The organism is Aurantimonas sp. (genome assembly GCF_964217435.1).
In the GTDB taxonomy this organism is placed as follows: domain Bacteria; phylum Pseudomonadota; class Alphaproteobacteria; order Rhizobiales; family Rhizobiaceae; genus Aurantimonas; species Aurantimonas coralicida.
In genome coordinates this window covers 1-55,306 of the sequence record NZ_CAXPJM010000035.1, presented here as the reverse complement: position 1 = coordinate 55,306, position 55,306 = coordinate 1, and the positions used below count along the sequence as shown (strand labels likewise).

Genomic DNA, 55,306 nt, shown 5'->3' with positions numbered 1-55,306 from the left:
GCGCGGCGGCTTCTCGGCGGCGGCGCGGGTCTCCGGCATGTCGGCCTCGGCGGTCTCGAAACTCGTCGCGCGGCTCGAAGCGCGGCTCGGGACGCGGCTCGTCCATCGCACCACCCGGCGTTTCCAGCTGACGCCGGAGGGCCAGGGCTTCTACGAGCGGGCCGTGGCGATCCTCGCCGATCTCTCCGACGCCGAACGGGCGGCGGGCGCCGGCGAACGGCCCGCCGGCCGCGTGCGGCTCAATTCCAGCGCCTCCTATATCAGCCATGTCCTGGCGCCGATCCTGCCGGATTTCCTCGCCCGCTATCCCGAGATCGGCCTCGACATCGTGCAGACCGATCAGGTCGTCGACCTCGTCGCCGAGCGCACCGACATCGCCATCCGCGCCGGCCCCATGCCGAGTTCCAACCTGATGGCGCGCAAGCTGGGCCAGACGCGCATGATGATCGTCGCCGCGCCCGGCTGGGTGGCCCGCCACGGCCTGCCGCGCACGATCGCGGATCTGGAAGCGCACGAACGGCTGGGCTTCGGCTATGCGCGGGCGATGAAGGGCTGGCCGCTCAGAAGCGGCGCCGGCGAGGACGTCACCCTGCCGACGCTCGGCCGGGTCCAGATCAATGACGGCGAAGGCCTGCGGCGCCTGGCGCTCGCCGGCGTCGGACCCGCACGACTGGCGGCCTTCACCATCCGCGCCGACATCGCCGAAGGCCGGCTTGTGCCGCTCCTGGAAGATGCCAATCCGGGCGACGAGGAAGCGTTTCACGCCGTCTTCATCGGCCAGTCCGCCAGCCTCCCCGCCCGCGCCCGCGCCCTGCTCGACTTCCTCGCCGAGCACGGACAGGTCAGCTGAAGCGGATCGACCCGACCACGCGAGCACCCTCACGAGCCTGTTGCCCCTGACTTGCTGGCGGCTTACGTTTCCGGACTATCGGGAGAAAGCGCGATGACCACGTTCCTGACCGTCACGAAGAGAGGCGCGGTCACCCTCGACCGGGAGGTGCTCGACCATCTCGGCGTGAATCCCGGCGAAAGTCTTGCCGTGAAGCTCGATCCGCAAGGCAGGGTCAGCCTCAGCGCTGCAGCGCCCGGAGCCCAGCCGGATGCCGGTCGGCCGTACGGCAGCCTCGAAGACACGTTCGGGACGCTCAACGCGTATCATGCCGGTCCACCCCTGGCGATCGAGGCGATCAACGACGCGATTGAAGACGGCTGGGCTGGCAAGCGGTGAACATAACCGCCGATACCAACCTCCTGCTGCGGGCGGTCGTCGCCGATGATCCCGACGCTGCGCCCGCGCCGCGATCAACGCCCAGGCCGATGGGCCAGCCCCGAAACCATCTGTCTGATCGACGCGGCGAGGTTAAGCCGAGGACTGCGCAATCATTGCGTGCGTTGATCTGTTTGACGCGGCATGTAATTGCCTAATAGGCGTTGTATATCTCGAAAAAAAAGCAGCGTCAGACTACCCCAGAGGACTACACGACAGGCTGAACGCGCTCCACGAACGCCAACGATCAATTATTCGGTGCGTATAGTCTGATGACATCCGGCGCTTCTTAAGGATTTATCCGTATGGTTATATGTCTTATTATGAGTTTATATAACATAGGTAGCGGCGAACGGTGCGGGTATGTGGATGGTCGGAATTTCAATCCCCTTTACGGCTGTTAGCCCCCCATCCATCAGCGATCCATCACAGACTTGAGTCCGCTCTGATGCCGATATCCAAGACACTTACAATTTCCGATATTATTCGTGCGGACAAACAGAATGTAACCATAGGTGAGTGGGAAACCGGACCTATACCGAAGGCGAAATTTCCGCTGACGCGCAGCAAGTTGTCTTTGGGGCGTGGGTGGAATTGGCGTGTGGTGACGTTCAACGCGCTGACGCAGCGGTTTGTGGTTCTTGTGGCGCTTAGCGAGGAGAGAGAGTACTACCGCGCCACACTGGCCATGAGAGATGGAAAGACACTGAAAGTTATATGCTTCCATGAGCTACATGCGGATCATTGGAACTGGCACTGCCACTTGATACGGGGCAATGTTCACAATACGTTCCCAGGCGTTCTAAGGGATAAGAATCTCATGTCTGCATGGCCTGTCTTCACGAAGCGTGAGTGCACAGTGCCGTTTAACGTGACCCAAAAAAGCGCGTTGACCATAGCGGCAGCACGCTTCCGATTCGCAGAAGATGGTGGCTTCCTGTGAACTTGCAGAAGGAAATCTGCGCCGCTTTCTGCGACGGCTTGATTGTCCGCCCAGTTCCGATGGGCTACGTGATTTCTACGCCTGTCACCTGGTTCTCTGGTGACACCCTGAGCTTCTACGCGAGGGTGGAAGGTGAACGCGCGCGTCTGGAAGACAGCGGGAGCCTACTTTTTGACCTGGAAGGTCAAGGATTAGACTTTTCTTCTGAGGCTCGTATGGAGTTATTGTCGAATCTACTTCATGAGCACGGAATAAAGCACTCAGACGATGATGGGCTATTCTGCACTGAGTGGGTTGGGAAAGCGCAGATTGCCCAACTCGCCCTACCCTTTCTAACATTTCTAACGAGGGTGCAGGATCTGCTCTTCCTCAACCGAGATATTGTAAAAAGCACTTTTCGGGAGGACCTGATAAGTGCCCTTGAGGACACATTTACAGAGCAGTGCGTTTCGATTTCCGAGGCGCTGATACCATCGTTACCCCACTACACGGTCGACATCGTGGTGCGCACAACAAGCGGGAAAGTTGCAGCCATCTTTCCAGCTACGAACGATGTGAGCGTTTTACGTGCAGTCCTTTTCTCAATGGAAGCTCAGAAGCACCGCGCTGCGGAAATCGTCCCATTCTTAATCTACGAAAGCGTAGACAAAACAACTATTACGCAGCAGAGCCGAGAAATCGCTATCAATTCTGACCTTATCCCCGCAGTCTGGTCGGGCGGGAGAGATGAGGTCATACAAAAAGTTCAGCGTTACTTGCAGTAATTCAAGAGACAGATACCTTACGCTGTAGGCTTCTGCATTCTACGCGATAAAACTTAATCCAGACACCCAATGCCTTATCCTGGCAGGCATGACTATAGACACCGTCAGAATAGGTGCGATAACAATGACATCAGAAGACTTAAGAGCCTTCATTGAAATTGCAGCGGCGGCTGTTTTCCTTCTGGGCCCTATCGGCGTGATCGTCGAGCGTTATAAATCAAAGCGCGGCTTGGGTGCTCGTGCAATTCAATTCTGCGCTGTCTTGATGCTAATCCCAGCGGTCCTCATTCTAGCCTTAGAGAAAGTTCTTGAGCCTTCAACCGTGGGTACGCTGATCGGAGCACTGACAGGCTACCTGCTTTCAGGGCTCGGCGAGTACAAACCGAACCAGAGCCGCAGACCTGACGACTGACCGGAGCCGGGCAGTCGATCCATGCTGCCTTCTGATACGGTACACATCGTATCATGCAGCTGATCCTTTACGCACCATCGCCTCCTCTCCGCGCAGAGATCGAGACTTGTAGAGGCTCCAATCCCTACCGCGTCGGGACCGGCGTCTCGCGGCGATAGTCGTAGAAGCCGCGGCCGGCCTTGCGGCCGAGCCAGCCGGCCTCGACATATTTCACCAGCAGCGGACAGGGCCGGTATTTGGAATCCGCCAGCCCGTCATGCAGCACCTGCATGATCGACAGGCAGGTATCGAGGCCGATGAAGTCGGCCAGCTGCAGCGGGCCCATCGGATGGTTGGCGCCCAGCTTCATGGCGGTATCGATGGATTCCACCGAGCCGACGCCCTCGTAGAGGACGTAGATCGCCTCGTTGATCATCGGCAGGAGGATGCGGTTGACGATGAAGGCCGGGAAATCCTCCGAGACGCTGATCGTCTTGTCGAGGGCGGTGACGTAGTGGCGCGCCGATTCGAAGGTCGCGTCCTCGGTGGCGATGCCGCGCACCAGCTCGACCAGCTTCATCACCGGCACCGGGTTCATGAAGTGGATGCCCATGAACCGCTCGGGGCGGTCGGTGGCCGAGGCGAGCCGGGTGATGGAGATCGACGAGGTGTTGGTGGCCAGGATTGCGCCGGGCGCCAGATGCGGGCAGATCTCGCGGTAGATCTTGCGCTTGACCGTCTCGTCCTCGGTCGCCGCCTCGATGACGAGATCGGCGGTGCCGAGCGCCGCCGTGTCGGTGGTGGTGACGATCCGCGCCATCGCCGCGTCGCGGTCGGCCTGTGTGATCTTCTGGGAGGCGAGCTGGCGGTCGAGGGTGGCGGCGATCTTGTCGCGGCCGGCGCTCGTGCGGTCTTCGGCGATGTCGTAGAGCGTCACGCCGTAGCCGGCGAGGGCCGAGACATGGGCGATGCCGGAGCCCATCTGCCCCGCGCCGACGATGCCAACGTGCTTGATACTGTCCGCCATCGCGCCTTCGCTCACCTTCGATGTTGCGTCGCGAACCTCGCGGCGGCGCGCGGCTTCGTCAAAGCCGCGCGCCGGACGCTCAGAGCTTGTCCTTCAGCTCGGGCAGGATCTGGAACAGATCGCCGACGAGGCCGTAATCGGCGACCTGGAAGATCGGCGCTTCCTCGTCCTTGTTGATGGCGACGATGATCTTGGAATCCTTCATGCCGGCCAGATGCTGGATGGCGCCGGAGATGCCGACGGCGATGTAGAGATCGGGCGCCACGACCTTGCCGGTCTGGCCGACCTGCCAGTCGTTCGGGGCGTAGCCGGCGTCGACCGCGGCGCGCGAGGCGCCGATCGCCGCGCCCAGCTTGTCGGCGACGGGCAAGAGCACCTCGTCGAACTTCTCCTTGGAGCCCAGCGCGCGGCCACCCGACAGGATGATCTTGGCGCTGGTCAGCTCCGGCCGCTCGCTGTGGGCGAGCTTTTCCTCGACGAAGGTCGACAGGCCCGGATCGCCGGCCGCGTCCACCGCCTCGACACTGGCCGAACCGCCGGTGCCGGCGGCCTGGAAGCCGGAGGTGCGCACGGTGATCACCTTCTTGGCGTCGGTCGACTTCACCGTCTGGATGGCGTTGCCGGCATAGATCGGCCGCTGGAAGGTGTCGGCGCCCTCGACGACGACGACGTCGGAGATCTGCATCACGTCGAGCAGCGCGGCGATGCGCGGCGCGACGTTCTTGCCGGCGGTGGTGGCCGGCGCGACGATGGCGTCGTAGCCCGCGGCGAGCCTGACGACGAGGTCGGCCAGAGGCTCGGCGAGGCCGTGGGCATAGGCCTCGGCGTCGGCATGCAGCACCTTGGCGACGCCGCCCAGCTGGCCGGCGGCCTCGGCGACGGCGGTCGAGCCCGAGCCGGCGACGAGCACATGCACGTCACCGCCCATCTGGGCGGCGGCGGTCAGCGCCTTGGCGGTCTGCTCGGACAGGGTCTGGTTGTCGTGTTCGGCGATGAGAAGCGTGGTCATGATCGCGGGTCTCCCTGGCATCCGGCGGTCGCCTGCGCGTTACGCGCGCGGCCGGCCGGCATCCAATCCTTCAAGGCGCGTGCTCAGAGCACGCCGGCTTCGTTCTTCAGCTTGTCGACCAGCACGTCGACGCTCTCGACCTTGATGCCGGCCTCGCGCTTGCCCGGCTCGGCGGTCTTCAGGATCTCCAGCCGCGGCGTGATGTCGACGCCGAAATCGTCCGGCGACTTCTCCTCGAGCGGCTTCTTCTTGGCCTTCATGATATTCGGCAGCGAGGCGTAGCGCGGCTCGTTGAGGCGCAGGTCCGTCGTCACGATCGCCGGCATCTTCAGCGCCACGGTCTGCAGGCCGCCATCGACCTCGCGGGTCACGGTCGCCTTGCCGTCGGTCAGCTCGATCTTGTTGGCGAAGGTGCCCTGGCTCCAGCCGAGCAGCGCCGCCAGCATCTGGCCGGTCTGGTTGCAGTCGTCGTCGATGGCCTGCTTGCCGAGGATGACGAGGTCCGGGTTCTCGGCCTCGACCACGCCCTTGAGGATCTTGGCGACGGCCAGCGGCTCGGTCGGCTGGTCGGTCTTGACCAGGATGCCGCGGTCGGCGCCCATGGCGAGCGCGGTGCGGATCGTCTCCTGCGCCTGCTGCGGGCCGACGGACACCGCGACGATCTCCGTCACCGTGCCGGCCTCCTTCAGGCGGATCGCCTCCTCGACGGCAATCTCGTCGAAGGGGTTCATGCTCATCTTGACGTTGGCGAGGTCGACGCCCGTGCCGTCCGGCTTGACCCGGATCTTCACGTTGTAGTCGACGACGCGCTTGACTGCGACGAGAACCTTCATCGGTCGTGTCTCTCCCTTTTTGGGCGCCGAGCGCCCGAAAGCCTCATGTCCTGCCCGGCCCGGCGTCGCCCTCGCAATATCCGCGCAGGCGACCGGAGCCGATTGGCCGCGAGCGATATCTGACTTTTACGTAATGGTCAAAATTTCGCGGTCTCGTAGCGGCCTTGTGCGGTTCCCGCGCCGATCTTGCAAGTGCCGGGTCACGATCGCCCGGTGTCGCTCGTCTCCAGCTCCACCGCCCGCGGCGTCTGGATCTGCCGGTCGAACAGCACCACGCCGCGCCGGCGCAGCACCAGCGTCAGCGCCGCTCCGGCCAGGATGCCGCCGGCATGGGCGGCATAGGAGACGTCCTCGGCGCCCGACGCGAACAGCACGAACTGCAGGCCGATCCACACGATCAAGAGCAGCCAGGCCGGCAGGTTCAACGGGATGCGCCCGAAGGCCAGCACCCAGACCCACACCCTTGGATGCAGCATCAGATAGGCCGCCGCGACGCCCGACACCGCCCCGGACGCGCCGATCAGCGTCGCCTCCGAACCCGGGAACATCAGCGCATGCAGCCCCGCCCCCGCCGCCGCGCAGGCCAGGTAGAAGACAAGGAATTTCACATGGCCGAAGGCGTCCTCGACATTGTCGCCGAACACCCAGAGGAACAGCATGTTGCCGCCGATATGCCAGATGTCGAGATGCAGGAAGGAATAGGTCAGGAAGTTCAGCCAGCCCGGCACCGCCACATAGGCCGGCGGCAGCTCGGCATAGCCGTTCACCACCGCCGGGATAAAGCCGTAGGAGATCTCGAAGGCCGACAGGAACGCCCCGGTCTCGCCGCTCGCCTTGGCGAAGAGATAGACCAGCGCATTGGCCGCGATCAGCCCCACCGTCACATACTGGAAGCTTATATGACGCAGGCGGTTGGCGTCGTAGAAGGGGACGAACACGGCAGACCTTTCAGGCTTTTGGCCGGGGGCTTTTGGCCGGGGGCTCCTGGCCGTGGACTTCTGCCCGGGGCTTCTGGCCCGGCTTTCCGCCGGGCGCTTCTGGCCCGGCTTTCCGCCGGGCGCTTTTGGCCAATGGCTTTCGACCGCGGGGCTCCTGGTCCGGGCTCCCGGCCTAAGCGTGAGCCGAAAACCTCTGCCCCCGCGACGGTCTGCGCCCCCCCTGTCACGGCCGGCGCCCGCCGCGCCGCGAACCGTCCCGGTCGCGCGCCCCGCGCCGGTGATCCCGACGCCTCAGCGGCTGGCGCCGGGCACCCACAGAACATCCGCCCTGCCGTCGTCATTGGCAATGCGGCCGGCGACGAACAGATGGTCGGACAGGCGGTTGACGTAGCGCAGCGCGACGTCGGCGACCGTCTCGCCATCCTTCTTCGCCAGGGCGACCATCAGCCGCTCGGCCCGCCGCGCCACGGTGCGGGCATGGTGCAGATGGGTGGCGGCGGGCGAGCCGGCCGGCAGGACGAAGCTCTTCAGCGGCTCCAGCCGCGCATTCATGGCGTCGATCTCGCGCTCCAGCGCGTCGACCTGCGAGGCGACGATCTTCAGCGGCTCGTAGGGCAAGGGCTCGCCGGTCTCCGGCGTCGCCAGCTCCGCGCCGAGATCGAACAGCTCGTTCTGGATGCGCGCCAGCATGGCGTCGAGCTCGCCCTCGGCATGCAGCCGCACCAGCCCAAGAACGGCGTTGAGCTCGTCGATCGTGCCGTAGGTCTCGACCCGCAAATCACTCTTCAACCGCCGCTCGCCACTGCCGAGCCCCGTCTCCCCGGCATCGCCGGTGCGCGTATAGATCTTGTTCAGCTTGACCATGATGTCTCCGGTTTGGCGACATCATAGGGGATGGAGGGGCGGGGGACAGGGCGAATAGAGTAAGGAACGCAACTAACTAGTGAGCGCAACGGATTGAGCCACGTTTTATTCGAGTGCGTGCATCTGCCTTCCGGAGAACACAGCTCTCCCATGACCATATTGGTCCTCGCATTCGACGCACACATGAAGCCGGATCGATACGCCACGGCGTTACGAGCGAAACGAAACCAAGTTCGCATGCTTCGTTATGACATCTACCGACAAGCCTGATCTCTCAGCCAGTTGATACTCAGTTGCAATGTCCGTTGCAAAGAATGCGGGATCGTCAGTACCGAGTACGACAATACAGCCTGCTGACGCCAACTGCTTCGCGGGATGGGCGTCAATCGTGTCGCATACACCGAGGGCAAGATTGCTCGACAAGCATATCTCAAGAGGAATTTTCGCATGAGCGAGCTGACGGACGACTGCGTCCGATTCAATCGCCCGCACTCCATGTCCTACGCGGTCGAGTTCAAGCTCCTCGACGGCCTCAATTATCGTCTCCGCACCAAGATGCTCGCCTGCATGGGCAGTCGTATACAACCCTTCAGAACGACAGATACGGAACGCTTCTCTAAAATCTTTAGCGGCAAACATTCGTTCGTCGCCGGTCAGCCCGAAACCCACCAAAAGGTCCCGGTCACGTCCCGCAGCAATACGTGCAGCTTGAACGGCCGCTGCCGGTCCTAAATGACGGACTGCGGTCGCAATCATGCGGCAATCGATACCGAACGCTTCCAACGCACGCTCACGCGCCGCTGACAAAGCGGAAAGTTGGTCGTTGAATGGCAGCCCCACACGCATCAAATCCGGCGGAGAAAGCATGAATTCAACGTAGGTAGCGCCGAGGTTCGCCGATTTCGAAAGGAAATCGTAGGCCACATCTTCGAGATCCTGCGCAGTTACAATCAACGACGCAATCTTGTCGTATGCACTAAGAAAAGACGAAAAATCTCGCCAGCCGTATCCCTTTTCGACTAGCAGCGCCGGATCAAGATCAATATCGTTCTTCGCAGCGAGCGATCGCGCGCGTTGCGGCGTCAGCGTACCACGCAAATGGACATGCAAGTCGATCATCTATAGCGTCTCACCCCCCGTAATTCTCATTTATTTCGAAATTATTGCGTGATTGGATTGATGAATGCTCATCCGATTTCTATCTGGGAACAAGTTCAAAATTGCCGAAGCCGGCAATATTCTCAAGTCCGTCGGTGTGGACATGCTCCCAGTCCACTTTCCTATTGAGGAGTTGCAGTCTTCCGATATGGAGGCGATAGTACGGGACAAAACGCTCCGAGCCTTTCACAAATTGGGCCAACCCGTATTCGTTGAACAGACAGGGCTTTTCCTTGAGGACCTCAACGGCTTCCCCGGCGGACTAACCCAGGTTTTTTGGGATACACTACAGAAAGAGCGAGTTTCAAGATACTTTGGCGGCAGCGTAGTAACCGCGATAACTCGGATCGGCTACTGTGATGGGAAGCGGGTATTGCAGTTCGAAGGCGCCGTTAAGGGAACGATTTCCACTGAGCCTCGCGGGGATGATAGCTTTCAATGGGACTGCATATTTATTCCAGACGGCTATAAGCAAACTTTCTCAGAACTAGGCTTAAAAAAAGACGAGATATCTATGCGGAAAAAAGCATTGGACTCACTGGCCCAGCATCTGAAGATGCATAAATCATGATCGATGAACTTGCGAAACTAATCTCAGACCGCAAGGTCGTACTGTTCGCCGGCGCGGGATTATCAATACCGCTGGATCTCCCAAGCTGGTCCGGTCTGATCAAATACATGGCTGAAGAATTAGGCTACGATCCAGAGGTACTTGTCCCTAAAGGCGCCGATTACCTGCAAATTGCAGAATTCTACAAACTTGAGCGTAACAGTATCGGCGAACTGCGCAGTTGGATGGACCGAAATTGGAATGTAGCCGACGATAAACTTCGCTCCTCTCGGGCCCACAATCAAATCGTCGATCTCGATTTTCCTCTGATTTATACAACCAACTATGATCGCAACATCGAGCGTATTCACCAGCTTAGGAAAAAACCCTTCATCCGAATCAAGTCCGTTTTGGACGTCGCCAACGCTTCTCCTGACAAAACTCAGATAATTAAGTTCCACGGCGACTTCGATGACGACGAATCACTCGTGATCACTGAGTCTGACTACTTCGATCGCCTACAATTTGAAGGCCCTCTAGATATCAAATTTCGGGCGGACGTACTTGGTCGAAGTATACTTTTTGTTGGGTACAGCTTGAGCGACCTTAATATGAGACTTCTCCTTTATCGGCTCCATAAAACTTGGGAGGACGCGGGTTTTTTAACTCAGCGCCCCCCTTGCTTCATTTTTCTCCTACGGCCGGATCCGGTCCAAGAGCGAGTTTTGGCAAGTAGGGGCATTCACCCGATCGTATCAGACACACTGGCACCGGACGAGGCACTTCCTGCGATGTTCGATGCGCTACTTACTTCGTTGGATAAGTTGGGCTGAATGTCGGTTACGATCGAAGCTATGACAGTTTCGATCAGTTGCATGGAGCATTGTCGCTTCACTTTTGTGGACTGTGCGCTTCCTCACACCCACCCAAAACTTATCCCCACCCCTCGCCCCTCCCCCATACTCCCCTCACCGCTGGCCCACGGAACGGGCGCGAATGATCACCGGGATCGTTCGGGGGCTGGCGGGCGGCGTCCGCGACGGGGCTTCTTCCGGAGGAGCCCCGGCCCGGACGGCCCTTCGCACCGCCGGACCGTCCCCCATTACGAGGGGGCTGCGGAACGGTCCGCTTGAGCGCCTTCGGGCGTGAAGAGCCGGCAGCCACGGATGGCCCTTGCGGGCCCCCGTGCCGAAGGGTTGCTCAAGACGCCGCGCGGGATGCCGGAGGCGAACCGCATGACATTAAACCGTCGAGGGGTTCGCCTCCGGCGTCCCGTTGCCTGCTCCATCCCTTCGGCCCGTCCGGGCGCGAGGCCGCGGCCGCATGGGCGCGTGGCAGCAGCGGCCGGGGCGAGCGCGCCCGTCCGGGGATTGCTGCCTGGCGATGGGGCGGGAGCGGCTAGCGGGCGAGCAGCAGCACGCCGACGATGAGGATCACGGCGACGCCCTGCAGCATGACGCGGGCGCGCATCAGCTTCTGCGAGCGATTGCCGTCGCCGCCCTTCATCATGTTGAACAGGCCGGCGATCAGGACGCCGGCCGTCGCGATCATGACGGCCAGGGCGATATAGGTGAGAAAGTCGGACATGCCGGCCCTTGTGGCGGTTCGGTTTGCGGGTGTGCGGGTCTCATATAGGCATGCCGCCCGCCGAGGCGAAGGGCGGCGGCCCCGGCGATCGGTCGCAGCCTCCGGGCCGGTTGGGCCGGGCCGGTTTGCGCGGGCGCCTCGGGCCGGGCGCGCCTCAGGCGTCTCAGACGCTCTTGGAAATCGCCCGCGCCCGCCCGCCGCGGGTGGCGGCGGCGACGCCGACCCCGGCCAGCACCAGCCCGGCGAGCTGGATCGCCGTCAGCGTCTCGCCGAACAGCAGCCAGGCCGTCACCGCGGTGACGCCCGGCACCAGGTACATCAGCGAGGCGACCGAGGAGACCGCGCCCTCGCGGATCAGGAAGAGCAGCAGGAACACCGCGCCGATCGACAGGACGATGGTCAGCCAGGCCAGCGCGAAGACCAGTTCGCCCGACCATGTGACGTCCATGGTCTCGACGGTCATGGCGAGGATCAGCGTCGGCACGAAGGCGCCGAGATATTGCAGGGCGGTGCCGGTGCGAAGGTCCACCCCGCCGACGAAGCGCTTCTGCCAGACCGAGCCGACCGAGATGGCGATCGCCGACAGGAACACCGGGCCCAGTGTCAGGACGCCATAGGCGCCGTCGCCGTCGAGCTTCGGCAGGATCACCAGCGCAACGCCAAGAAGGCCGAGGCCGAGGCCCATGATGTGGCGCGGCCGGACCCGTTCGCCGAGGAAGCTAGCGGCCAGGATCGTCGTCAGGATCGGCTGCAGCCCGACGATCAGCGCCGCGATGCCGGCGTTGAGGCCATGGCGGACGGCGAAGAACACGCCGCCGAGATAGACGCCGTGGATCAGGCTGCCGGCGATCATCGCGTGCATGGCCGGCCAGCGGCCCGGCCAGGGCGCCCGCATGGCGACCACCAGCGTACCCAGGATCGCCAGCGCCAGCGCATAGCGCAGGCTCAGAAAGGTGAAGGGCTCGGCATAGGGCATCGCATAGCGCGCGCCGATGAAGCCGGTCGACCAGAGCAGGACGAAGACGACCGGAAAGAATGGAAGCAGCCTTTGCACGGGCGGGTCGGCCTTCTTGTCATGGGGATCGGCCACTGGTTAGCAGGGCCACGGCCGCGCCGAAAGGCGGAACCGTCAGGCGGGATGACGAAATCGCGTGCCTGCGTTGGCGCGCGGGCGCTGCCGACGCGCCGGGATGTCCGCGGGCCGGCCATTGCGCGGCGGCTAGCCGGAACGTCTGGCCGAAGGGTCCCGGCCGACGTCATGGGCCGGCGGCGCGGCCTGCAAGCCCACCATGCGGCGAATGTCCTCGGCGCCGAGCCCGGCCTCGCGCAAGGCGCGGATCGCCGTGTCGCCGGCGCTTTTCGACAGCTTGCGGCCGTCGGGCCCCAGGATCAGTTCGTGATGGTGGTAGCGCGGCACCGGCAGGCCGAGCAGCGCCTGCAAGAGGCGGTGGATACTGGTCGCCGGGAACAGGTCGCGGCCGCGCACCACATGGGTCACGCCCTGCACCGCGTCGTCGACCACCACCGACAGATGATAGCTCGTCGGCGTCTCCATGCGGCCGAGCACCACGTCGCCCCATTCCAGCGGCTTTGCGACGATTTCGCCGCCGCCCGCCTCGAGCGCAAGGCCGGTTTCCGCGAAGGTCAGCGTGCCGAGCATGGCGACCGCCCTGGCCGTGTCCAGCCGCCAGGCAAAGCGCTCGCCGTCGCGCATTTTCCGCTCGCGCTGGCCGCTCGACAGGTCGCGGTCGAGCGCCGGATAGAGCGGCGCCCCGTCCGGATCGCGCGGCCAGGGCGTCGCTTCGTCGTCTTCGTAGCGCTGGGCAAAGGCCCGGATCTCGCCCCGCGACATGAAGCCCGGATAGATCAGCTCGGCATCGGCCAGCGCTTCCAGCGCGGCGGCATAGTCGGCAAAATGCTCCGACTGGCGGCGCGGGGCCACGTCCCAGTCGACGCCGAGAAAGGTCAGGTCGTCTTCGATCTGGCGTTCGTATTCGCGCGTGCAGCGGGCCTGGTCGATATCCTCGATGCGCAGCAGGAACTCACCGCCCGCCTGCCGCGCCATCCGGTGATTGACCAGCACCGAATAGGCATGGCCGAGATGCAGCTCGCCATTCGGGCTCGGGGCAAAACGGAAAACGGCGGGCGCTGTCTGCATCGAATCGGCTTCCTCTCGTTTGGCGCGACTTCTACGGTCGCTTTTGGCAAGCACCATGACAGACGGGCGAGACCATGCGGCCGCAGGATGTGCCAGGCAAGGCAGGGATCATTCGCAGCGACGCCGATGTCGCGGCGGGGCTGGCCGCGCTGCTGCGCGCCGATCCGCGGCTCGGCGCCATTGCCGCGGTCGCCGGCCCCCTGCCGCTGCGCCGCAATCCCGGCGGCCTGCCGGGCCTTGCCCGCATCATCGTCGCCCAGCAGGTATCCCGCGCCAGCGCCGAGGCGATCTTCGCCCGGCTGGAGCGCGAATTCGACATCGCCGATCCGCAGGCCTTCCTGACGGCCGACGACGCGGCCTACCACCGCGCCGGCCTGTCACGCCCCAAGCAGCGGACGATGCGGGCCGTCGCCGAAGCAGTCCATGGCGGCGCCCTCGACTTCGCCCGGCTGGACTCGGCGCCGGCCGCCGCCGCGATCGCCGAGCTGGTGGCGGTGAGCGGCATCGGCCCCTGGACGGCCGAATGCTACCTCCTCTTCGGCGCCGGCCACCCCGACATCTTCCCATCGGGCGACCTGGCGCTGCAGGTCGCCCTCGCCGACGCCTTCGGACACGAGACACGCCCGAGCGCCCGCCATGCGGCAGCGCTCGCACTGCCTTGGGCGCCGTGGCGCTCGGTCGCAGCGCGGCTGTTCTGGGCCTATTACGCGGCGATCACCCGCCGCGAGGCGGCGCCCGCCAGCTGACGTAACGCGCTGCGGCATTTATCCACAGATCTTCCGTCGCGTCCGCCGGCAAGGGGCTGCAATGCCGGCCGGACGGCCCTGCCGTCCCCTGCGTGACGAGGCTTCACAAACCCGACACGATGGCGCACGATACTCGCACCAGCTTGGTTTTTCTCGATGGGAGGTAGGAAGACTACCTGTGACGATCGCGGTTACTCAGGACTTATCCCCGACCCTCGTTCTGAACGCCGACTTCCGGCCGCTCAGCTATTATCCTCTGTCCCTCTGGTCCTGGCAGGACGCGGTGAAGGCGGTGTTTCTCGACCGGGTGACCATCCTCGCCGAATACGATCGCGCGGTGCACAGCCCGACCTATTCGATGCGCCTGCCCTCGGTCGTCTGCCTCAAGACCTACATCAAGCCGGCACGCTATCCGGCCTTCACCCGCTTCAACGTGTTCCTGCGCGACCGCTTCCAGTGCCAGTATTGCGGCTCGCCCCACGAACTCACCTTTGACCACGTCATTCCGCGTTCGCGCGGCGGCCTGACCACCTGGGAAAACGTCGTGGCGGCCTGTTCGCCCTGCAATCTGAAGAAGGGCGGCCTGATGCCGAAAGCCGCCCGGATGTTCCCCCACCAGACACCCTTCCAGCCGAGCGTCCACGACCTGCACAACAATGGCCGGCTGTTCCCCCCGAACTTCCTGCACGAGAGCTGGCTCGACTATCTCTACTGGGATTCCGAGCTCGATCCCGAATAGGCCGATCGCAAGGGTCTACGCGCTGCCGAAGCCGGTCCGCCGCCCCGATCGTTTGCGGCCATCCCGTCACGCGGTTTTGCGCGCGCGGTCGTGGACGGCTCTGGTCACCGCGGCCTAGATAATTGCCAGACGGGCAGAAGCCCCATGCGGGACCGGCAAGGAATCGGAATGGACGCGACGGGACCAGATGACGGCGGCACAGCGTCCACCGACCTTGCCTTCTACGAAGCCCTTCCCGTTTCCAGCAGCATTCTCGGCCTCGGCGATGCCAGTGCCTATCGCCCGCTCCCCGCAGACTGGGTCGTCGGCGTTGCCGATATCGTCCGCTCGACCGACGCCGTCAGCTCGGGTGGCTACAAGCGCGTAAACACGGTTGCCGCGGCGGTGATCGCGGCGGTGGCGAACGGCCTTCACGGCCGCGAATTTCCCTTCGTCTTCGGCGGCGACGGTGCCGGCTTCGCCCTGCCTGCCGCACAGGCCGAGATCGGCAGGGCGGCGCTCGCATCTGTTGCGGGCTGGGCGCAAAGCGCCTTCGGCCTGTCCTTGCGGGTGGCGATGGTGCCGGTCGCGACGATCCGCGACAACGGCCGTGACGTCCAGATCGCCCGCTTCGCCCCCTCGCCCGACGTGTCCTATGCGATGTTCGCCGGCGGTGGGCTCGCCTGGGCCGAACGGCGGATGAAGGCCGGGGCATTCCGGATCGAACCGGAAGACGGGGCGACGGCCCGTCCGGACCTTGCCGGCCTGTCCTGCCGCTTTTCCGAAATCCCAGCGCGCCGGGACCTCATCCTGTCGGTGGTTCTGTTGCCGAGACCGGAGGCGTCCCCCGACGCCTTCGCGGCTCTGGCCCGCGACATCCTGGAGCTCGGCGTCGAAGAGGGGCATGACGGCAATCCCGTGCCGCCGGAAGGGCCGGAACTGCACTGGCCGCCGGCGGGACTGCCCATCGAGGCGGAGGTGCGCAAGGCGATGACCGGGCTGCCGCTCTGGGCCTCCCGCCTCTCCGTCGGCATCCGCACGCTGCTGTCGCATCTCAGCTTCGTGACCGGCACGCGGGTCGGGGCCTTCGATCCGGCGCGCTACCGTTCGGAACTGGCGCGCAACAGCGACTTCCGCAAATTCGACGACGGCTTGCGCATGACCCTCGACTGCACCGCCGCAGTGGCCGATCGGATCGAGGCGCGCCTGCGCGATGCCCGCGCTGCGGGGCTCGCGCGGACAGGAACGCATCGTCAGTCCGCAGCGCTGATGACCTGCTTCGTCCCCACCGCAAGCCGCAGCGACCACGTCCATTTCGTCGACGGCGCGGCAGGCGGCTATGCGGCGGCGGCGGCAATGGCCACGGCCGACATGGCCGGCAGAACGGCCGGCCCGGTCAGATGAGCAGCGCCAGGACCAGCGGCAGGCTGGCGGCGGCAAGCAGCGTCTGCAACGTGACCAGTCCCGCCATCAGTGTCGCGTCGCCCTTCAGCTGGGTCGTCAGCACGTAGGACGTCGGCGCGGTCGGCAGAGCAAAGAAGATCACCAGAAGCGCGCCGTCGAGGGGCGGCAGCGCCATCAGCAGGGCGACGGCGAAGGCCAGCAGCGGCATGGCGATCAGTCGTGCCAGACTGTTGACGGTTAGGATCGTCGTCTCGGCCCGCGCGGCCTTCAACTTAAGGGCAGCCCCCACGCAAAGCAGGCCGAGCGGCAGGCTGGCCGCGGCCAGAAGGCCGAGCAGCCGATCGATACCGAAGGGCATGCCCAGCCCGAGCGCCGCCACGACCGCGCCGGCGAGGCAGGCGAGGATCAGCGGATTGCGGAGGACCGGCATGACCAGTTCGCGCGCGCTGGTATGGCGCTCCGATGTCAGTGCGATCACCGAGAGGACGTTCACGGTCGGCACCATGACCGCGAGGATGACCGCAGCACGGGCCAGGCCGTCGGGACCATAGAGGCTCGCGACCATGGCAAGGCCGAGATAGGTATTGAACCGGGTAATGCCCTGGACGATCGGCCCGTAGCGGGCGGCGGGCCAGGCGAAGACCCGGCGCAGGGCGAGCATGACCAGCGATGCGGCGACCAGCACCATGAAGATCGCACCGGCCAGCTTGAGGATCGACGGATCGGCCAGCGGTGCATTGGCGAGGCTGGAGAACAGCAGCGCCGGAAACAGCACGAAGTAGTTCAGCTTCTCGGCGGCGGGCCAGAAGCCCTCGCCCGGAAAGCCGGAGCGGCGGAAGCCCAGCCCCGCCAGGATCAGGGCAAAGAGCGGCCACAGGGTGAGGAATAGCGTCGACATGCTTCGCTTTCAGGGGAGCGCCGGCCCGCCAGGCCCGGCGGATGCTTCAGGCGAAGCGATCGGCTTTGGCAACCGCGCTGCGCAGCGCGATGGCGGCAAAGAGGGCCGAAGCAATCGCGTTCCAGCCGGCAAAGGACAGGCCGAGGAAGCGTCCCGCCGCTTCGTCGCAGGAGGGCGGCCGGATGGCGTCGATCGCCGACAGGAGGTCGCCGCCGCCCAGATCACCCCCGCCAACCTGCGCACAGTCTGTCGGGCCGGGCCAGTAGCCCCATTCGACACCGGCATGGAAGACGCCGAGATACAGCGACACCAGCATGATCACGCCGATCACCAGGAGAAGCAGCCGGGTCAGGAGCGCCGGTGCGCGGCCCGCAGCCGCCACGAAGGCGACCAGCGCAAGCGGGATCGCCACGTAGTAGGGAATGCGCTGCTGCAGGCACAGCGCGCAGGGAATGTAGCCGCCGACATACTGGAACAGCAGCGCCGTGCCGACCGTGATCGCGGTCCCGGCGAGGAGGAAGCCGGAAGCCAGCGTCTGTCGAAAGCCGGTCGGGCGCTGGAAGCGGTCAGTCAGTGCCATGCCATCATCCGTTACATCATATAGCGAACGGCGACGAAGCCACCGAACAGAAGGATCATGAAGAGGGTGAAGAGCAGCCCGAGATTCTTCTCGATGAAGCCCTGGATCGGGGCGCCGAAGCGCTGCAACAGCCAGGCCACGAAGAAGAAACGGAGGCCGCGACCGACAATCGAGACGATCGTGAAGGTGACGAGGTTCAGCCCGGTGACGCCGGAGAAGATGGTCAGCACCTTGTAGGGAAACGGCGTCAGCGCGGCGAAGAGCACGGCCCAGCCGCCCCAGGCGTTGTAGCGGGCGCTGAGTTCGGCGAAGGCGTCGGCCTTGCCATAGATCTCCAGAATGGGCTGGCCGATCAGGTCGAAGAACAGGGCGCCGATGGCATAGCCGAGAAACGCGCCCAGCACCGACGCGACGGTGCAGATGAGCCCGATCCGCACCCAGCTGCGTGGCCGGGCGATGACCATCGGAATCAGCAGCGCATCCGGCGGGATCGGGAAAACGGAGCTTTCGATGAAGGAGACCGCGGCCAGGCCGCGCTCGGCATGGCGGGTTGCGGCAAGCGACATGACCCAGTCATAGAGGCGGCGGAGCATGGCGGATGTCCGTGGAAGCAAAACGGGGCTGACCCTGTCGCCCGCATAGGACGATCGGCAGGCGAACGCAACGGACAGCGAAAGCCGATGCACGGACCATTGACCCGAAGGGCGCCGCGGCTATAGTCCGCCAACGAACGGATCTGAACCGTTCGCCCCTGTGGCGGAATTGGTAGACGCGCGCGACTCAAAATCGCGTTCCGCAAGGAGTGCTGGTTCGATCCCGGCCAGGGGCACCAATGTTCCGGCACAGTCTCGGAACGCCATGACGACCACCGACACCCCCTACGATCTCTTGTATTCCGGGTTCCACTGGAACTTGCCGGCCAGGTTCAACATCGCCGAGGCCTGTGCCGATGCCTGGGCCCGCGACGCGCCGGATCGGATCTGTCTGATCGAGGATCGCGGTGCCGAGCCGGCGGCGACGATGAGCTATGGCGAGTTGGCGCGGCGCTCTGCGCGGCTGGCCGCGGCCTTCGCAGCGCGCGGCGTGACGCGCGGCGACCGGGTGGCGATCGTCCTTCCGCAGAGCTTCGAAACGGTGATTGTCCATCTGGCCGTCTACCGCCTCGGCGCCATCGCCGTGCCGCTGGCGCTGCGCTTCGGACCCGAGGCGCTGGAGTTCCGGCTGCATGCCAGCAGCGCGAAGCTGGTGGTGATCGACGCGAACGGCCTGCCGGTCCTGGAAGAGATCACCGGGGCCCTGCCCGATCTCACCGACGTCGTCACCGTCGGGGAAGCGCGAGGCGACCTGCCCGAACTCGCCGATCTCGAACGCGCGGCGGCGGGCATGGCGCCCATCGCCGAGACCACGCCGGACGATCCGGCGATGATCATCTTCACCTCCGGCACAACCGGCTCCCCGAAGGGCGCCTTGCACGGGCACCGGGTGCTTCTCGGCCATCTGCCGGGCATGCGCTTTCACCATGAGAACATGCCGGAGGCCGGCGACCGGATGTGGACGCCCGCCGACTGGGCCTGGGCCGGCGGTCTTCTCAACGCGCTGCTCCCGTCCCTGCTGCTCGGCGTACCGGTCGTCTATTCGCGCGAACGCTTCGACCCGGCCGCGGCCTTCGCGCTGATGGTGCGGCAGAAGGTGCGCAACGCGTTCCTGCCGGCGACGGCGCTGCGGATGATGAAAGGCGCTGCAAATGCTGAGGCGCTCGCCGGGCTCGATTTGCGCACGGTCGGCTCGGCCGGCGAGACGCTGCCCGCCGACACCTTCGTCTGGGCGCGTGACATTCTCGGTGTCACCGTCAATGAATTCTACGGCCAGACCGAGTGCAACATGGTGCTGGGATCGGCGGCCGCCTTCGGCGTCTCCCGCGCCGGGGCCATTGGCAAGCCGGTGCCCGGCCACAAGGTGGCGATCGTCGATGCCGACGGCCAGGAAGTGCCACGCGGCGCCACCGGCACGATCGCGATCGCCGCGCCCGACCCGGTCATGTTTCTCGGCTACTGGCGGAACCCCAAGGCGACAAGCGATAAATTTCGCGGCGACTGGCTCCTGACCGGCGATCAGGGACAAATGGACGCGGACGGCTATGTCGAATTCGTCGGGCGCGACGATGACATCATCACCTCTGCCGGCTACCGGATCGGACCGGGAGAGGTGGAGAATTGCCTGCTCGCCCATCCGGCCGTCCACATGGCGGCCGTCGTGGGCAAGCCAGATCCGCTGCGCACCGAGATCGTGAAGGCCTACATTGTCCCCGCTGTCGGCCACGCGCCCGGCGAGGATCTTGCCCGCGCAATCCAGCTCCATGTGCGCGAGCGTCTGTCGGCGCACGAATATCCGCGCGAAATCGCCTTCGTCGAGGCGATGCCGCTGACGACAAGTGGCAAGATCGTGCGGCGTGAATTCCGCGATCGTGCCGCGCGCGAGGCGCAGGACGCGGCGAAGGCGAGCGCAGCCTGAAGGCCGGTCAGCGGAAGGACAGCATCCCCTGCACGCGCTGGCGCATGATGCGCGCGAGATTGCGCGAGCGGCGCATGGAGGCCAGCCCCCGGGCAACCTTGTCGACGCGCGCCCCGGTCTCCGGGGTCAAGCCAACGACGATCGTGCCCACCGCAATGCGATCGGGCCAGAAGCGGTTCATCACGAAATGGTCGGGGACAGTGCAGGAATCGGCACGCTCGACGGCGGGATCGGCGAGCAATGCCCGCGTCGCGGCGGCGACGATCTGCTGGCCCGGAGACGTAGCGGCAAAAGCCTCGTCATAAGCGGTCTTCCAGGTGTAGGCCTGTCCGCGATCGACGAGCACGACGAGGCTCGCCACGGGGCGACTGCCTGTCTTCAACGTATAGATCCTGACCCGGTCGTCCTGTGCGAGCGCGTTGATCGCCTCGCGGGCGAAGGCGGACCGGTAGCGGTCGATGATCAGCGCGGTCCGCGCGCGGCCCTTCCATCCGCTTGCCTCGAGCGAGAAGAAATCCTCCAGCGCCAGCCGCACGTCGTCGGGTTGCCGGGCAGTCTCCAGCGACACCGGACCGGTTGCCGACAGACGACGGGTCTGGCGGGCGAGTTCCCGGCGGCGGCGCCCGGACAGCGGACTTGGCCGCACGGTGTCGGCGCTCTTGATCAGCGCTGCGCGGGACACACGGTTGGCGACGGCCGTCGGCAGACCGGCTTTCGCGGCGGCGGCGAGCAGCGTCGTGGCCATCGGTCCGTCGATACGCACGTCCGGAATGACGAGCACGTCGGGCAGGCCGAGTTCGGGGGCGGTCAGGGTGGACAGGAAATTCGACAGCGTGCCGGCAGGATCGTCGCCGTCCACCGGCAGCGTTCCCAGGGGACCGAAGGGATGCGTCCAGGCACGGATCGTCGCGACGCCACCAATAAAGGCCGACCGCTCGACCGAGAAAGGCATCAGCAGGCGAAGCCGGCTGCGGCTGCCCTTCTCGTCGCGCACGACCATGAGACGCACCTTGCGGTCGTCGAGTCGCGGCATTGCCGGTGCGAGAAACTGCGGGTCGAAGAATACGTTGGGTTCGATCGCGCGCCGCGAGAGATGGGCCAGTTCGTCGATCAGGCCGAAAACCGCATTCGGTGCATAGATCGACAGATGGCGCGAGACGCGGCCGAACGGAACCGTCAGATCGAGTTCGGGAGTCGCATTCACCGGGCCCTCGTGCAGCGGCACGACCGAGGCCATCGGCGGGAGTCCGCCGATGAGATCACTCATCGAGGGTTTGGCTACCATGGGTCACCTTCAGCAGCCCCTGCCTGATCCGCTGGCCACGCATCATGCGTAGTCGGCTACAAAGTAGCGGGAGGGGCTTAACAAGGCATATGCCGAGGACTTTAAAAAAGTACGGACTTCACCCGGAATCAGCCGGAAAATCCCCCTGAGGCAAGAAACTCGAGCTCTTCGGGGGTGGATTGGCGCCCGAGGACGGCATTTCGGTGCGGAAATCGGCCGAACCGCGCAATGATGTCGCGATGCTCGGCAGCGGCCTTGCGGTTGCCCGCCCCGCCGATGGTTTCCATCCACTCCACGCAGGCTTCCTGATCCGTGAGATTCTCCGAATGCATCAGCGGCATTGCGAGGAACGCGTTCAGATCCTCACCCACGATCCCGTCGTCGCCGCGGGCAAGCGCCGTTCGGGCGATCGCCAGCGCCTTCGCATCGGTGGCGAAGGCCTGCGGCGAATTGCGGAAGATGTTGCGCGGAAACTGGTCCAGCAGAATGACTAGCGCCAGAGCCCCGGTCGGCTCTTCAATCCAGGCATCGCGGTCGCCCGCTGCCGCCTGCTCGTAGATATCGCCGAAACGCTGCCGGATCGTCGCATCGAAGGCATCGCTCTTGGCGAACCACCGCTCAGGTCCAGCATCTCGCCAGAAATCGACAATGATCTGGGGATCGATCGCATACTCGCTCATGTCGGACCTTCATTGCGGGAACGGGGGTTTCAGGCACCGCCACCAGATAGGATCGAGGCCACTGCGAAAGAAGATCGAACCGGTTTGGCTTCTCTGCACAGCCCTCCCGCTGCAAGGTGACCGGTGACCGAGCCGCTCAGGGAAAGCTGTAGCCCGGCACAGCAAGCGGGTTGTCTTCCAATGCCGTGCGATCTGGCGCGTCGATGCGCGCGCCGCCGGTGAAAGCGGCGAAGAGATCGCGGACATAATTCTCAGGCAACGCCTCACCGATGAGGACGATGCGCGTCTCGCGGCGGGTCCCCTGCGGCCAGGCGGCAAGTTGCGCCGGGGGATGCTGGTACTCGCGAACACCATGCAGGACGACGGGGCGATCCGGCGCCTCGCGCAGATGGACGATAGCCTTCATTCGAAGGATATGCTCGCCCTGCGTGGCGCGCAGCAGGTCGAGAAACGCCTCGACCGCTTCCCAGGCGACAGGGTTTGCTTCGACCAGCGAGAACGACCGGACGCTGCCATGGTGATGGCTGTCGCCCGCATGTTCGTGACCTGGGCCATGGTGGTGATGCCCTGCGTGGTGTGCATAGTCTGCGTGCACGCCATCGCAATTCGCCTCCGACCGGACTTCGGCATCATCTGCGAGCCCCAGCCAGCGCCGGGCATCCACCACGCCGGTGGCCGGATCGTAGAGACCGCAATGCAGAAGCCGGTCGGCCAGGGGCAGGCCATCACCTGCGTCGACCCGCCCGGCTCCAGGATTAAGCCGTTGTACGGCCGCATCGAGCGCAGACCGCGCGCCCTGGTCGGCGAGGTCGGCCTTGGTAACGACGACGCGGTCGGCTACGGCGACCTGCCGGCGTGCTTCACTGCGCTCGGCAAGATTGCGGCTCCCGGCAAGGCAATCCACGACGGCGATCACGCCATCGAGGACATAAGCCTCGAGCAGCGCCGGCTGCGCCATCAGCGACGCCAGGATCAGTGCCGGGTCCGCAAGCCCCGTCGTCTCGACGATCACCCGCTCGAGAGGCGCCTCGCCGCCGGGCCGGGGGCGCTCCGCCAGTTCGATAAGGGTCTCGACGAGTTCGCCGCGCACGCTGCAGCACAGGCATCCGTCCGACAGTTCGATCACACCATCGCTGGACGCGGTCTCGATCAGAAGCTGGTCGATGCCCGCCTCGCCGAATTCGTTGACCACGACGGCCGTGTTCGTGACCGCCGGCTCGGCAAGCAGGCGGTTGAGTAGCGTCGTCTTGCCGGAACCGAGGAAGCCGGTGAGGACGGTAAGGCGGATCGGGGCGCGGGTCAGTTTGCCGGCCGTTCTGCGGCGCTCGGCACCGGCGCCGTCGTCGCCTTGCGCAGATCGCCAGTGTCGTCACGCCGGATGGCGAGCCGTGAGGTCTTGCCGTCTCGATCGACCCCGAGATCCGTGCTCGGCCCGTCGACATCCCCCGAGCCGGTGGCTTCTACGACCACTTCCTTCTCGTCGGCCTCGACCGCCTCCCCGGAGGGTGCCGCCGGCACGGGCGCATCGGCTGGTGCCGGCACTTGCGGCGTCGCATCGACTTCGGCGGCCGGCGCCGGCGTATAGTCGGGGCGTGGGGTCGGCAGCGGAATGCCATAGGCGGAGATGATCGAGATGCCGGGCTCTGCGATTGCGTTACCGGCGGCGCCGCCGAGACTGACCCGGAAGACTACCGGCGAGCGGTCGAGATCGCGCAGGTAGGGAGAGCCGAAGGTCTCCTCGCGATCGCGCTCCTCCACGCGCTCGTTGGCCCGCGCCGTGCGGCCTTCTGCCGAACAGATGTAGTCGGAGACATCCAGCGGCTCGGTGCTGGATGCGACCGGCAACTCGTCCACCCGGATGTCGACGGAGGCGGGATCGGTTGCAAAGCCCGCCTCGAGGATTTCGGCCGACAGCCGTTCGCGCGGAATGGTGCCGTTTGCACCGATCACTACCGCCACGAGCGTGCGGCCGTTGCGGGTCGCGGACGACACGAGATTGAAGCCCGAGGCGCAGATGTAACCGGTCTTCATGCCATCGGCGCCGTCGAAGCGACCGAGCAACTTGTTGCCGTTCTTCAAGATGGCCGTGCCGTTGGAGATCGCCTCCGTACCGAAATAATCGGCGAAGGCCGGGAATTCGCGGCGGATCGCAACACCCAGAATGGCGAGATCCTTGGCGGAGGTATGTTGTCCTTCCCCCGGCAGGCCGTTGGCGTTGATGAAACGGGTGTCCTGCATGCCGAGTTGCGCGGCGGCATCGTTCATCATCGAGACGAACTCGTCCATCGATCCACCGACCGTCTCGCCGATGGCATAGGCAATGTCGTTGGCCGACTTCACGAGCATCATCCGCAGGGCGAAGTCCAGACGGATCACCGAGCCCGGCTTGAACCCCATCTTGCTGGGAGCTTCGGCGGCAGAACGTCGCGTGACGATCACCGGCGAGTCGAGCGACAGCCGGGATTCGCGAAGCGCCTTCAGCGCCAGATAGGCCGTCATCAGCTTCGTCGTCGAAGCCGGATAGCGCCGTTCGGTCGCATGCTGCTGCGACAGGACCTTGCCCGTCGCCACGTCCACGACGATCGAGGCCATCGGCGGCGCCGTATCCGTCGCGGCTGCGTCGACCTTCGCTGCCTGGGCCCGTGCGGCATCGCCGGCCAAGGGCACGACAGCGAGAACAAGCGCCAGAAGGCAAACGAGGGGAAAAACGGGAAATGGTCGGGACGCGCGCGTCTTCACGCTGGATTCCTTCATTGATTGCGGTCAGGCTGCCGTTTTTCGTCGATCCGATAAAGCAGACGGGCGCCTAACCTTGGGCTGTGTCCCAAGCATGGCAATGCCGGGTTGACGCATCGACCTCGCATTCCCTTGTAGGTCCGAACCAGAGAGTCGGAAAGTCGCCCATGCCTGTCAACAACCGAATCGCGGATGCTCAACCGGAGATCGCCGGCTGGCGCCAGCACCTGCACCAGCGTCCCGAACTGCTCTACGAGGTCCACGAGACTGCGGCGTTCGTTGCCGGCAAGCTGCGCGACTTCGGCTGCGACGAGGTGATCACCGGAATGGGCCGGACGGGTGTCGTGGGTCTGGTGCACGGCCGCAGCGGTGCGGACGGGCCGATGATCGGCCTTCGCGCCGACATGGACGCGCTGCCGATCACCGAGGAGACGGGCGTCGCCTATGCGTCCAAGGTGCCCGGCATGATGCATGCCTGCGGCCATGACGGCCATACGACGATGCTGCTCGCCGCCGGCCGCAGCCTTTGCGAAACACGTGCCTTCGACGGGACGGTAGCGCTGATCTTCCAGCCTGCAGAGGAAGGCGGCGCCGGGGCCAAGGCGATGATCGATGACGGGCTGTTTGAGCGACTGCCGCTCAGCCGCGTCTACGGCATGCACAATCTGCCGGGCATGCCGGTCGGCCGGTTCGGCATGCGGGGCGGTCCGATCATGGCCTCGACGGACGAGTTCGCGATCACCGTCGAGGGGCGCGGCGGCCATGCCGCCCTCCCCCATCGCACGGTCGACCCCATCGTCGTCGGCGCGGCCATTGTCCAGGGGCTGCAGGCGATCGTCGCGCGAAATGCCGATCCGCTGCAGTCGCTGGTCGTCTCCGTCACCCAGTTCCATGCCGGCTTCGCCCACAATGTGATCCCAGACGAGGCAATCGTGTCTGGAACGGTACGGGCGCTGTCGCTCGAACTGCGGGAACTGGCCGAAGCCCGGATTCGCGAGATCGCGCAGGGGATCGCCACCGCCCATGGCGCGCATGTGCGGGTCGACTACGATCGCAACTACCCGATCACCATCAACGACGCGGCGGAGGCCGAGTTCTGCGCCGGGATCGCCGCCGACATCGCCGGGGCCGATGCGGTGGATGCGGCGGCGCCGCCGTTGATGGCCGGCGAGGATTTTTCCTACATGCTGGAAAAATGCCCCGGAGCCTACGTTTTCATCGGCAATGGCGACAGCGCCAGCCTGCACAGCGCCAGCTACGACTTCGCCGACGACGCTCTCGTCTTCGGCGCCAGCTACTGGCAGCGCCTCGCCGAGGCCGCCCTCGCCCGAAGCTAAGGGGCGCCGCCTTTCTTCAGGCCGTTATCGGCAGGAGAATGCGTCAGCTGGCGAGCGCCAGGCCCTCTCTTTCGTCGAGCGACACGATCTCGCGCAGTTGAGGGCGCCCATACACAACCACCTGGTCGCGGCCTGCGCTCTTGGCTTCGTAGAGCGCCGCATCGGCGCAGCGATACAGCGTATTTGGATCGTCGCCATGCTGCGGCGCTCCGGCAACGCCGATGCTGACCGTCAGCGACAGGTTCTGGTCACCGGCGATCAGCGATGCCGTCTCGATGGCGTGCCGGATGCGCTCGGCCGTGCGCCGGCCTTGCGGCAGTCCGGTCTGCGGCAGGATCACAGTGAATTCCTCGCCGCCATGGCGGCAGACATAGTCGCCTTCGCGTACGCAGGACCGCAGGATGCGGCTGACGGCCTTCAACGCCTCGTCGCCGGTCTCGTGTCCGTAAGTATCGTTGACCTGCTTGAAATGATCGAAATCCACGACGAGCAGCGACACGCCGATATCGGCGCCGCGTCCTTGTGCCAGTTCCTCCGCGATCAGCGCGTCGTATGCCCGACGGTTCGCCAAGCCGGTCAGGGCATCGGTGAAGGCATCCACCTCGAGGCTCTGTTCGCGCCGCATCATGCGGGTCTCCCGCTGCATCATCGACCCCATCACGAAGACGCCCGCGACATAGGTCGGCACCACGAAGGGGATCAGGTTCAGGGTGAAACCCAGCGGATCCGGCAACGGCAGCAGGACGAACAACCCGATATGAGCCGATACGAGCAGGCCGAGCACGACGAGATGACGACGCCGCGCGGTCTGGCCGTGCCGGTACAGTTGGCCCCAGATCAGTCCGACGCCGGCGGCCAGCACGATCGTGGCGACGCCGACGGGCGCACCAGCACCGCCCAGCCCCAACCGGTAGATCGCACCGGCGAGGCCTGCCACCAGCGCCGCGGGCCAGCCGACGAACGCTCCCGCCAAGGCGACGATGACGCAGCGTGTATCGACGATGATGCCGTCGGCGAGATGAGCAGGAGAGAGCATCGCGGCGACGGTGCCCATCGCGAACACAGGCGCATGCAGCCACCGCTTCAGCGCCGGGTCCGACATCAGGCGCTCGATGGTACCGAACGCCAGGGCGATCAGCGCCATCAGGCCAAGCCCGTTCAGCAGCACTAGGATGAGGTCAAGATGGGCCACAGCGCTCGGTCAATCGGATCATTGAACTCGTTCGACTATGCCGGTAATTTTGTTCGAAACGGTTAATGTCCGGTATCCGGGCAACGATTTGCCTACTCCAGACGGGTAGATCGCCCGTCATCACCATTGCATGATGCAACCATCCCAGGCAGCGGGCAGCGTGTCTTGCAGGCAAACCATTTGCCTGTCATGCCGAAGGTGTCGGTCAAGCAGAATGAGGCTGTGGCACGGAATGCCATCGTCCTCACTCTCGACGGAATGGAAGGATGTGCATTGGCGACTGACGCCCATCGAAAGCTGATCACCCGCCTCGACATGATCGCGGAGTTGAACGACGATGACCGCGCAGCGCTGTCGGCCCTGCCCATCGCCGTTCGCGACGTCGCTGCCGACACGGACATTGTCAGCGAAGGCGAGACGGTCTCCCATTGCTGTATCCTCATCGAAGGCTTCACCTATCGCTATCGCAACATTCGCGATGGCCGCCGGCAGATCATCGCCTTCAACGTCCCGGGTGATATTCCGGATCTGCACAGCCTGCATATCCGCCGGATGGACCACAGTTTCGCCGCCACGACCCCTTCGCGCGTGGGGTTCGTGTCCCACAAGGCCGTCTGGAACCTCTGCCGGGAGCGGCCCAATGTCGCCGCCGCCCTGTGGCTCGAAACACTGATCGACGGCGCGATCTTCCGTGAATGGATCGTCGGGCTCGGCCGCCTGTCCGGCAAGAGCCGCACCGCGCATCTTCTCTGCGAACTCGCGGTCAGGCTGCGGGCGGTGCAGCTCGCGCCGGACCTCGTCTACCATCTCCCGCTGACCCAGCACGAACTGGCCGATGCGCTTGGCCTCACCGTCGTGACGGTGAACCGGGTGCTGCAGGAATTCAAGGCCGAGAACCTGATCGAGCGGGAACGTTCCCGCATGACGATCAAGGACTGGTCCGCCTTCGCCCATGTCGGCGACTTCGATCCGCAATACCTGCACTTTCGCCAGGAGGTGCACATGGTACCGGGTTCGCCGAAGGGGAACTGAAGGCCGCGCCCACCCCGCCGATGCCTGCGTCGCAGACAGGTGGATGGAACCCGCACGACGTAGCAGGGCGCGAATCGCGCCGCGCGGATGCTGCGCCGCGACGAACGACCGCCTAAGTGGCAGAAACCTTGAATTTTTCGTCAGATTGGTGTAGGGTCGTCACACAGTCGGCCTCATGGCCAGCTCTTGACGCCGTCCAGCGCTCTCGGGCCTGTCCGAAAAGGATGCTTCCCCTACCGAGAAGAATGTCCGTCCGCTTGCGACCGCTCGGTCCATGCGGCGCTCATGCGGGAACACGGGAGGCGAATACACCGATCGACTGCGGTCCGGCAAGTACCACCGGGCCCCAAGCAAACGGCGGCGCCTGCGCCGCCACCCGTGTCTAGCGGCTGCCGCGGCCAGGCACAACAGGGAGTTTAAAAAAGCGTATGAGCAGTCAGAAGAAGGCTTCCAACCGCCAGGGTTTCAAGACCGGAGAGAGCATCGTCTATCCGGCTCATGGCGTCGGCCAGATCGTAGCGATCGAGGAGCAGGAAGTAGCGGGCATGAAGCTCGAGCTCTTCGTCATCGACTTCGAGAAAGACAAGATGCGCTTGAAGGTCCCGGTCGCCAAGGCCGAATCCGTCGGCATGCGCAAACTCTCTGAAACGGACTTCGTCGAGCGCTCGCTGAAGGTCGTGCAGGGCCGCGCCCGCGTGAAGAAGACCATGTGGAGCCGCCGCGCCCAGGAATATGATGCCAAGATCAATTCGGGCGACCTGATCCAGATCGCCGAAGTGGTCCGCGACCTCTATCGCGCCGACAGCCAGCCCGAGCAGTCCTATTCCGAACGCCAGCTCTACGAAGCCGCGCTCGGCCGCATGGCCCGCGAACTCGCGGCCGTCAACGAGGTCTCCGAGACCGAGGCTGTGCAGCTGATCGAGCTCAACCTCAACAAGGGCCCGAAGCGCGTCGCCAAGGGTGAGGAAGAAGCGGAAGCCGAAGGCGAGGCCGATGCACCGGCGGCTGCCACCGGCGAGACCGACGAACAGGAAAAGGCCGCCTGAGGCCACCTTCGACCTACCTTTCGTCCACGGACGAAGCCGGGCCGGCCACCGCAAGGTGCGCCGGCCTTTCTTGTGGCGCAGGGCCCCGAGCGCCATCGTTGCCTCTGCGCGCAAACTGGCATAGGCTCAGCGCACGGCGATCCTGATCGCCTTTGCGCGATCTTGCGCGCCGGTCGCCATCGGCCCGGTTCCCTTGCCGAATACGGCACCTCCGCTACCTAAGCCAAAAAAGTTTTCCCCTCCGGGAACGTTTGCGGCCAGTCCGTGTTTCATGAACACCGACGCGTGAACCCGCAAGCAGCCTCGCTCGGTAGGCCACAGCGCCTCATAAGCTTGACCGGAGGGTAACCGATGAAGTCACAGTCCGCTCGCCGTACGCTGATCCGCGCGGCCATGTCCGCCCCGTACCTGCAGCGCGAAGAAGAGTACGAACTGGCGGTGCGCTGGAAGGAAAAGCGCGACCAGGAAGCCCTTCACAAGATTACCTCCGCCCATATGCGCCTCGTCATCTCGATGGCCGCCAAGTTCCGCCATTTCGGCCTCGCCATGAACGACCTCATCCAGGAAGGCCATGTCGGTCTTCTCGAGGCCGCGGCACGGTTCGAGCCGGAGCGGGAAGTGCGCTTCTCGACCTATGCGACGTGGTGGATCCGGGCATCGATCCAGGACTACATCCTGCGCAACTGGTCGATCGTTCGCGGCGGCACCTCCTCCGCCCAGAAGGCTCTCTTCTTCAATCTGCGCCGGCTGCGGGCACGGCTCAGCCAAGGCGCCGACGGCGGCGTGACCGGCAGCGCCATGTACAAGGAAATCGCGACGGCACTGAAGGTGTCGGAGGGCGACGTGGCGCTGATGGATTCGCGGCTGTCCGGCCCTGATTCCTCCCTCAACGCCCCCTTGATGGAAGACGAATCCGGCAGCGCCGACCGACAGGATTTCCTCGTGTCGAACTCGCCCCTGCCGGACGAGATGGTCTCCGTGTCGATCGACGACGAGCGTCGCGTGACCTGGCTGCACAGTGCCCTCGACGTCCTGTCCGAGCGCGAGCTGAAGATCATCCGCGAGCGCCGCCTGCAGGACGACGGCGCAACCCTGGAAGCGCTGGGCACCAAGCTCGGCATCTCCAAGGAGCGGGTGCGCCAGATCGAGACCCGTGCGCTGGAAAAGCTGCGCGCCGCGCTGCTCGAGACCAACGCCGACCGCAGTGCCTATGTGAGCTGATCGCCAGCATCACTTCGAACGAAAAAGGGGCTCCCGATCGGGCGCCCCTTTTTCGTTGGATCGCAGTCTGGCGCCTCGTGGCCGACCAGCTACTCGGCGACGATCTTGTATCGCGTGCCGGGCTTCACGTTCTCATTCGCATCGAGATCGTTGAGCAGCCGGAACATCGCCGTCTTTCCCTCGACGCCAACCATGCGGGCGGCCAGTGAAGCCGTGCTGTCGCCGGCCGACGCCGTGACGATCCGGATACGCAGCGGCTTCAGGCTCTCCTTCTCCGCCGTCGAGAGAAGCCGGAACGAGTTCGCGACCTTGCCCGCGATCCCGGCCGCCGTGCCGGCGGAACTCGCCTGCACGGCCGTCAGGAAGCGATAGACCTGTCCGCCGACCCGCACCACGGTGACGTCGAAGACATATTCACCGCCCTCGGCCCGGGCCGACACCGCGTCGAGATTGCCGATCTTGAAGGCGCGAATGCTCGACGGGTCGAGCCCGCCGATCCAGCCGCTGTTGACGTAGTCAACGAGGCCGGTGGTCTTGGGCAGCGCGACGCCATCGAACCGGATCGCTGTGTCGTTGGGGCCGCTCGCCAGCACGGCCTCGGCGGTGTTGTCGATGACGAAGCCCTTCGGCACTTCGAAGGTGATGCCGAGCCCGGGATGATAGAATCGCTGCTCGCGGACATATCCCTCGACGGCGGAATCGCCGAACAGCATGCCGTCGATGCCCGCCAGATAGCGGTCGCGATCGGTCGTCCCCGTACCCGGCTGGCCGTATTCGCGCGCATGGCGGTTGGCGAGATCGATGCGCTGCGGCGCCGACGGATGCGAGGCGAGGAAGTCCAGCTCGGGATCGCCGGCCTGGAACGCCGTGCGGATCTTGGCATAGGAATCCATCGCCTGCAGGAAGCGCGCTGCGGCGAACGGATCGAAACCGGCCTTGGCGATGTGGCGAATGCCGAGAATGTCGGCCTGCAGCTCCTGCTGACGCGAGAACTGGGCAAGGCTCAGCTTGCCGCGCGCCAGGGCGACCTGCCCGGCCGGCTCGCCCGCCAGCACTTCGCTGACGACCCGGCTGGCGATCTCGGCGGCCTGCTCGCGCTGCTGGCGCTCGATGCCGTGATTGGCGGTGATATGCGCCATCTCGTGGCCGATCACTGCAGCCACCTCGGCCGAGTCATTGGCCAGCGCCACGAGACCACGGGTGATGTAAACGTAGCCGCCCGGCAGCGCGAAGGCGTTGACGTTGGGCGAGTTCAGGATGGTGATGCGATAGGCGCGGTTCGGATCGTCGGTCTGGGCAGCCAGTTTGCCGACGATGGTGGCCAGCGTCCGCTCCAGCTTGGGATCGGAATAGGCGCCGCCATAGGCCGCCAGGATCTTGGGGTGCTGGGAGCGTCCGATGACCGATTGCGGATCGCTGCGCTGGACGTTCTCGAAGGTGATCGGACGACGCGTCGCGGCATATCCCGCCTGCACGCTGCTGCTGGCGGGCGATAGCCCATCCAGCCCCGCTTCGATCGTGGTGCAGGCGCCGGTCGCCAGCAACGCGCCGAGCGCGACACCGCCGATCATGCGGCGCACAAGGCGTCCCGCACGACCAGGACCGGAGTTCATTGCCATCGCTGCGATCGTCGCCCCCACAGAACCGCTTCGCTTCCCGAGACTCAAGGCTTATCCGAACCGCTGTCACACGGGTTAGGATCGATCAGCAACAGATTACGAAAAAGCGCCGCCGCTTTGCCTCGTGCCTTCCCCTGTCCGCTATCGGTAAAATCCGCCGGAAATACGTCAGTCGCGAAGTTAGCCGGCCGGTCTCTTGTCGGTCGGGGTCAAGGTCGTTCCCCGGGCGCCAGAGTGCCGAGATAGCGTGCCACCCGCGGATCGCCGTCTCCGGCCAACAAAGTACGCGTCGGCCCGATCGCCGCGATCTCGCCGGCGTCCAGAAATGCCGTCCGGTCGGCGTGGCCGACAGCATCCTCGGGATGGTGCGTGACCATGACGATCGCCGGCGGATCCGCGCGCCCTACCCGCAATTCGGTCAGGATCGCCAGCATCTCGCGGCGAAGAGCAGGGCCAAGTGCGGCGAAGGGCTCGTCGAGAAGGAGAAGCGGCCGATCCCGCAGGAAGACCCGCGCCAGGGCCACGCGTTGCCTTTCGCCGCCCGACATCTCGGCCGGACGCCGCTTTCCGAAGCCCGCCAGCCCGACCGCGTCCAGAGCCGCCTCGACGCGGCGTCTATCGGCAGCAGCCACCCGGAGATCGGGGGCGATGCCGAGGGCGACATTGCGGAAGACGTCGAGATGGGGAAACAGATTGTTGTCCTGGAAGACGATGCTAAGCGGGCGTTCCGCCGGCGCGACACCCGCCATCGCGCGTCCGTCGATGGCGATCGTGCCGGCGGAGGGCGCAGCGAATCCCGCGACGAGGTCGAGCAGCGTCGACTTGCCGGCACCGCTCGGACCGATGACCGCTAGCCATTCGCCGGCCTCCACCGCAAGATCGAAGCGCATCTCGCTGCCGCCATGGGCAAAGCGGACATCGTCGAGGACGAGGGCCTTCTTCATGCCGGATGGTCCCTTCGTGCAAGACCGCGCTCGGCCAGCGCCATCAGTGACAGGCACAGGATGCCGAGGAGCAGCGCCAGTCCGGCCGCGTCGGCCGTGCGATAGCTGCCCATGCGTTGCAGCAGGAGATAGGGCAAGGTGACCAGGTCCTGGCTGCCGAACAGGGCGATGGCGCCGAGATCGCCGAGCGAGATCGCCAGCGCGAAGGCAAAGCCGAGCGCGACAGGCGCGCGCAGGACCGGCCAGTCCACGACCCGCAGCCGCGACAGGCCTGCAAGGCCGAGGCTGTCGGCCAGCCGGCCGGTCGCCTGGTTGGCTGCCGCCAGCGCCGGCCCGACGATGCGCACGATGAAAGGCACGGCCATCGCCGCGTTGGTGGCAACCACGACATAGGGCGCGGCGGCAAAGACGTCGGTGACCTGCCGCAGCGCCAGGAACCAGCCGGCCCCGACCACGATGGGGGGAACGACGAGCACGAGACTGGCCGTCGTCTCCAAACCGTTGCCAAGCGCCTGCCTGCGTCGGGTCAGCCGGTCCGCCGGCGCGTTGCGCAGCGCCTCGGTGGCGAGGACGATGGCCAGCGAGACGGTCATCGCAAGAAGCGCGGCAGCCGTCGCGATGACAATGCTGGTGATCGCGGCACGATGGACCGCTGGATCGGCCAGCAACCGCGCCAGGTCCGCTTCCAGGCCGTGCACCACCACGGCGACGAATGGCGCCAGGACGAAGCCGATGCCGAGGAGCAGCACGAGCGCGTCCAGCACGGCCCGGGCAGGACTGCGGCGATCGTAGCGCAGCGCACGGCCGCCCAGGCCGAAACCGGCGGCGACATCGCCGCCAAGCCGGGTCGCCAGCCACAGGACGATCGCCGTCAGGCCGATCTGGACGAGCGACAGCGTGATCGCACGGCCGGGATCGAAGTCGTAGCGCAGCGATTGGTAGATCGCGACTTCCAGCGTCGTGGCGCCGGGTCCGCCGCCCAGAACCAGAACCAGAGTGAAGCTGGTGACGCAGAGCATGAAGATCAGGCTCGCGGCCGCCGGCAGCGCACCGCGCAGGGCCGGCCATTCGACAAGCCGGAACGTGGCCAGCGGGCTCAGCGACAATTGCCCGGCGAGCTTCCAGCTCTCGGCCGGCACGCGGTCGAGCCCGGCCAGCATCAGCCGGGCGGCCAGCGGCAGGTTGAAGAAGACGTGGGCGATCAGGATGCCCGAGAGACCATAGATGTCGAGCCGCGCCAGTCCGATCGTCGCAAGAGCGTCCGAGACGAGGCCGTTGCGACCCCAGATGGTGAGGATCGCCAGCGCGCCGACCAGCACGGGCAACACCTGCGGCAGGAGGAACAGGCGCAGCACTGCACGGCGACCGGGAAAGCGGGCACGATGCAGGGTCAGCGCCAGGGGGATGGCCCCTGCCACCGACAGGAGCGTCGATAGCACCGCCTGCTCGAGCGTGAACAGGACGACCCCGAGGAGATAGCGATCGCCGGCCACCGCCCGGAAATCTGGCGAGGCGCCCGTCGCAAGGATAAGCACGACGAAGGCGCCGGCCAGGAAGCCCACGAGGATGCCGGCAGCGCCGAGGCCGAGGCCGATCCGCCAGGCACGATCCGCAGCACCGGTCATGAATGCCTCACCGGGACGCGCGCTCGATCGTCAGCGGCCGATCGCTTCGAGCCATTCCTGCGTCCACGCCTTGCGGTTCGCCGCCACCGTTTCCGGATCGATCATCAGGGGCGTGTCCACCTGCACCAGGCGGCCGAACGCCTCCGGCAGATCGATGCCGTCCGCGACCGGCAACGTCCAGTTGGTGGTGGGGATCAGCGACTGCACCTCGGCGGTCAGCATGTAGTCGAGGAAGCGCGTCGCCAGTTCGGCTGTCTCGGTCGTCTTCAGCATTGCCGCCACCTCGATCTGCAGGTAGTGGCCCTCCGCGAAGGCCGCGGCCTGATAGCGGTCGGTGTCTTCCTCGATCATGTGGTAGGCGGGCGATGTCGTGTAGCTGAGAACCATCGGCACCTCGCCGCTGGTGAACAGGCCATAGGCCTCGCTCCAGCCCGGCGTCACGGTCAGGATGCGCTTCGACAGCTGCTCCCATTTGGCAGCGGCCTCGTCGCCATAGATCTTCTTCATCCACAGCATCATGCCGAGGCCGGGCGTCGAGGTCCGCGCGTCCTCGATGGCGATCTTCACCTCGGGATCGCCATTGACCAGATCGTCGAGGCTCGCCGGTGGTTCGGCAATCGCCTCGCTGTCGTAGACGAAGGCGAGATAGGAATAGTCGTAGGGGACGAAGATGTCGTCCGAGAAGCCGGTCGGCACGTCGAGCCCCGAGAGATCCGCCCCGCTCGGCGCGAACATGCCGGTCGCCTTGGCCTCTGGGATGAGATCGGTGGTCAGGCCGAGGACTATATCGGCTTGGGTCGAGGGCCCTTCGAGCTTGAGACGATTGAGGATCGCGACGCCGTCTTCGAGACCGACGAACTGCAGGTCGCAGGCGCACACCTCTTCAAAGCCCGCCTCGATCTTCGGGCCCGGCCCCCATTCGGGCGTGAAACTCTCATAGGTATAGACGGTGAGCACCGGCTTGTCGGCCTGGGCGACCGCGCTGCTCGCACCGGCCAGAAGGGCGGCCGCGCAAACGCCGAGATGGCGAATGGACAGAGGCGAGGAGGAGACAGGTCGGGCCATGGTGGTGCCTTTCGATACGGCGGCCTTCGAAACGAAAGCATCCGCGAGACACCCGCCGACGCCCGCATCCCTCCGCCGGTATGAGCCGGATCAGGTTCGACGGGTCGGCATGCGCCTCTCAGCCCGAAGGCACCCCGTGTGAGCATGGGAAGACTTAGAGGTCACACCGCTTGCCGGCAAGGGCGGCCGCGCCTCTTGAGCAAGGGGCATCTCTGCCGTTGCACCTACGTCGAGCTCTCGCGTCGGACCGCCAGGCTGCGCGCCGGCGCGGCAGGCAGGCCATACCCTCGCCGGCGATCCAAAAGCAATGTCGCGGCAGCCGATTGGCGTTTGCGGCCCGATGCTGTAGGCGAGCCGCGATGTCGCGCTTTTCCATTCTCCTTGCCGGCCATATCGCCCCGACCCCTGCGCTGATCGATGCGGTGAAGGGCACGCGGGTCATCGCCGCGGATGACGGCCTGCGTCATGCCGCTGAGCTGCAGGTGACGCCGGAACTCTGGGTCGGCGATTTCGATTCCAGCCCGCCGCGGCCGGCGATCGAACTGACCAGCCTGCCCCGCGAACCCTATCCCCGCGACAAGGCGATGACCGACGGCGAGATCGCCATCGAGGCGGCGCTGACGCGTGGCGCGACCGGCGTCCTTCTGGTCGGTGCGCTCGGCGGCCCGCGCAGCGACCACGCCTTCGCACACCTGATCCTGGCCCTGCGCTATGCCGCCCGCGGCGTCGGCGTGGAGTTGTTCGACGGGATCGAACGCGCCTGGCCGCTTGGACCGGACCGTCGCTCCTTCGATCTTGCCCCCGGCACGCAGTTCTCGATCCTGAAATTCTCCGATCTTTCCGGCTTGACGATCTCCGGCGCGAAATGGCCGCTCGACGGTGTCGACCTGCCATTCCACTCGATCCTCACACAGTCGAACGAAGCGCTGGGGCCGATCGCCGTGACGATCCGCCAAGGCACGGCGCTGCTCGTCGCCCAGGCCGATCCCAAGGTGCGATGATCCGCAACCCCGCGGCGCGAGAGCGACGCAAGCAGACTTGGCGAACCCTGCGCCTTCGACTAGGTTGCGCGCGGTCGGTCCCGTAGCTCAGCAGGATAGAGCATCAGATTCCTAATCTGAGGGTCACTGGTTCGAATCCAGTCGGGATCACCAGACTTTTCAACATCTTGATAGTCGAGCCTGGTGATGCGTTGCGAACTCGTTGCGAAGGCGTTGCGACAGGCCCGCGGCCGGGAGCGTGGCGATGGTGGCCGACAGCCCACTTGCCGACCAGAACAAGGTCGACACCCTGGGGAAATTGGCCGACCAGGAGATGGGGTTGGCGTGGTACTGCAACGCCTGCAATCGGAAGCTCGGCCTTGATCTGGATGAGGCCATACGGCGTTGGGGCCGCGCCCAGGTCTTCATCCAGTGGAGTGCGCCGGTGAAGTGCTCCGGGTGCGGCAGCCGAGACATCGTGATGATCGTGCAGGCGAAGGTGCCGGGGCGATGACCCGCCTCGTGCCATATCTCTGGGTCGCCCTTGGCCTCGTCGTCACCCTCGCGCTGTGGCCGGGATCATGGTTTATCGTCGCCGAGATTTTCCGGTGAGGGCCAGATGAGGATCCGATACAATCAGCGCTGGGAGTGGGTTGGCTTCGTGCTGGTCGTCGGGGTCCTGCTCTATGCGGCGTTGAAGATGGGATAGGAGACGGTGATGAGCGAGAGAGCAGAGACCGCAGAAGAGACCTTGGCGAAGTGGGATCGGCTTCTGCGCGCTTCCGTCCCTGAGCGGCACAAGTCCTGCACCAGCCCGGTCGGAGCAGTCCAGTCCTACATCGGCGAACTGGAGGAGCGGCTGGAGGCTGCGGGTGGAACCGCGCCGAGCGACATGGCCTAGACGCAAGAAAACCCGCGCCACCCAATCAAGGGCAGCGCGGGCTGGGTATATCGGCAGTGAATTTGAGCAGGTTTAGCGGGGATTCCGCATAAACGGGTAAACCGGCTAAGCCGGTCGGGGCGGCACCTCAAACGGGCCAAGCACCGTGTCCACCACGCGGTCCCCGCAGACATGGGCCATATTCATCTGCACCGCGGGCGTCTCGGGATAGGCGGACACGTCCCATGCCCACGTCCCGAAATACTGCATCCCGAACCAGCTTACGGGCTTGGAGCTGTCCGGCGTCTTGTCGTCAACGAAGTGGAAGGGCACCGGCCGCAGCGCATTGCCATTGCGCGCCAGACCCTCGTAGCTGCCAGGGTACGGATCGCAGTCCTTGAGCTTGAAGCCCCACACGTCCACCAGCAGCTTGTCGCCCTCGAAGCGCTCATTATAGCCGGTCATGCCGAACGCTACCGGCACCGTCATGTTGAAGATGCCGATGAACAGGGCGGCGATGATGAGGCCAACGGCCGGGCTGACGATCCATTTTTTCATGAGCTGAGAAGTCCTTGAAGCCACTCGGCGAGGCCGTTCTTGAACGCGATCCACAGGACGACAATGCCGGCAGCCCATTTCAGGCCCGAGCCCAAAACACTCGCAAGCCATGCAGAGGACCGAGCAGCCCGCCAGACCTTGGCAACTTCGCGGAGGGCTTCCGCCTCCTCCACCGAGAAGACGGTGATCTGCCGATCCTGAATCGCATTGAGGAGTTTGTGTAGCGCCTCGTCGCCGTCTTTCGGTTGTGTCAAAGCCGCTACCTGTCGTTTGCATGGCGGTTGCCTTCGGGCGATGCCCACGGCTTAGACGAGCGCTTTCGCGTCTCGTGCCGGGCGGGCTGTGGGATCGTGTCGGTTGATGTCCATGATCCATTAACCGCCGCTCCCGCATTGTTTCCGGAGCCGGCGCCCTTCCTAGTCGAGGGTGTTGGTCAGGAGGCCGGGAGGTTGCACCCTCTCCGGTCTCCGCTTGTCACCAGCAGCCTAAGCGCCGGCCATTCTCGTCGTTCGCCTCGACGCGCTCCATGCCGGCACGATCCGACTGGATGAGCGCGACTGTGCCCGCCGGGCTAAGGCTGTTCGGGCGGAACCCCGAGCAGGACCCGACAGGGGTCGTCGTCGCGCACCCCGCGAAGGTGGCGAGTGCAAAGCTCATAGTCAGACAGGTTGCGAAGAGCCGCATCGTCCTTGTTCCTTTCCCGTTCCGCGTCGGCGGCGCTCTGAGCCCGCTCCGCTTCGATCTTCGCCCGCTCGGAATTCTGGATCGAGGAAACGACCCAGATGACGGCCGACCCTGCCATCGTCACGATGATGGCGATGGCGACCCACTTCGCCACTCCGGTGAAGCCGAGCATCAGACTTCCACCGTCTTGCCGCGCATGGTGTTCCAGCGGCGGGCGATGACATCGCGATAGCGCCACGCGACATAAACCAGCGCGGCCACCGTCACGGCGCCGACGCCATAGGCCACCCACTGCCAGGGGACGCCGCTGACGAGCGTTGCCGCGGTTCCGGCCGCACCGGAGCCGGCAAGCGCGCCGCCGCCCTTCTTGATGGCCTCCTTGGCCGCCATGGCGTCACGGCGAAGCTGAGCGATCGTTGCCGGCCCGAGAATGCCGTCGTTGACCAGATGCGGATGTGCCCGCTGGTAGGCGAGAACCGCCGCCTTGGTCTTCGCGCCGAACCAGCCGTCGATAGCGCCCGGATTGAAGCCGCGCTCGGTCAGCATCTCCTGCGCTTCCTTAACGACCGGGTCGGGCTGCTTCGGTGCGACCGGCTCCTCCGTGCGGGGGATGCCTTCCGGGGCGACATCGCCGATGCCCGTATAGATCCCGTCGCGGAGCAGCACGGCTTCCTCCTTCCGGCGGCGGACGAGGCCCGGCAGCTTCTGGCCCTTGGCGGTATTGTAGTGCGTCGAGAGATAGGCAGCGGCGTCGGCATAGCGCCCAGCGAGCCAGCGCTTCATCCACACCCAATTGAGCGAACCCGAGCCGAGGTTGTAGGACACCGAGACGGCAGCATCGAATTCGTGCTGCTTCGGCGGGCGCTGCCCCTTCGCCATAGTGCGATCGACCGGGGGCTCGTATTCGCCCGAGAGCATCGCCGCGAACATCTGGTCACTCTGCGCCTTGGTGATCTTCGTCTTGCCGGGGACGATCTTGCCGCCCGGCACGCCGATGGCCTTGAGGAACGCAGTCGCGACGCGCGATCGGTTGGTGGCGCCGGTTCCGATCGTCGGAACCCTGACCGGGTCGAGATAGCCGGTCAGCACATCGCCTTCGTGCGCGCGCATGAAGGCGCGCCCCTTTGCGGACGTGTCCATGGTGTTTCTCCTATGGTAGGATAGGGCTTTGACGGAGGGTCGAATGAAGATGATCAGCCCGTGGCAGGCTTACCTGCGCCTTGCTCTACGAAACGAGCCGAAAACCGAGGACTGGCGCTGGGTGCGGCTCGGGGAGCGGATTGACGCCCGCTGGATCGATGGGCGCTGGGAGACGCGGCCCCATGAGTTCACGAGGGAAGAGGCAGAGGCGTACGACGAATACCTCGCCGAGGTGCAGCGCTGGTAATCAGCCCGATGCAAAAATCGTCGAACTGATGTCAGATTGAACGTACTCGCCAGTGGCGTTGTACATTCGATATACATTGGCGTCGCCGTCTTTCTTGATGCCCGTGGCGTAGCCGCCGCAGCGGATGCGACCACCGCCGCCCGCAATGTTCACACCGGGGAGGCGCTGGCCGTTGAGCGCCACCGAATGGGCGCCGTCGAGGGTGAACTGGTAGGTGGAACCGACCGAGACCGGGGTGGCACCCGTGAAGGTCCATCCCGACACAGAGGTCCTACCGCCGCCGACCCCGTACAGGAACCCCACGGTGAAACTGAGGCCCGCCTCCAACAGCGTGGTGACGCCCTCGAAGCGGAAGTCGCCGCCCGTGGAGAAAAGGTGGGCGTTGGCACCACCAGCAATGCTCCGGTAGGCTCCCGGTACGGCGCCGATGGAGCCGCCTGAGTATGACCACATATGGTAGCCGCCCGAGAAGGTGCCCCAGCGGATGTTCCACTCATCCACCACGCCGTGCTGGGCAGCCTGGAAGCCGGTGGCTCCGGTACCATCAGCGACCAGCGTGAAGCCGTCCACGATGATGGCGCAGAAGTCGCGAGCCTGAAGGCCGATTTGGTTGGCCGGCACATGCCACACACGGGCCGTGGGGTTGTTCTGGACACCCACGAGGTACGACACGTGGTAGCCGGTCAGCGGGTAGGTGATGGCGATGCCGGCTTCCGTGAAGTCCGGGGTCAGGACCTCGATGGTGGGTCCGTAGCCGTTGCAGTCCACGTGAAAGGCGATGGCCTCGTAGGCCGCCTGGATGGTTGCCTTGGCGCGTCCCGTGACCAAACCATCGTTGGCATTGCTGCCCGTCGAGTGGTTGACGTAAATCTTGATGCCGGGTGCGGGAGCCAGATAGCGGTTCGGGCGGCTCACCCGCCACACACCGCTCGCCTTGAAGATGGCGCAGGTCTGGCCCGGCCACAGGTCGAACGGGACGAACTCACCCTCGGTGTTGGTGATCTTCTGGATGCTGTCCGTGCGGTTGACCACCAGGTTGAAGTGGCCCGCAAGATAATTGATCGCCGCGCCGTAGGATAGCGTCTTGGCGGTGCCCAAGAGGGTAATCGTGTCCCTGTTCTGGGCCGGGGTCACGCCGAAGTTCTCCGACACGGGCGATTGTGTGCCGTTCAGCACGCCGGCTGCCAGCTTGGCGTCGGCCTCCGCCTTCAGGTAGTGCCCGTCGTCGAAAACCTCCCACCACGCGCCATCATCAGACTGGAGCTTGTCGGACGAAACAGGCTCGCTTGCCGCGCGCTTGTAATTCCGGGCGCCACCATCTCCGATTGATGTGAACCCGAAGGTCTCGATAGTATCGATCGAGGGCGCAATCGTCGCCGCGATCGCATCGGAGCGAGTGTTGAAACCGCGCCGCAGTGGCGTGCTGACCTCGCTCTCCAGCAGGTCGAGCCGGTCGCCTGCATCGATCGTCTCCAGCGCGGTCACCCGGCTGTCGAACACAGAGACGTCGGGCGCATAGAGGTTGAGATCGGTGACGTCCTGGATGCCGAGGACCTCGAAATCGGTCTGCGGGGTCGAGCCGAACGTCTGGATGTATGGGCGCGCATAGCGGGCGCCCGCCGGCGGCACCAGCACACCAGAGCCACCATCTCGCGAGATAGCCTTTTCGCGTGTGACCCGACCGCTGCCGGTCGTGACGTTCGGCACGTTCTCGATGATCGTGAACTGACTGGCGCCGGCCAGCGCGTTGCGAGCCTGATCGTACCAGAAGACGCCGATCTGGACAGTGTCGCCACTCGGATCCACCGGGTTGACCCGGCGCCGGAAAACGAAACGCGTGCGGTAATTCCGGCCCGGCTCCAAACTGAGCATGTAGCGGGTCGCGATGAGGTCCGCGCCGGCCACTCGAACGATATCGCCGTCGTCGTCGAATCCCACTTCGCTCGGTGCGAGAGGAGCATTGTTGATGGCGTCGCCGCCGGCTGTATCTCGGGTGAAGAGATAGGGAGAATCGCCGGGGCGCTGCGCCTGGCGCGCGACACTCTGCCGACCCAGCGTATCGAGCGCTTCCAGCACCTCGGAATTCGTCCCGGAACCGCCTCCGCCGCCTGATCCAAGGACAACCGCCACGTCGTCGATCGAGAAGCGGCGGAGGACCTTCTGCGATCCCTCGAAAGCATGACCGAGCAGTTCGACCGGCATGGAGGCTGATGGAAGGCTGGTGCTGCTCGATCCGGACATTCGGTCTCTCCAATGCAAAAAGCCCGCAAAGCGGGCATTGATCAGGCTGTGTAATTCGCGGGTTAGATGGTCGCAGTGACAGGACCGGCGGGATCAGACGCCCGGCCGTTGCCGTCGTAGACGACGACCCAATAGTCGTAGGAGGGCGCGCTGAACGTAAGGGACGCCCCCGATGCAGTGGCTGTAGCCGCCAGCGACAGGTTCAACGAAGTCGCATTGTAAATTGCCTGAATCGTCGTTCCCGCCGGAATGCCGGTGCCGAACACGCGCATGCCGACAGACAGAGAGGCCGTGGGGACGTTGTAGACGATCTGCTGACCACTCTGAATGTCACCATTGCCGGCGATCGTTGGCACCGCGTTATCGATCGCGGCGACCACGTTCGGCCCATAATACAGAAAGTCGCTGGCAGGTGTGCTGGTGGAAAACGCAACACCGGCCGCGGTTCGGAACGCGCGTGCTGCCGCGATTCTCGGATCATTCGGGTTTGTCCACTGCACGGTCACATCGAACCCACTGACGGACGTCGAGAGCCCGGTGGCAAGGGCCAGTGGTGGCGGGTCGTCGACTCCGACCGTTTCAGTGGTAGTCGAGCTCCAGTCACTCGTCAGGCCGGTCTGCCCGACCGACCGCGCCTGAATTTCGACGACGTCGTCCTTGTCGTAGCCGGTTATCGTGATCTTGGACGAAATGGCGAACGCGGACAGCGGTCCGGACCACGTGCCGGCCCCCTGCAACCGGTGCCTGGCCTCGTAACTCGTGACGCGAGTCGTACCGGTTGCCGTCAGAAGGACGCGAATCGGCGGATAGCCGACGTCGCCGCTCTCGCGGGCCGCCTCACCAGAAAGCACGTCAACGATCACAGGCACGCCCGGTGCCGCGATGTCGATCACGACGTCCGACCCAACGCGGCCATCCCATGCCGGCGGGACGTCCGCATCAACGAGGGCATCAATCTCCGGAGCGTGCGGAATGAGCGTCAGAAGCGCCGACAGGTCTTCGCCGTTCTCGACGTCCTTCACGATCGCTTCCGTCGTTTCGTTGCCGAGCTTCCCGAAGAAGGCCATGTTCCCCACTTCCGGCAGGTCGCCGTCCCCTGTGACGCGCACCAGGCGGGACGTGCCCGGCCGTGTCGCGACGCTGCGCAGGACGCTCGATCCGTCGGTCAACCGAAACCGGCAGGCGTAGCTCTCGCCGGCTTCCATTGTCATCTGCTCGTCCAGGACAATGGTGTTGCCGCGCACGGCCTTAACCAGACCAGCCGTCTGGTTCCGAAACTGCGAAAGCACAACGAGGGAGCCCCGCACAGCAACGAGGCTTTCGACATCCTGTTGAACCGACCATTCCTCATAACGCAGGTCGAGTTCGTAGAACCGGCGCCTGCCCTCCTTCCAGACAATGTCCGGATTCGTGACGCCGATCATCGGAAGCTCCTCGGTATTCACCGGATCGCCGACGAAGCCAGGCCGCGGCACCACGCGCTCAGCGTTCTCATACTGGTAGGTTTCGTCTGAGAACGGGATCCGCCAGGCATCTGGCAGCGTGGTCGGCGTGATACGGCCCTTGAAGTTCCAGGAATTGCGCGGCCCGATATGCGTGACCACGGTCGTCTGCGGCCGATCGATTACGACACCCCACTTGGTGCCATCGTTCGATGGTGTTGCACGCCCTGCCCTACAGACGTCCATGAGGACTTCCTCGAACGTCGCGTCATAGTCGTGGACACGGTCGTAGGTGAGGCCCTTGGCAGCGCACCATGCGTGCCAGTCCTGAAGCTGCACGAGATCGATCTGCGCGTCAGTCTTTGGACGAGCATTGAACGGTCCCTGCAGGACGTAGCGGTAGAGCGATGCTGGATTCCGCGTCGACCGCGTGATCCACGTTCCGCTTCCCGCATCCCAATCGAGGCAGATGCAGGTGCCAATGAAATTCAGTTCGTCGAGCGTGCCGTTGGTAAGCTTCGTCGCCTTGACCTTGGCGGCAACGATCGCAAGAGGCTTGTCGAAGTTCAGCGGATATTCCGGGCGATGCGCTCGGAGGCAAATCCACTGCGTCAGTTCGGATGCATTTTCCGACGAGTCCCCATCGTCAACCCGGGTGAGCCGGACCTCGTAGCGGGCCCGAGTGGGAGGCGTCCATCGGAAGGTCCGGGTGAACGGCTTGCGTGTCTTGGCGCGGACCTCCTGCTCGCTGACGACCAACCACGTGGTGCCGCTCACGATCCTGTGCTCGATCCGCAGGATCATGCTGTGGCTTTCGGTGTCCCCCTCGTCGTTCGTATCGTATAGACCGCCGGGAAAACCGAGATCGATCGACAGTTCAGCAGCGTCCGCGGCAGAGACGCGGGTGACTGGCTGCTCGCCCTCTTTGCTCGTCTCCAGTTCGACACCGACCTGATCCTCCACCACCTGCTGCGGGTAGATCGAGATCGGCGCGTCACTGGCGTAGCCATTGCGGACCTGCACATCGACGACGCCGGCCTCGAACTCCGCAATCGGCGTGTCGCCGATCCGAATGTCTTCGATCTGCAGCGGCCCGTATGCCGCAGTCATCGTCGTGATGTAGCGGTTGTCGCCGATGCTCTCGGTGAACGAGGACGCGGCCAGAGGCAGGGCAACCCGGTGACGGCCGAGAATGAACGGCACTGGCCCGTTCGGATTGCGCGCGTTCTTCCAGCCTTCCACCGAATAGGTCGGGCTTTCCGAACGCCCGTCGTTGCGTGCCGTCGGGATCAGCGCGTTCAGCAGCGCGTTGCCGGCGAAGGCGAAGGCGGCTGTCGCGAGCGCTGTCGTCGCGGTGGCGCCGATTGAGCCGGCAGTGAAGCCGAGCGCGCCGGCCAGCAGCGGACCGACGTAGAACTGGCCCAGCGCGATGGCTGCGACGGACACAACGACCGACAGGACGTTCTTGATGGCGCTGCCCTGCGGCACGATTCGGATGACGACCGACATCCCCGGCTTCGGCTTCACCCTGCGCCAGTGCTTGGCGGCAATCGTCCAATCGCCAATCAGTACACGGACCATGCTCAGCCGCCCAGCTGAGAGCGACGGGAACGCAGCCGAGACCATTTCGGCAATGGTCATGCCCTCGGTGACCATCATTTCGATCCGGCCGCGCGTCGGGTCGATCGACGGCAGCGCCAGCACGGTGACCGGCTTCGGAATGGTAGCGATCGCGGTCATGCCAGGTCCCTGTGCCGGTAGAAGCCGATCAGCCGCGTGCGCCACTTGCCACCTCGATAGTCTTCGATCCGGCTGTCATGGCCTTCCTCGGCATGCAGCATCCGGCCCGGCGCCACGACGATCCCGACATGCGCGGCGATGGGCCCGCGGCGGAACAGCCCGACGTCGAAGGCGCGCTCGCTGCCCAGCGCGACCGGACGCCACGGCTCGGCCTCGGCAGCCTGAAATGCCGCGGCAATCTCCTGGCGCTCCGCGATACTGGCATAGTCCTCGGTGTAGGAGGGAAGCGTGATGCCGCGCTCGGCGGCGAAGACAGTGGTCACAAGCCCCCAGCAGTCGCACCCGTCCAGCGCCCGCCCCTTCTCGATGAACGGCAGGCCGATATAGGCGTTCGACCAGGTCATCGATGGAGACCGGGAAACCGGCTCTTCGTCTGGTGTCCGAACGGACAAGCCACGCCCATCACGTCCTCGCGCGAGACTGAAACAGTGATCGACGCCTCGTCGTAATCGGCAGAGATCGTCCGCAGGTCCGTCCATTCGAAGTCGACGTAATCCGGCGTCGAGGCGAGCACGACCGCGAAGTCCACCCGGGCCGGCGTCTTCAGTTCGCGCACGACATCGATCATGCCGGCGTCGACATTCTCGAACGTGATGTCGGTTGCCGTGACGCCTTGCTCGCGGTTCTCCGGCAGCGTCGCCGACATCAGGGCGAACATGAACTCGGCCGCCGTGGCGAGCGTGCCTGTGGTCGAGCCGATAAGGCGCGACCGCGTGCCATAGGTCAAAGGATCCGTGGACAGACGCAACGTCGGGTCGGTCGAGAGCCGCAGCGGCTCGTCGAGGCTCTCGTGGGTGATCGTAACCAGCACGACCGGGTTCTCTCCGGTCTGCCGATCCTGGATCGCTTTGCGGAATTCAACGCGCATCAGGGCATCACGCTCAACTGCATGGAAACTCGGTAGGTGTCACCGCCGATGGCGTCGGCCGACCATGCGTCCTGGCCGAACATCACGATCCACCAGGCGGAGATCAGCAGCGGGATCCCGGCTTCGGTCGTCAGCACGTCGCCCTCATCGGTAAGGAGCGGCTGATCGTGGTTCACCGCGTCGATGATCAGGAACGGCAAGACGCCGCCATCCGTGTCCTCGTCCCAGAACCGCTCGAACCGGGCGAGTTCATTCGTGGAAAAGATGAAGCTGCCGGAGATCGGCCGGACGACGGCGGAGTAACGGCGCCGGGCCTTCGCGGGCCCCTGCCCCATCGGCGAGAACTGGCGACCGTCTCCGGCGCCGCGGCTGTAGCCGTCGCGCTGGAACCGCTGCGCGACGCTGTTCGTGAAAGGCCAGACCGGGATCGCCATTATCGGATGATCCGTTTCTTGACGCCAAACTCACCGCTGATGGCGCGGGCCGACTTTGACCCGGGCCGGCCAAGCGTCCCTGCCACCGCCTCGTCGAACACGATCGTCTGCCGACGGCCGCCACGGCTGTCCGTCTCTTCCCGCGTCTCCTTCACCGGCGGCGCGTTGACGAACGTCTGGTAGAGCGGCGCGGCACTGGCCGGCGCCGACGGCATGGCCGGCATGCGCAGCGCGACTGGAATGCGGCGACCATCCGGCAGCGGAACAGCGGCCTCTGGCAACGGGCCTTCACCGAAGATCGCAGGCCGGTCGCTGATGCCGCCGTTAGCGAATAGACCGACGGCGCCACCGCGGATCGCTGCCGATGCGCCTGCCGACATGGTGCCGGAACCGAAGCCTCCCCCGAAGACGCTGCTCAGGAAGCCGCCGATGCCACCACCGCCGCTCTCCTTCGACATCCCGTCGAGAAGCTGCTGCAGGACGCCGCCGAAGCCCGGAACGAACTGGTCTGCGATCTGGCCGATGCCGGCGTTGATGGCGCCTGTCGTCTGTGCGAGGCCGCCGGCGAACGACGCGCCTGTCTTGGCGACATCGGCGCCGACATCCGGGAGCTTCGCCAGTTCAGCCTCGAACCGCTCCGCATACTGGCCGACACTGGTGCCGAGCGAATCCTTGCGGCCGAACTTGCCGATGCTGCCCTCGCCGCCGAACCACGCCTGCGCCGCACCGCCGCGGCCATACTTCTCGACGTATCCGCCGAACCGGTGATCGAAGATCGCATCCTGATAGCCGGAATTGGCGAGGAATGCGGAAGGTGAAATCTCCTTGCCCAGCGCCGCCTTCGACCACGGGCCGACGTTCGATTCCATCACCTGGTAGCGGCCGAGCGCGCGGCCATACTTCGGGTGGGTCGGGCCGATCGCGGCATAGTCGCCGCTGCCCCGGCTTTCGATCGCGGCAATCGCCTCACGATAGGCTGCCATGCTGTTGTTGTCGTTCGCCGTCAGGGCATGCGCAGACGCGACGCGCGCACTGGCCGGGTCGAGCGCCGCGCCGATGGCGCCCGCGGCACCAGCATCGGCCGAGCGCACCCACATCGCCGTCGCCGGCGTCAGCCCGACGGTCTCTCTCGTGGGGGCTGAGAGCTTCCCGTTCACGCCGCCGAAGACCGCGCCGAACACGCTGTCGGCTGCCTCGGTAAATATCTGGTCGATCAGCTTCGCATTGATCCGGTCGAAGGCGTTGCCGATCGCTTCCATCGGCTTGAGGCCGTTCTCGATGATATCCGAGCCGATGCCGGTCCATGCTTCGCGGTTCATGTCGCGATAGGACTTCAGGGCTTCCGTCTGCCGGATGTAGGCCGCCTCGACGGAATCGAGGCCGAGCCCGGTTCCCTGCAACTGCGATGCGATCTGCTGCTCGCGGTCGCTCCGGAAGACCTGGTCGCGTTCGAAATTGAGATCCTTGCGCAGGTCTCGGATGCGATCGAACTTCTGCTGTGCCTTGCGCGCTGCCTCGATCGCGGCCGTGAATTCGCCGACGCGCTGGGCCGCCTGCCGGTAGTATTCCAGTTCCTGCGGGTCCACGACCATGCCCGCCTCTGCAGCGGCGCGCTTCGCGGCGGTCACGAGTTCATACTCCGCCCGCAGCGAGGCGGCAGCCGGCTCGGTCATCCCGATTGTGGTGAGTTCAAGCTGGAGCGACTCGACGGTGTCGTATGCGCCCTGAATTCGGTCGGCAGTCGCCTTCCGCCAGTCTTCGGCAGCCTTCCTGGCCTTCTCCGCGGCTTTGGCCGCAGCCTCGGCCCAGACACGGTCGATCTCGACCTGTCGCGCAGCGTTATATGCTTCGACCGCCTCGGTCGCCCCGTCGACGCTCTTCACCAGTTCGTCGTACTTCCGGTTGACGTCCGCGATGGCTTCTGCCTCTGCGGACAAGCCTACAGCCGCACGGTCGGCGCGCGCTTCCCGCAACGCATCCTGAGCGCCGGAAATGATCGGCGCGATAGCTGCGTCCCTGGCCCGGCGCGCGCCTTCATAGGCCGACAGAGACCGGGCAGATTCCAGCGCCTCCTCGAAGAGATCGTTGATCTGCTGGACTTCCGTCCGGCTGTCGCGCGCGAACTTGCCCAGCCCTTCTATGCTGTCGGCGAAGTTCGCTCGGAGATTGGCTGCCGAGCGGGCCGCATCGTCCATTGCGTGGCGAGCGCCCTCGATGCCTTCCTGCAGTTCGACGAACCCGGGAACGGCGCCGAAGACCTCCTTGGCGAGTTCCTTGACCTCGTCGGTGGCGCCGGTCTCCGCGATCCGCGCGAGCTCATCCTCGAACGTCGCAAAGTCCGGAACACCATTCTTCGCGGAAATTGCTAGATCGTTGAAGGCGTCTCGCAAAGCTTCGAACGATGGCTGGACCCGGCGATAGGTGTTTTCGCGGCCTGCGAACGTGCCGGTGATCAAGCTGTCGGCCTCGTCGCGGAGCCGCTCGATGTCCTTCTGCACCGTGAGGTTGGCAGCAAGTTCCACAGAAGCGATCGAGCGACGGCCATAATCCTCGGATGCTTGCGCCGCCACGCCATAAGCATCTTTCAGCCCGCGGATGCGCTCATCCTGTCGGGCAAGCGCGTCTTCGATCGGTTCCACATCACGGCTGAAGGCGTAGGCGAACGCACCGGCAGCGGCAGCCAAGGCAACGAAACCCAGGCCGACCGGCCCGATCGCACCAGCAAGAGCCGTCGTCTGCGCGGCGAGGCCCTTGACGGCGCCGGTCACGCCGCCCTGCGTACCTGCGAGGATCTGGTAGACCTGACCACCCTGCGACGCCATGACCTGGAATGGCGATGCGCCCATCAGCAGCATCGTCGCGACGTCGTTCACCTGATAGCCCAGGTTCTGCATCTCGAGCGCGCTGAGCTTCGTGTTGTCCTTCATGCTGCCGAGCGAGCGGCTCGTCAGGAACAACCGCTGCTGGGCGGTCTGCATGCCCATCGCCAACTCGTCGTCGGACAGGAGCCGCATCTGGTTCAGCCGGACGTATTCCGCGACCTCCGCATTGTAGCGGTTCTGCGCGGCCGTCATCGGGTCGATCTCGGCTTTGATCCGCTCGACCCGGGCGGTGAGTTCGTCCGCGGCATCCATCTGCTCTTTGAAGAACAGGCCGGAATCGCGGGCGGAGTTGCGCGGGCCGGCGCGGACCCCGAGCATCTCGTTGTAGGTGATCTGCGAGGTGCGAGCGGCCTGGTCGGCGCGAGCGCCTTCGATAAGCTCGCGCTGCGCCAAAGCGGCACGCTCGGCGGCGATCTCGATTTCCTGATGCGCGCGCTCGATCTCCATGAGCACAGACACAGTCGCACCGGCGTCGGACGCCTTCAGGCCGATGCCGAGGCTCTCGTTGAACACCTGGCCGAACCGGGCGGACCGGAAGGAGTTCATCTGCGCGGCGTAATCGGCGGCCGCGCGCTCAGCCTCTTCAAAGGCGCGAGCGGATTCGCGGGCCGAGTTGCTGACGGAATCCATCCCCGTCTTCACGCCGAGCATCTGGTTGACCGCGGACTGGTCTACGAGGCTCGTGATCTTCGTGTTCTGAAGGTTCTGCTGAATGCGGCGCAGTTCCGTCGCGAAGGACTCGGCCGATATCGCGCCGGTGTTGAGACCTGCCTGGATCGCGTTCAGGTCTCGCGCATATTCGCGGATGGCCCGGCCGCTGGCATTCGTGCGCTCCGCATAGGCGGCATACTTGCGCGCAGCGGCCTCGGCCTTGCGTCCACTGGTCTCGATCGCGGTTCCGGCATCGTTGGCGGCCACGCTGGCCTTCTGCGCGCCTTGCGTGAGGTTCTGCAGGCGATCAAAGACGCGCTGCGCGCCCTGCTCGCGAATCTCGACTGTCTTGACGACGCGATCGACCACGGGCGGGCTCCGGAACTATCGGATAGAATGGCCGGCGCCATTATCGCGGCGCCGGCTTCTCGTCTTTCTCGCTCGACCGATCCCGGGCCTTCTGCCTCTCTTCGAGGTAGACGGCATCCATGGCGCGGATGGTGCGAAGGAAGTCTGCCCGGTCGTCAGGATCATCGATCCCGAACATCTGGCAGTAGGCGAGGATTTCAGAGAGGGGGATGGGCCCCTCGTAGCCCATGGCGACAGGCCGGGATCCGGCCAGGTCGTAGAAGGCTTGAAGGGTTGGCGCGAGATGCGGGAGCGTCTCGGTGCGGTTCAGCCAAGCCTTCGTCTGCCGGCCTGCTGCGGCTAACTCGGCGAACCACTCGGCTTGTTCGCCCCACTGGATGTTCCAGCGGAGGCTTTCGGCGAGTTTCCCACCGCAGCTTCCTGCGCGTCGGCCAGGAACAGCGAGCGGTCGTTCGCCGCGGCACGGATGTCGGCGAACAGGTCCGGATAGCGGATCAGAACTTCGGTGACGTTCTCGACGGTGAAGGCGCGATCGGCGCCGTCGTCACCAGGTACGCCGTTCCAGCCCACGACGACGGTCTCGGCGTAAAGCTGGGCGAACAGCTTCTTCGCGACGTCGTCGTCCATTGTGTTCGTCTGGATCTGCCGGGTGTATGGCTTCATCAGCGCTTCGCGGCGCTTCTCGAACTTGCGGTTCGATCCGCCTGCGCGGTGGATGGTGAATTTGCCGGCGCGGCCATAGTCCAGCACAACGCCGGCGCCGCTCTCAGCGTCCGGGCTCGTGCCGAAAATCTCGTCCAATGCGTTCATGGTCTCGGTTCCTTATCGGGATCGGGTGGCGGGCCGGAGTCCCGATGCTCCCCGGCCCGCCTTTCTGCGCAGAAGCTGTTCAGCCGCGCGGCGGCTAGTCGGGATCTGATCTGGTATCTTCGGGCTTCGGCTTGGGCTTCGACCGGGCAAGGCCGGCGGTGCGAAGCTGGTCCGAGCGGTCGTTCGTGACGGTGAGTTCGTCGCCGACCTTTCGGTGGACGATCTGGCCGTCCTCGTATTCGTCGAAGCCCTTCGTGACGATGACGGTCTTCATGATCAGACCGCCCGGGTAATCGTGATGGTGGCCTCCGACGTGGCGTCGTAGAGCGCCTGCCAGTTCATGTTCATCATCACGTCCTGGTCGTTGCCCCCGGCAGTCGGGTTGCCGCCGCTCAGCTTGATGTTCGGAAGCTCGAACTTGTAGCGAGAGCCGGCCTCGGTCCCGAGCGTGAATTCGAGGTCGACGGACGTGTGGTCAAGGAAGGCGTCGTAGATCGCCTCGTCCTCGAAGTAGACGTTCATCGTCCCGGTCAGCGCGAACCGGCCGTAGCCCTGCCCGGCCGAGTCCATCGATCCGACGACGTTCTGCTGGCGCAGGTTGTTCGTCATTTCGAGCGTCAGGCCCTGGATGAGCGGTGAGGCTCCGAGACCCGTGACCACCAGGCTGCCGAAGTCCGCCGAGGCCGACAGGACCGACGTGGTCGTGGCATCGGCATAGGTCGCCCCGGTGACGGGCACGATGTCCTGCGCAACACCCTTGCTCATCACGCCGAAGCCGAGCGTCACCAACTGCTGCGCCGTGATGCCGAGGCTCATCGTGTTAATCGACGTGCCGCCGTAGCGGTGCATGATCGGCGAGCCGTCGCTCTTCATGAACGTCTTTTCGAGCAGCATGCTCTTTTCGAGGACGCCGTTCTTGAGCACATCGGTGCCCCACTCGGAGCACAGCATCATCGAAAACCAGTCGTCGAATGTGCCGTAGGAAAACTCGGCGTCGATATTGCCGGCGCCGGACCGGCCGACCTGGATCAGATCGGAGACGTTGCGATCCTCACGGATCTCGTTCGAGACCACCGTCTGCTTATCCGCGGCGAGGCTCTCGCCGGTGAAGCGGATCTTCTCGAAAGGCGGCGTGGCGGGGACAACGCCCCAGGCGGTTTCCGGCACATATGCCAGACGGGTCTTGCTCGCGGAAATTCCGGCCATTGTCGTAGGCTCCTTGGCTCAAAGAAAACCCGCCTCAGAGGGCGGGTTGAACTTGCCCTTCGCGGGCGGTCTCCGGCGGAGCCGGGATGATGTCGGCCTCAGCCGTTGATGTCGAAGTCGTAGGGGACGACCCACGCGAGCTTGTAGTAAGAGCCCGCGTCGTTCCCATCGTCCGTCACGGGTGATGTCGGGGCGTAAGTTCGAACGCCGTCGAAGCGCTTGCCACGGAACAGGGTGGCGATCTCCGCCGCCCACTGCCGTCCCTGCTCGATCGCTTGCCGCTGTCGTGGCACGCTGAGGACGAAGCGGATGCCGCCGGTCTCCCGATAGACGTTGTTTTCCGGATCGCCGGCAGTGATCTGCGCACTCGTCGAAAACGGATATTGCACGACGAGGAACGCCGATGCGTCGCTTGGGGCTCCGGTCTGCCCCTCATCGTAGACCGGGCAGCCGCTGAAGCCGGCGGCGAGGCGCGACCGAACAGCCGTGTCGACGTCTTTATGCGCCATAGGGTGTCACCACGATTGCCGGCTGGCGCCGGAGCCACTCTTCTCGCTCAGCGTTGCTCATCGTCCGGCGTCCGACCTTGAACAGGCTGGTCCCCTGCGCCCAGCTATCGAGCGCTGTCTGCCCGGTCAGCGGCCGATAGGTGAACTTCACCTTTGCCAGGTTTCCGAAACGCCTGTTGGAAACAGCGGCGACCGTCTGGAAAACGCCGTCCGGCGCCTGACGAGACAGTCCGCGTTCGATCTTTCGCGCATAGGGCTGCGAGTTGATGAAGACCGCCTCTTCGAAGGTCTCCGGAACGCTGGCAGGATCGTTGTGCTCAATGCCGTCGATGATCAGCAAATGCGATGCCCGGTAGCGGCCGCTGCGCGTCGGCGATGCCGCCATGAGCGAGCCCCAGATGAACCCGATCGCCTGCCCGACGAACTCCCACTCGGCGAAGACCATGCCGCCGGGTTTCACCGACATAAGTGGCGCACCTTCGCGCCCGTCGACGAACACCTTGCGCGGAACATCGCTTCCGACGGCCCTGCGGTTGATCGCGTCCGCTACGGCGATCTCGTCCCGTGCCACATCGGCGAGCCGCTTGGTGCGGGCCTCTGGCGAAGCGAGATCGTCGATCATCGCCGTGAACTCGCGGGCGAATGGGTCGAGCCGGGAAACGGCAGCGCGGGCCATCAGGCGCCCCTCGCCGTGACCTCGTAGACGATCAGGTCGCCCGCGATCCGATGGGTGGAGTCGTCGGCATCCTCGATCGTCAGCGTCTTCGCGCCGGGCTGCCCATCGCGGAGCAGTATCTGGTCGCCTTCAGCGAGAGGGGTCGCGAAGGTCACGTCGTCCGCGAAGATGATGACCTTTCGCGCGCCCTGATCGATGCCGCCAACGAGTTCGTCCGGCTGGTATCCGGTCACGATCGCCCGCGCCTTGCAGTTCTGCACGCCGGCGTCGAAATCGTTCCGGCGGATCGTGATGATCTCGCCCTTCCGCATCTCCTGGCGCCACTCTTCACGCGTCCGCACAGGGTCGGCCTCATTCTCGACGGCGACGATCTTCACGAAGCGCTTCAGGTCTTCGTCCCGGTCAATCGACTGGATGTCGAACACCTTGCCGCTGATCGTCAGCCGCATGAACTCGGTGATCGCCTGGCCGTCCATCCAGTCGAAGGTCAGCCACTGCACCTTCTTCGACATCTCGACGCCGAACCGCGTCCACTGATCGGACTGGCGCGTCGAGACCTCGGCCCAGAATGTGCCGACGGTTGACCACACCTCGGTCGGCACGCCGGCGATTGTCTGATCGACTGACTGCTCGACGAGGACTTCAGTGTTGCGGCTGCCGGCACGGTCGTCCATTTGCCCTCACATGAAAAAGGCGGCCCCGAGGACCGCCCATATTGCCGCGCTGATGGCGAGGCCGCTGATGATGCCGCGGAATGCGGCAAGATCGTCAGGCGACGACGGCATCAAACACAGGCGAGAA

57 protein-coding genes, 2 tRNA genes and 1 riboswitch (1 of these 60 cut by a window edge) are annotated in these 55,306 nt (G+C 65.0%); of the genes, 21 read left to right on the top strand and 38 right to left on the bottom strand.

The window, feature by feature from the left end; translation table 11 throughout:
* From ACEQX1_RS13960 to ACEQX1_RS13940, 5 genes are all read left to right on the top strand, one after another.
* Positions 1-850, top strand: the 3' portion of a protein-coding gene (locus ACEQX1_RS13960) for a LysR family transcriptional regulator (protein WP_370194124.1). It extends 59 nt beyond the left edge of the window; the window shows 850 of its 909 coding nt (coding positions 60-909); its start codon lies off the left edge, out of view; the stop codon is at positions 848-850.
* A 93-nt stretch (positions 851-943) separates the two neighbouring features.
* Positions 944-1,228, top strand: a complete 285-nt coding sequence (locus tag ACEQX1_RS13955; RefSeq protein ID WP_370194125.1) for an AbrB/MazE/SpoVT family DNA-binding domain-containing protein — start codon at positions 944-946, stop codon at positions 1,226-1,228.
* Positions 1,229-1,715: 487 nt separating this feature from the next.
* A complete protein-coding gene (locus tag ACEQX1_RS13950) occupies positions 1,716-2,210 on the top strand; it encodes a hypothetical protein (protein WP_370194126.1) in 495 nt (164 codons plus the stop codon).
* Complete coding sequence (locus ACEQX1_RS13945) at positions 2,207-2,974, top strand: DUF1828 domain-containing protein (protein ID WP_370194127.1); 768 nt, start codon at positions 2,207-2,209, stop codon at positions 2,972-2,974. The genes ACEQX1_RS13950 and ACEQX1_RS13945 overlap by 4 nt, the downstream gene beginning before the upstream one ends.
* Positions 2,975-3,098: 124 nt before the next feature.
* Positions 3,099-3,386, top strand: a complete 288-nt coding sequence (locus tag ACEQX1_RS13940; protein WP_370194129.1) for a hypothetical protein — start codon at positions 3,099-3,101, stop codon at positions 3,384-3,386.
* A 124-nt stretch (positions 3,387-3,510) separates the two neighbouring features.
* Here the strand turns inward: ACEQX1_RS13940 and ACEQX1_RS13935 are convergent, their stop codons facing one another.
* The 6 genes from ACEQX1_RS13935 to add form a co-directional block, all read right to left on the bottom strand.
* Positions 3,511-4,392: a 3-hydroxybutyryl-CoA dehydrogenase gene (locus tag ACEQX1_RS13935; RefSeq protein ID WP_370194130.1), complete on the bottom strand. Its 882-nt coding sequence runs from the start codon at positions 4,390-4,392 to the stop codon at positions 3,511-3,513.
* Positions 4,393-4,471: 79 nt separating this feature from the next.
* Positions 4,472-5,401: an electron transfer flavoprotein subunit alpha/FixB family protein gene (locus ACEQX1_RS13930; protein ID WP_370194131.1), complete on the bottom strand. Its 930-nt coding sequence runs from the start codon at positions 5,399-5,401 to the stop codon at positions 4,472-4,474.
* An 83-nt stretch (positions 5,402-5,484) separates the two neighbouring features.
* On the bottom strand, positions 5,485-6,234 hold the full coding sequence (locus ACEQX1_RS13925) for an electron transfer flavoprotein subunit beta/FixA family protein (RefSeq protein WP_370196936.1): 750 nt from the start codon (positions 6,232-6,234) through the stop codon (positions 5,485-5,487).
* 200 nt (positions 6,235-6,434) lie between these two features.
* Positions 6,435-7,172: a rhomboid family intramembrane serine protease gene (locus tag ACEQX1_RS13920; RefSeq protein WP_370194133.1), complete on the bottom strand. Its 738-nt coding sequence runs from the start codon at positions 7,170-7,172 to the stop codon at positions 6,435-6,437.
* 291 nt (positions 7,173-7,463) lie between these two features.
* A complete protein-coding gene (locus ACEQX1_RS13915) occupies positions 7,464-8,036 on the bottom strand; it encodes a cob(I)yrinic acid a,c-diamide adenosyltransferase (RefSeq protein WP_228240035.1) in 573 nt (190 codons plus the stop codon).
* Positions 8,037-8,246: 210 nt separating this feature from the next.
* Positions 8,247-9,155 carry an adenosine deaminase gene (gene add / locus ACEQX1_RS13910; protein WP_370194134.1) on the bottom strand — a complete coding sequence of 303 codons (909 nt, stop codon included), beginning with the start codon at positions 9,153-9,155 and terminating at the stop codon, positions 8,247-8,249.
* Positions 9,156-9,219: 64 nt separating this feature from the next.
* Here add and ACEQX1_RS13905 point away from each other — a divergent pair, with 64 nt between their 5' ends.
* Both ACEQX1_RS13905 and ACEQX1_RS13900 read left to right on the top strand, forming a co-directional pair.
* Positions 9,220-9,765, top strand: coding sequence for a non-canonical purine NTP pyrophosphatase (locus ACEQX1_RS13905; RefSeq protein WP_370194135.1), 546 nt, complete (start codon positions 9,220-9,222; stop codon positions 9,763-9,765).
* Positions 9,762-10,577: an SIR2 family protein gene (locus ACEQX1_RS13900; protein WP_370194136.1), complete on the top strand. Its 816-nt coding sequence runs from the start codon at positions 9,762-9,764 to the stop codon at positions 10,575-10,577. Before ACEQX1_RS13905 ends, ACEQX1_RS13900 begins: the two co-directional genes overlap by 4 nt.
* Positions 10,578-11,142: 565 nt before the next feature.
* Here the strand turns inward: ACEQX1_RS13900 and ACEQX1_RS13895 are convergent.
* The 3 genes from ACEQX1_RS13895 to gluQRS all read right to left on the bottom strand — a co-directional run bounded on the left by ACEQX1_RS13895 (position 11,143) and on the right by gluQRS (position 13,489).
* A complete protein-coding gene (locus ACEQX1_RS13895; RefSeq protein WP_370194137.1) occupies positions 11,143-11,331 on the bottom strand; it encodes a twin transmembrane helix small protein in 189 nt (62 codons plus the stop codon).
* Positions 11,332-11,494: 163 nt separating this feature from the next.
* Entirely contained in the window at positions 11,495-12,385 is an 891-nt protein-coding gene (locus ACEQX1_RS13890) for a DMT family transporter (protein WP_024349838.1), read from the bottom strand.
* A gap of 165 nt (positions 12,386-12,550) precedes the next feature.
* Complete coding sequence (gene gluQRS / locus ACEQX1_RS13885) at positions 12,551-13,489, bottom strand: tRNA glutamyl-Q(34) synthetase GluQRS (protein WP_370196935.1); 939 nt, start codon at positions 13,487-13,489, stop codon at positions 12,551-12,553.
* Positions 13,490-13,563: 74 nt separating this feature from the next.
* Here gluQRS and ACEQX1_RS13880 point away from each other — a divergent pair, with 74 nt between their 5' ends.
* The 3 genes from ACEQX1_RS13880 (at position 13,564) to ACEQX1_RS13870 (ending at position 16,357) form a co-directional block, all read left to right on the top strand.
* Positions 13,564-14,235, top strand: coding sequence for a DNA-3-methyladenine glycosylase (locus ACEQX1_RS13880; RefSeq protein ID WP_370194140.1), 672 nt, complete (start codon positions 13,564-13,566; stop codon positions 14,233-14,235).
* A gap of 178 nt (positions 14,236-14,413) precedes the next feature.
* Positions 14,414-14,974, top strand: a complete 561-nt coding sequence (locus ACEQX1_RS13875) for an HNH endonuclease (RefSeq protein ID WP_009210766.1) — start codon at positions 14,414-14,416, stop codon at positions 14,972-14,974.
* Positions 14,975-15,142: 168 nt separating this feature from the next.
* Positions 15,143-16,357 carry a DUF3095 domain-containing protein gene (locus tag ACEQX1_RS13870; RefSeq protein ID WP_370194141.1) on the top strand — a complete coding sequence of 405 codons (1,215 nt, stop codon included), beginning with the start codon at positions 15,143-15,145 and terminating at the stop codon, positions 16,355-16,357.
* Here the strand turns inward: ACEQX1_RS13870 and ACEQX1_RS13865 are convergent.
* The 3 genes from ACEQX1_RS13865 to ACEQX1_RS13855 are packed head-to-tail and all read right to left on the bottom strand — an operon-like array spanning position 16,350 to position 18,428.
* Positions 16,350-17,255 (bottom strand): AEC family transporter, encoded by a 906-nt coding sequence (locus ACEQX1_RS13865; protein WP_370194142.1) that lies wholly within the window; start codon positions 17,253-17,255, stop codon positions 16,350-16,352. The genes ACEQX1_RS13870 and ACEQX1_RS13865 overlap by 8 nt on opposite strands.
* A 46-nt stretch (positions 17,256-17,301) precedes the next feature.
* Positions 17,302-17,835, bottom strand: a complete 534-nt coding sequence (locus ACEQX1_RS13860; RefSeq protein ID WP_370194143.1) for a disulfide bond formation protein B — start codon at positions 17,833-17,835, stop codon at positions 17,302-17,304.
* An 11-nt stretch (positions 17,836-17,846) separates the two neighbouring features.
* Complete coding sequence (locus tag ACEQX1_RS13855; RefSeq protein ID WP_024349833.1) at positions 17,847-18,428, bottom strand: YqaA family protein; 582 nt, start codon at positions 18,426-18,428, stop codon at positions 17,847-17,849.
* A gap of 154 nt (positions 18,429-18,582) precedes the next feature.
* Between ACEQX1_RS13855 and ACEQX1_RS13850 the strand changes: the two genes are divergently transcribed.
* Together ACEQX1_RS13850 and ACEQX1_RS13845 are read left to right on the top strand one after the other, a co-directional pair.
* Positions 18,583-18,667 (top strand) — tRNA-Leu (locus ACEQX1_RS13850).
* Between the two features lie 26 nt (positions 18,668-18,693).
* The gene (locus ACEQX1_RS13845) at positions 18,694-20,346 is read left to right on the top strand and encodes an AMP-binding protein (RefSeq protein ID WP_370194144.1); all 1,653 of its coding nucleotides are present in this window, start codon (positions 18,694-18,696) and stop codon (positions 20,344-20,346) included.
* A gap of 7 nt (positions 20,347-20,353) precedes the next feature.
* On the opposite strand, the gene ACEQX1_RS13840 is transcribed toward ACEQX1_RS13845, so the two are convergent.
* The 4 genes from ACEQX1_RS13840 to ACEQX1_RS13825 all read right to left on the bottom strand — a co-directional run bounded on the left by ACEQX1_RS13840 (position 20,354) and on the right by ACEQX1_RS13825 (position 24,978).
* Complete coding sequence (locus tag ACEQX1_RS13840) at positions 20,354-21,631, bottom strand: GNAT family N-acetyltransferase (RefSeq protein WP_372521506.1); 1,278 nt, start codon at positions 21,629-21,631, stop codon at positions 20,354-20,356.
* Positions 21,632-21,759: 128 nt separating this feature from the next.
* Entirely contained in the window at positions 21,760-22,311 is a 552-nt protein-coding gene (locus ACEQX1_RS13835) for a DUF924 family protein (protein ID WP_370194146.1), read from the bottom strand.
* A gap of 136 nt (positions 22,312-22,447) precedes the next feature.
* A complete protein-coding gene (locus ACEQX1_RS13830) occupies positions 22,448-23,614 on the bottom strand; it encodes a GTP-binding protein (RefSeq protein WP_370194168.1) in 1,167 nt (388 codons plus the stop codon).
* The gene (locus tag ACEQX1_RS13825; protein ID WP_370196938.1) at positions 23,611-24,978 is read right to left on the bottom strand and encodes a D-alanyl-D-alanine carboxypeptidase family protein; all 1,368 of its coding nucleotides are present in this window, start codon (positions 24,976-24,978) and stop codon (positions 23,611-23,613) included. The genes ACEQX1_RS13830 and ACEQX1_RS13825 overlap by 4 nt, the downstream gene beginning before the upstream one ends.
* 236 nt (positions 24,979-25,214) lie before the next feature.
* Between ACEQX1_RS13825 and ACEQX1_RS13820 the strand changes: the two genes are divergently transcribed.
* The gene (locus ACEQX1_RS13820; RefSeq protein WP_370194148.1) at positions 25,215-26,384 is read left to right on the top strand and encodes a M20 aminoacylase family protein; all 1,170 of its coding nucleotides are present in this window, start codon (positions 25,215-25,217) and stop codon (positions 26,382-26,384) included.
* 43 nt (positions 26,385-26,427) lie between these two features.
* Here ACEQX1_RS13820 and ACEQX1_RS13815 read toward each other — a convergent pair whose 3' ends face one another.
* On the bottom strand, positions 26,428-27,528 hold the full coding sequence (locus ACEQX1_RS13815; protein WP_370194149.1) for a GGDEF domain-containing protein: 1,101 nt from the start codon (positions 27,526-27,528) through the stop codon (positions 26,428-26,430).
* Positions 27,529-27,702: 174 nt separating this feature from the next.
* On the opposite strand from ACEQX1_RS13815, the gene ACEQX1_RS13810 reads away from it, so the two are divergent.
* From ACEQX1_RS13810 to ACEQX1_RS13800, 3 genes are all read left to right on the top strand, one after another.
* Positions 27,703-28,608, top strand: coding sequence for a Crp/Fnr family transcriptional regulator (locus ACEQX1_RS13810; protein WP_372521503.1), 906 nt, complete (start codon positions 27,703-27,705; stop codon positions 28,606-28,608).
* Between the two features lie 428 nt (positions 28,609-29,036).
* Entirely contained in the window at positions 29,037-29,654 is a 618-nt protein-coding gene (locus ACEQX1_RS13805) for a CarD family transcriptional regulator (RefSeq protein ID WP_024349824.1), read from the top strand.
* A gap of 351 nt (positions 29,655-30,005) precedes the next feature.
* On the top strand, positions 30,006-30,875 hold the full coding sequence (locus ACEQX1_RS13800) for an RNA polymerase factor sigma-32 (protein WP_009210780.1): 870 nt from the start codon (positions 30,006-30,008) through the stop codon (positions 30,873-30,875).
* Positions 30,876-30,964: 89 nt separating this feature from the next.
* On the opposite strand, the gene ACEQX1_RS13795 is transcribed toward ACEQX1_RS13800, so the two are convergent.
* From ACEQX1_RS13795 to thiB, 4 genes are all read right to left on the bottom strand, one after another.
* Entirely contained in the window at positions 30,965-32,488 is a 1,524-nt protein-coding gene (locus ACEQX1_RS13795) for a M48 family metalloprotease (protein ID WP_370194169.1), read from the bottom strand.
* Between the two features lie 215 nt (positions 32,489-32,703).
* On the bottom strand, positions 32,704-33,438 hold the full coding sequence (gene thiQ / locus ACEQX1_RS13790; protein WP_370194151.1) for a thiamine ABC transporter ATP-binding protein: 735 nt from the start codon (positions 33,436-33,438) through the stop codon (positions 32,704-32,706).
* A complete protein-coding gene (gene thiP, locus ACEQX1_RS13785; protein WP_370194152.1) occupies positions 33,435-35,063 on the bottom strand; it encodes a thiamine/thiamine pyrophosphate ABC transporter permease in 1,629 nt (542 codons plus the stop codon). The genes thiQ and thiP overlap by 4 nt, the downstream gene beginning before the upstream one ends.
* Before the next feature lie 30 nt (positions 35,064-35,093).
* A complete protein-coding gene (gene thiB / locus ACEQX1_RS13780) occupies positions 35,094-36,128 on the bottom strand; it encodes a thiamine ABC transporter substrate binding subunit (protein ID WP_370194153.1) in 1,035 nt (344 codons plus the stop codon).
* Between the two features lie 50 nt (positions 36,129-36,178).
* Positions 36,179-36,275, bottom strand: a riboswitch (TPP riboswitch).
* A 212-nt stretch (positions 36,276-36,487) separates the two neighbouring features.
* Here thiB and ACEQX1_RS13775 point away from each other — a divergent pair.
* From ACEQX1_RS13775 to ACEQX1_RS13760, 4 genes are all read left to right on the top strand, one after another.
* Complete coding sequence (locus tag ACEQX1_RS13775; RefSeq protein ID WP_370194154.1) at positions 36,488-37,129, top strand: thiamine diphosphokinase; 642 nt, start codon at positions 36,488-36,490, stop codon at positions 37,127-37,129.
* 76 nt (positions 37,130-37,205) lie between these two features.
* Positions 37,206-37,282, top strand: a tRNA-Arg gene (locus ACEQX1_RS13770).
* A gap of 91 nt (positions 37,283-37,373) precedes the next feature.
* Entirely contained in the window at positions 37,374-37,622 is a 249-nt protein-coding gene (locus ACEQX1_RS13765; RefSeq protein ID WP_370194155.1) for a hypothetical protein, read from the top strand.
* 204 nt (positions 37,623-37,826) lie between these two features.
* A complete protein-coding gene (locus tag ACEQX1_RS13760; RefSeq protein WP_370194157.1) occupies positions 37,827-38,009 on the top strand; it encodes a hypothetical protein in 183 nt (60 codons plus the stop codon).
* A 105-nt stretch (positions 38,010-38,114) separates the two neighbouring features.
* On the opposite strand, the gene ACEQX1_RS13755 is transcribed toward ACEQX1_RS13760, so the two are convergent.
* The 4 genes from ACEQX1_RS13755 to ACEQX1_RS13740 form a co-directional block, all read right to left on the bottom strand.
* Positions 38,115-38,546 (bottom strand): hypothetical protein, encoded by a 432-nt coding sequence (locus tag ACEQX1_RS13755; protein WP_370194158.1) that lies wholly within the window; start codon positions 38,544-38,546, stop codon positions 38,115-38,117.
* Positions 38,543-38,800: a hypothetical protein gene (locus ACEQX1_RS13750; RefSeq protein WP_370194159.1), complete on the bottom strand. Its 258-nt coding sequence runs from the start codon at positions 38,798-38,800 to the stop codon at positions 38,543-38,545. Before ACEQX1_RS13750 ends, ACEQX1_RS13755 begins: the two co-directional genes overlap by 4 nt.
* 317 nt (positions 38,801-39,117) lie before the next feature.
* The gene (locus tag ACEQX1_RS13745) at positions 39,118-39,402 is read right to left on the bottom strand and encodes a hypothetical protein (protein WP_370194160.1); all 285 of its coding nucleotides are present in this window, start codon (positions 39,400-39,402) and stop codon (positions 39,118-39,120) included.
* Positions 39,402-40,370 (bottom strand): glycoside hydrolase family protein, encoded by a 969-nt coding sequence (locus ACEQX1_RS13740; protein WP_370194161.1) that lies wholly within the window; start codon positions 40,368-40,370, stop codon positions 39,402-39,404. The genes ACEQX1_RS13745 and ACEQX1_RS13740 overlap by 1 nt, the downstream gene beginning before the upstream one ends.
* Positions 40,371-40,413: 43 nt before the next feature.
* On the opposite strand from ACEQX1_RS13740, the gene ACEQX1_RS13735 reads away from it, so the two are divergent.
* The gene (locus ACEQX1_RS13735) at positions 40,414-40,617 is read left to right on the top strand and encodes a hypothetical protein (RefSeq protein ID WP_370194162.1); all 204 of its coding nucleotides are present in this window, start codon (positions 40,414-40,416) and stop codon (positions 40,615-40,617) included.
* Here the strand turns inward: ACEQX1_RS13735 and ACEQX1_RS13730 are convergent, their stop codons facing one another.
* The 13 genes from ACEQX1_RS13730 to ACEQX1_RS13670 all read right to left on the bottom strand — a co-directional run bounded on the left by ACEQX1_RS13730 (position 40,618) and on the right by ACEQX1_RS13670 (position 55,179).
* Positions 40,618-42,858 (bottom strand): hypothetical protein, encoded by a 2,241-nt coding sequence (locus tag ACEQX1_RS13730; RefSeq protein ID WP_370194163.1) that lies wholly within the window; start codon positions 42,856-42,858, stop codon positions 40,618-40,620.
* A 62-nt stretch (positions 42,859-42,920) separates the two neighbouring features.
* Positions 42,921-46,040, bottom strand: a complete 3,120-nt coding sequence (locus ACEQX1_RS13725; protein WP_370194164.1) for a host specificity factor TipJ family phage tail protein — start codon at positions 46,038-46,040, stop codon at positions 42,921-42,923.
* Complete coding sequence (locus tag ACEQX1_RS13720; RefSeq protein ID WP_370194165.1) at positions 46,037-46,444, bottom strand: C40 family peptidase; 408 nt, start codon at positions 46,442-46,444, stop codon at positions 46,037-46,039. The genes ACEQX1_RS13725 and ACEQX1_RS13720 overlap by 4 nt, the downstream gene beginning before the upstream one ends.
* On the bottom strand, positions 46,441-46,968 hold the full coding sequence (locus ACEQX1_RS13715; RefSeq protein WP_370194166.1) for a hypothetical protein: 528 nt from the start codon (positions 46,966-46,968) through the stop codon (positions 46,441-46,443). Before ACEQX1_RS13715 ends, ACEQX1_RS13720 begins: the two co-directional genes overlap by 4 nt.
* Positions 46,968-47,402 carry a hypothetical protein gene (locus ACEQX1_RS13710; RefSeq protein WP_370194167.1) on the bottom strand — a complete coding sequence of 145 codons (435 nt, stop codon included), beginning with the start codon at positions 47,400-47,402 and terminating at the stop codon, positions 46,968-46,970. The genes ACEQX1_RS13715 and ACEQX1_RS13710 overlap by 1 nt, the downstream gene beginning before the upstream one ends.
* Positions 47,402-51,304 carry a phage tail length tape measure family protein gene (locus ACEQX1_RS13705; protein WP_370196934.1) on the bottom strand — a complete coding sequence of 1,301 codons (3,903 nt, stop codon included), beginning with the start codon at positions 51,302-51,304 and terminating at the stop codon, positions 47,402-47,404. The genes ACEQX1_RS13710 and ACEQX1_RS13705 overlap by 1 nt, the downstream gene beginning before the upstream one ends.
* A gap of 40 nt (positions 51,305-51,344) precedes the next feature.
* A complete protein-coding gene (locus tag ACEQX1_RS13700) occupies positions 51,345-51,533 on the bottom strand; it encodes a hypothetical protein (protein WP_370193296.1) in 189 nt (62 codons plus the stop codon).
* Positions 51,534-51,643: 110 nt separating this feature from the next.
* Complete coding sequence (locus ACEQX1_RS13695; RefSeq protein WP_370193295.1) at positions 51,644-52,114, bottom strand: hypothetical protein; 471 nt, start codon at positions 52,112-52,114, stop codon at positions 51,644-51,646.
* Between the two features lie 94 nt (positions 52,115-52,208).
* Entirely contained in the window at positions 52,209-52,388 is a 180-nt protein-coding gene (locus ACEQX1_RS13690) for a hypothetical protein (protein WP_370193294.1), read from the bottom strand.
* A 2-nt stretch (positions 52,389-52,390) separates the two neighbouring features.
* Positions 52,391-53,320 carry a phage tail tube protein gene (locus ACEQX1_RS13685; RefSeq protein ID WP_370193293.1) on the bottom strand — a complete coding sequence of 310 codons (930 nt, stop codon included), beginning with the start codon at positions 53,318-53,320 and terminating at the stop codon, positions 52,391-52,393.
* Between the two features lie 98 nt (positions 53,321-53,418).
* Complete coding sequence (locus ACEQX1_RS13680) at positions 53,419-53,829, bottom strand: phage tail terminator-like protein (RefSeq protein WP_370193292.1); 411 nt, start codon at positions 53,827-53,829, stop codon at positions 53,419-53,421.
* Positions 53,819-54,505, bottom strand: coding sequence for a hypothetical protein (locus tag ACEQX1_RS13675; RefSeq protein ID WP_370193291.1), 687 nt, complete (start codon positions 54,503-54,505; stop codon positions 53,819-53,821). Before ACEQX1_RS13675 ends, ACEQX1_RS13680 begins: the two co-directional genes overlap by 11 nt.
* A complete protein-coding gene (locus ACEQX1_RS13670) occupies positions 54,505-55,179 on the bottom strand; it encodes a head-tail adaptor protein (protein ID WP_370193290.1) in 675 nt (224 codons plus the stop codon). The genes ACEQX1_RS13675 and ACEQX1_RS13670 overlap by 1 nt, the downstream gene beginning before the upstream one ends.
* Between the last annotated feature and the right edge of the window lie 127 nt (positions 55,180-55,306).

Bases quoted from the DNA above. Each gene is read 5' to 3' on its own strand.
- ACEQX1_RS13955 (WP_370194125.1), top strand. From the start codon at position 944: ATGACCACGTTCCTGACCGTCACGAAGAGAGGCGCGGTCACCCTCGAC.
- ACEQX1_RS13950 (WP_370194126.1), top strand. From the start codon at position 1,716: ATGCCGATATCCAAGACACTTACAATTTCCGATATTATTCGTGCGGAC.
- ACEQX1_RS13940 (WP_370194129.1), top strand. From the start codon at position 3,099: ATGACATCAGAAGACTTAAGAGCCTTCATTGAAATTGCAGCGGCGGCT.
- ACEQX1_RS13935 (WP_370194130.1), bottom strand. From the start codon at position 4,392: ATGGCGGACAGTATCAAGCACGTTGGCATCGTCGGCGCGGGGCAGATG.
- ACEQX1_RS13930 (WP_370194131.1), bottom strand. From the start codon at position 5,401: ATGACCACGCTTCTCATCGCCGAACACGACAACCAGACCCTGTCCGAG.
- ACEQX1_RS13925 (WP_370196936.1), bottom strand. From the start codon at position 6,234: ATGAAGGTTCTCGTCGCAGTCAAGCGCGTCGTCGACTACAACGTGAAG.
- ACEQX1_RS13915 (WP_228240035.1), bottom strand. From the start codon at position 8,036: ATGGTCAAGCTGAACAAGATCTATACGCGCACCGGCGATGCCGGGGAG.
- add (WP_370194134.1), bottom strand. From the start codon at position 9,155: ATGATCGACTTGCATGTCCATTTGCGTGGTACGCTGACGCCGCAACGC.
- ACEQX1_RS13905 (WP_370194135.1), top strand. From the start codon at position 9,220: ATGCTCATCCGATTTCTATCTGGGAACAAGTTCAAAATTGCCGAAGCC.
- ACEQX1_RS13900 (WP_370194136.1), top strand. From the start codon at position 9,762: ATGATCGATGAACTTGCGAAACTAATCTCAGACCGCAAGGTCGTACTG.
- ACEQX1_RS13895 (WP_370194137.1), bottom strand. From the start codon at position 11,331: ATGTCCGACTTTCTCACCTATATCGCCCTGGCCGTCATGATCGCGACG.
- gluQRS (WP_370196935.1), bottom strand. From the start codon at position 13,489: ATGCAGACAGCGCCCGCCGTTTTCCGTTTTGCCCCGAGCCCGAATGGC.
- ACEQX1_RS13880 (WP_370194140.1), top strand. From the start codon at position 13,564: ATGCGGCCGCAGGATGTGCCAGGCAAGGCAGGGATCATTCGCAGCGAC.
- ACEQX1_RS13870 (WP_370194141.1), top strand. From the start codon at position 15,143: ATGGACGCGACGGGACCAGATGACGGCGGCACAGCGTCCACCGACCTT.
- ACEQX1_RS13865 (WP_370194142.1), bottom strand. From the start codon at position 17,255: ATGTCGACGCTATTCCTCACCCTGTGGCCGCTCTTTGCCCTGATCCTG.
- ACEQX1_RS13860 (WP_370194143.1), bottom strand. From the start codon at position 17,835: ATGGCACTGACTGACCGCTTCCAGCGCCCGACCGGCTTTCGACAGACG.
- ACEQX1_RS13855 (WP_024349833.1), bottom strand. From the start codon at position 18,428: ATGCTCCGCCGCCTCTATGACTGGGTCATGTCGCTTGCCGCAACCCGC.
- ACEQX1_RS13845 (WP_370194144.1), top strand. From the start codon at position 18,694: ATGACGACCACCGACACCCCCTACGATCTCTTGTATTCCGGGTTCCAC.
- ACEQX1_RS13840 (WP_372521506.1), bottom strand. From the start codon at position 21,631: ATGGTAGCCAAACCCTCGATGAGTGATCTCATCGGCGGACTCCCGCCG.
- ACEQX1_RS13835 (WP_370194146.1), bottom strand. From the start codon at position 22,311: ATGAGCGAGTATGCGATCGATCCCCAGATCATTGTCGATTTCTGGCGA.
- ACEQX1_RS13820 (WP_370194148.1), top strand. From the start codon at position 25,215: ATGCCTGTCAACAACCGAATCGCGGATGCTCAACCGGAGATCGCCGGC.
- ACEQX1_RS13815 (WP_370194149.1), bottom strand. From the start codon at position 27,528: ATGGCGCTGATCGCCCTGGCGTTCGGTACCATCGAGCGCCTGATGTCG.
- ACEQX1_RS13805 (WP_024349824.1), top strand. From the start codon at position 29,037: ATGAGCAGTCAGAAGAAGGCTTCCAACCGCCAGGGTTTCAAGACCGGA.
- ACEQX1_RS13800 (WP_009210780.1), top strand. From the start codon at position 30,006: ATGAAGTCACAGTCCGCTCGCCGTACGCTGATCCGCGCGGCCATGTCC.
- ACEQX1_RS13795 (WP_370194169.1), bottom strand. From the start codon at position 32,488: ATGAACTCCGGTCCTGGTCGTGCGGGACGCCTTGTGCGCCGCATGATC.
- thiQ (WP_370194151.1), bottom strand. From the start codon at position 33,438: ATGAAGAAGGCCCTCGTCCTCGACGATGTCCGCTTTGCCCATGGCGGC.
- thiP (WP_370194152.1), bottom strand. From the start codon at position 35,063: ATGACCGGTGCTGCGGATCGTGCCTGGCGGATCGGCCTCGGCCTCGGC.
- thiB (WP_370194153.1), bottom strand. From the start codon at position 36,128: ATGGCCCGACCTGTCTCCTCCTCGCCTCTGTCCATTCGCCATCTCGGC.
- ACEQX1_RS13775 (WP_370194154.1), top strand. From the start codon at position 36,488: ATGTCGCGCTTTTCCATTCTCCTTGCCGGCCATATCGCCCCGACCCCT.
- ACEQX1_RS13765 (WP_370194155.1), top strand. From the start codon at position 37,374: ATGGTGGCCGACAGCCCACTTGCCGACCAGAACAAGGTCGACACCCTG.
- ACEQX1_RS13760 (WP_370194157.1), top strand. From the start codon at position 37,827: ATGAGCGAGAGAGCAGAGACCGCAGAAGAGACCTTGGCGAAGTGGGAT.
- ACEQX1_RS13755 (WP_370194158.1), bottom strand. From the start codon at position 38,546: ATGAAAAAATGGATCGTCAGCCCGGCCGTTGGCCTCATCATCGCCGCC.
- ACEQX1_RS13745 (WP_370194160.1), bottom strand. From the start codon at position 39,402: ATGCTCGGCTTCACCGGAGTGGCGAAGTGGGTCGCCATCGCCATCATC.
- ACEQX1_RS13740 (WP_370194161.1), bottom strand. From the start codon at position 40,370: ATGGACACGTCCGCAAAGGGGCGCGCCTTCATGCGCGCGCACGAAGGC.
- ACEQX1_RS13735 (WP_370194162.1), top strand. From the start codon at position 40,414: ATGAAGATGATCAGCCCGTGGCAGGCTTACCTGCGCCTTGCTCTACGA.
- ACEQX1_RS13730 (WP_370194163.1), bottom strand. From the start codon at position 42,858: ATGTCCGGATCGAGCAGCACCAGCCTTCCATCAGCCTCCATGCCGGTC.
- ACEQX1_RS13725 (WP_370194164.1), bottom strand. From the start codon at position 46,040: ATGACCGCGATCGCTACCATTCCGAAGCCGGTCACCGTGCTGGCGCTG.
- ACEQX1_RS13720 (WP_370194165.1), bottom strand. From the start codon at position 46,444: ATGACCTGGTCGAACGCCTATATCGGCCTGCCGTTCATCGAGAAGGGG.
- ACEQX1_RS13715 (WP_370194166.1), bottom strand. From the start codon at position 46,968: ATGCGCGTTGAATTCCGCAAAGCGATCCAGGATCGGCAGACCGGAGAG.
- ACEQX1_RS13710 (WP_370194167.1), bottom strand. From the start codon at position 47,402: ATGGCGATCCCGGTCTGGCCTTTCACGAACAGCGTCGCGCAGCGGTTC.
- ACEQX1_RS13700 (WP_370193296.1), bottom strand. From the start codon at position 51,533: ATGGGCTACGAGGGGCCCATCCCCCTCTCTGAAATCCTCGCCTACTGC.
- ACEQX1_RS13695 (WP_370193295.1), bottom strand. From the start codon at position 52,114: ATGAACGCATTGGACGAGATTTTCGGCACGAGCCCGGACGCTGAGAGC.
- ACEQX1_RS13690 (WP_370193294.1), bottom strand. From the start codon at position 52,388: ATGAAGACCGTCATCGTCACGAAGGGCTTCGACGAATACGAGGACGGC.
- ACEQX1_RS13685 (WP_370193293.1), bottom strand. From the start codon at position 53,320: ATGGCCGGAATTTCCGCGAGCAAGACCCGTCTGGCATATGTGCCGGAA.
- ACEQX1_RS13680 (WP_370193292.1), bottom strand. From the start codon at position 53,829: ATGGCGCATAAAGACGTCGACACGGCTGTTCGGTCGCGCCTCGCCGCC.
- ACEQX1_RS13675 (WP_370193291.1), bottom strand. From the start codon at position 54,505: ATGGCCCGCGCTGCCGTTTCCCGGCTCGACCCATTCGCCCGCGAGTTC.
- ACEQX1_RS13670 (WP_370193290.1), bottom strand. From the start codon at position 55,179: ATGGACGACCGTGCCGGCAGCCGCAACACTGAAGTCCTCGTCGAGCAG.